The organism is Burkholderia sp. E168m22, assembly GCF_001319805.1.
Classification (GTDB): domain Bacteria; phylum Pseudomonadota; class Gammaproteobacteria; order Burkholderiales; family Burkholderiaceae; genus Burkholderia; species Burkholderia orbicola.
In genome coordinates, this window is record NZ_BBSK01000083.1 from 1 (window position 1) to 47074 (window position 47074).

Genomic DNA, 47074 nt, shown 5'->3' on the forward strand with positions numbered 1-47074 from the left:
GGCGGGGGCCGGCAGGCTGCTCGTCACGTCGTCGGTGACGGGGCCGCGCGTCGTCTATCCGGGGCTTGCGCATTACGCGGCGTCGAAGGCCGGCGTGAACGGCTTCATCCGGGCGGCGGCGCTGGAGCTGGCGCGCCGCAACGTGACGGTCAACGGCGTCGAACCGGGGATGATTCGCACGCCGGCGGCCGGCAATCTCGGCGACGCGTCGGTCGCGGCGCAGATCGCGCACGACATTCCGCTCGCGCGGATGGGCGAGCCGGAGGACATCGCGAACGCGATGCTGTTTCTCGCGTCGGCCGACGCGGCGTACATCACCGGGCAGACGATCGTCGTCGATGGCGGGGCGACTTTGCCGGAGAGCGGGGCGGTGCTCGGAGAACGATAGCGAGGGGCGGTTCGCAGGGCTGCAGCGACGCTGTGGCGGCATAGGCGCGCGTACCGGGCCGCCGCGGGCCGTGCCGCGCGCCGCCGCCCTGACTACAGCCAGCCGTTGCGGATGAATTCGACGATCGAATAGCGGCGATGCTCGAGATCGTGCTGCCGCACGGCCTCGACGATGCGCGATACGCCGTCCGCATAAGGCGTCTCGCCGGATACGCGCGATTCGAACTGCAGGCTGCATGCACCGTCGTCGATGCGTATCCGGTGAACCGCATGGCGGCCGAGCTGATCGTCGGCGATGGCGAATTCGCTGCGCTGCACGGCCGGGTCGCGCACGGAGCGGATGTCTGCCGGCTGCACGCCGAGCGACGCGGCGATGCCGACGGCTGTGCCGGGGACGGACGTCTTGCCGGCCTGATGCGACTCGGTCACGCTGATCTCGCAGTCGCGAAACAGGTGGCCGCTGGTTTCCAGCATGCTCATGAACTTGAGCATCAGGATGTTCGTGTTCGGACACAGCACGACCGGAAAGCCGTACGTCCCGGTTTCGAGGTCGGAGCCGGTCGACAGCTCGACGAGCGGCGACGCGGTGGCCTGGCAGAACGCGATCGCGGCGGCGAGTTCGCGGCCGGAACCGGCATGGACGACGATCGACCGGGCGTCGGTTCGCGTGGTGTCCGACCAAGGCATCACGCGGTAGGTGGCCGGGTCGAGCTTGTGCGAGCCGAGCAACTCGTTGGCGAGCTTGCCGGTTCCGATGACGAGTACTTGCATGGGATTGACGGGTTGAGGTTCGGGTGGCGAGTGGGCGGCGGCGGTGCAGGCTGTCGAGCAAGCCAGCTGTCGTGCCGCTTGCCGCGCCGGGCGGGCATCGCGCATTATGCCCGTCCGTCGGTTGGCGCGCTGGTCGGGCCGGGCATGTGGTGTCGCGGCGCATCGGCTCGCCGACGCCCTCGGCAGCCCACCTCGCCCGCGACGTTGCGATGGCCCGCGGCGCGTGCGTGTGGACCGCGATCCGTTTCGTGGCGCAGCCGCCGGGCTGTCGCCCGGGCAACCGAAGCGAAACGACCGAGGAACCGCGCTGCCGCACCTTCATCCCGTGCGCACGAACGCGTGAACGGCGCTACGCTGTCGGCATTTCATCCCATCACCCTCGATCCAGGAGAACACATCGATGGAACACGACCTGAAAGGCAAGGCAGTCGCGATCACCGGCGGCTTCGGTCATCTGGGCGTCGCGACGGCCGCGTGGCTCGGCGAGCGCGGCGCACGCGTCGCGCTGATCGGCCGCGGCGCGGCGCCGGCGGCGCAGACGCTGCCCGGCGTGCCGGCCGATGCGCTGCGCATCGGCGGCATCGATCTCGTCGATCCGCAGGCCGCCGTGCAGGCGCTCGACACGGTCAACCGCGAATTCGGCCGGGTCGACGCGCTGCTGAACATCGCCGGCGCATTCGTGTGGCAGACGATCGCCGACGGCGATGCCGCCACGTGGGACCGCATGTACGAACTGAACGTGAAGACGGCGCTGAACGCGTCGAAGGCCGCGCTGCCGTACCTGGTGGCGAGCCAGGCCGGCCGCATCGTCAACATCGGCGCGGGCGCGGCGTTCAAGGCCGGCGCGGGGATGGGCGCGTATGCGGCCGCGAAGGCGGGCGTCACGCGGCTCACCGAGGCGCTGGCGGCGGAACTGCTCGATCGCGGCGTGACCGTGAACGCGCTGCTGCCGAGCATCATCGACACGCCGCCGAACCGCAAGGACATGCCCGACGCCGACTTCTCGCGCTGGGTCCGCCCCGAACAACTCGCGGCGACGATCGGATTCCTGCTGTCGGCCGACGCGCAGGCGATCACCGGTGCGTCGATTCCGGTGAGCGGCCGCGTCGCGTAGTACGCCGGAGGAAGGCTCGCCGGGTTCGGCCGTGCGTACAATGTCGCACCGGCTTGCACGGCCGGAACCCGAGACCCGAACCTGAGACCATGACTCAGCCCACCATCCTGATCGTCGAAGACGAACAGGCGATCGCGGACACGATCGTCTATGCCCTCGGCACCGACGGCATGCAGACCGTCCACTGCACGCTCGCGCAGGCGGCGCTCGACCGCCTGCGCGACACGCATGTCGATCTCGTGGTGCTCGATGTCGGCCTGCCGGACCTCAGCGGCTTCGAGGTATGCCGGCGGCTGCGCACGTTCACCGATATTCCGGTGATCTTCCTGACCGCGCGGCACGACGAGATCGACCGGATCGTCGGGCTCGAGATCGGCGCCGACGATTACGTCGTCAAGCCGTTTTCGCCGCGCGAACTGGCCGCGCGGGTCCGCGTGATCCTGCGCCGCTTTCACCGGACGGCCGCACCGGAACCGGCGCCCGCACCCGCTTCGGCCGACGCGCCGGCACCGGTCGCCTCCGGCTTCACGCTCGACACCGACGGCGCGCGCGTGTCGTGGCTCGGCCACGCGCTGGACCTCACGCGCTACGAATTCGGGCTGATGGTGCTGCTGGTCCGGCATCCGGGGCGCATCTACTCGCGCGAACAATTGATGGATCTCGTGTGGCACGAGGCGCTCGATTCGGCCGACCGCACGGTCGACACGCACATCAAGACGCTGCGCGCCAAGCTGCGCGCGATCGATCCCGAGCGCGACCCGATCCGCACGCATCGCGGCATGGGTTATTCGCTGCAACCGTAACGAGCGGCACCGCCCATGCATATCGGCCTGCGCATCTTCTTCGGCTTTTTCCTGATCGTCGGCCTGGCCGCGCTGATCACGCTGCGCGTGTTCGTGCAGGAGGTGAAGCCCGGCGTGCGCGAAGCGATGGAGGACACGCTCGTCGATACCGCGCAGGTACTGGCGACGCTGGCGGCCGACGACATGGCGAACGGGCGCATTGCCGACGGCACATTCGCGCGGCAGCTCGGGAAACTGCACGAGCGCCCGGTCAGCGCGAACGTGTGGGGTATCCAGAAGAACGCGATCGGCTACCGCCTCTACATCACCGACGCGCACGGCATCGTGCGCTACGACTCGTCCGGCAGCGCGCTCGGGCAGGACTATTCGCGCTGGAACGACGTGTACCGGACGCTGCGCGGCGAATACGGCGCGCGCAGCACGCGCAGCGATCCGAACGACGACGGCAGCACCGTGATGCACGTGGCGGCGCCGATCCGGCGCGGCAACGAGATCATCGGTGTGCTGACGATCGCGAAACCGAACCAGACGGTCGCGCCGTTCATCGCGCGCAGCCAGCGCAAGATCATGCTGTACGGCGCGTTGCTGATGGGCGGCGCGATCCTGATCGGCGCCGCGTGCACGTGGTGGCTGGTGCTCGGGTTGCGGCGCCTGCAGCGCTATGCGCGCGCGATTGCGGCCGGCGAGCGCGCACCGATGCCGCTGCAGGGCGCGAACGAACTGGCCGAACTGGGGCGCGCGGTGGAAAGCATGCATCAGCGGCTCGAAGACCGCCAGTACGTCGAAACCTACATCCACACGCTCACGCACGAGATGAAAAGCCCGCTGGCCGCGATCAGTGGTGCGGCCGAACTGTTGCAGGAAGACATGCCGGTCGCGAACCGCCGGCGCTTCACCGAGAACATCCGCCGCCAGGCCGGCCGCCTCGAACAGATGATCCGCAAGCTGCTCGCGCTGGCCGAGGTCGAGCAGAAGCAGCGCCTGTCGGTGCACGAGCCGGTCGCGCTGCGGCCGGTGCTCGAACAGCTCGTCGACGATATCGAGCCGCGCGCGCGGCAGCGCGGCGTGAGCCTGCGGATCGATGCGAACGATGCGGCCGATCCGGCGGTCGTCGACGGCGATCCGTTCCTGCTGCGGCAGGCGCTCGGCAACCTGCTCGACAACGCGCTGGATTTCGCGCCGCAAGGCAGCACGATCCGGATCGCGCTCGAGCGGCAGCCGGCGGGGCGGGCGCACGTCGCGGTCGTGCGCGTCGACGACGACGGCCCCGGCGTGCCCGACTATGCGCTGTCGCGCGTGTTCGAACGCTTCTATTCGCTGCCGCGGCCCGACGGACAGGATCGCAGCACGGGCCTCGGGCTGTGTTTCGTCCGCGAAGTCGCGATGCTGCATCGCGGCCAGATCGCGCTCGCGAACCGCGCGGAAGGCGGCGCGTGCGCGACGCTCACGCTGCCGTCGGCCGGCTGACCGCGCTTCACGCTCGCCACACATTCGCTTCACGCCGGCTTCAATCGCCCTTCACCGGGGCCGCTCATGCTGAACGTACCTTCCACTCCGGTACCTGCCAGCAATGAATCGAGTCCTGTTGTTCAAGTCCATGATCACCGCGTTTCTCGCGCTGGCGATCCTGATCCCGCTGCAGATGGTCCAGAGCATCGTGCGGGAACGCGCCGATTACCGGCAGAGTGCGCTGCAGAGCATCTGGGCGAGCTACGCGGGGCCGCAGACGGTGACGGGGCCGGTGCTCGTCGTCCGTTACACGGAAGTCACGCGCGTGAGCGACGACGCGCGGGCCGGCGGCAAGGCGAAAACCAGCCTGAAAAGCGAGACGAAACGGCTGCTCGTGTTCCCGAAGACGCTGAAGGTCGACGGCACGCTGTCGGTCAGCGTGCGCTATCGCGGTATCCATAAAGCGCTCGTGTACGGGCTCGACAGCCGGATCACGGGCACACTGCCGCTGCCGGACCTGAAGAAGCTGCCGGAGGCCGACGGCCACGTGAGCTTCAAGATCGACGGCGCATACGTCGCGCTCGGCATCGGCGACCTGCGGGGGCTGAAGGCGCAGCCCGACCTGCGCATCGGCGGCAAGCGGATCGACGTGGAGCAGGGCACGCGGCTCGACAGCCTGCGCCAGGGCGTGCATGCGAACGTCGATCTCACGGCGCTGGCGGACGCAAACGCCGGCGCGACGGTCGTGCCGTTCAGCATCGGCCTGCCGCTGGCGGGCGCCGAATCGGTCGCGTTCGCGCCGGTGGGCGACCAGAACGACTTCTCGCTGAAATCGACGTGGCCGCACCCGAGCTTCGGCGGCGAGTTCCTGCCGGCGGAGCGCACGATCGATGCGCGCGGCTTCGTCAGTAACTGGCACGTGACGTCATTCAACACGAAGGCGCGCGAGCAAGTGGCGTCCGGCAACGGCGGGGGCGAGATCGAGATGGCGTCGGTATCGGTGATCGAACCCGTGAACGTCTATCTGCAGGCCGAACGCGCGACGAAATACGGTGCGCTGTTCGTGATGCTCACGTTCGCGAGCTTCTTCATGTACGAGCTCGTGAAGCGGCTGCGCATTCACCCGATCCAGTACACGCTGGTCGGCCTGTCGCTCGCGCTGTTCTTCCTGCTGTTGCTGAGCCTGTCCGAGCATATTGCGTTCGGCTATGCGTATCTCGCGGCAAGCGGCGCATGCATCGGGCTGCTCGGCTTCTACCTGTCGTTCGTGCTGCACAGCGTGAAGCGCGGCGCGACGTTCACCGTGCTGCTTGCGATGTTGTACGCGGCGCTCTACGGGCTGCTGCTGTCGGAAGACAATGCGCTGATGCTCGGTTCGCTGCTGCTGTTTGCGATCCTTGCCGGCATCATGACGCTCACGCGCCGCGTCGACTGGTATTCGCTCGGCGCCGCGTGGCAGCCGCTGGCCGACAAGCCGGGAGCGGTGAAGCCGGGCGCGCCGGCGAAGTAAGCGAGCGGGTGCAGGCAAGCGCGCGCGCCGGTCGGGAAAGCCGTGACCGGCGCGCGTTTTTACGCAGGCCCGATGCTTTTCACACGGCCCTCTCGGGCCGACGAAGCCGCGCTAGCGGAATCTCGGCGATGGCTGCGATCTCGAGGCAGCGGCCGGCGTGCGTTTGCACACGGCCGATGCCTCTCACGCGGCGCTCTCGGGCCGACGAAACCGCGCCAGCGGAATCTCGGCGATGGCCGCGATCTCGATCAGCAGGTCGGGATGGTAGAGACGTTCGACCTGGACGGTCGTCGTCACCGGATAGGGTTCGGCGAAGTAGGTCTTGCGGATGTCGCCGGCCTGCATGAACGCATCGATGTCGGTGGCGTAATGGACGAGCGAGATCACGTCGCGCAACTGCCCGCCCAGCGCGGCCAGCACGTCGCGGATGTTGTCGAGCGTTTGCCGGACCTGGGCGCGCATGTCGCCGGCGCCGACTGGCTGCCCGTCTCGGTCGAGCGCGACCTGTCCCTTCAGATGCACGATCCGCCCGTCGCCCTGGATCACGGCCATCGAAAACGCGCCGAACGGCGCCCAGACTTCCGGGGGATTCACGGCTTCGGCCATCGTGCGGCTCCTGTGGGTCGAAATGGGCGAGCGCAGCGGCGTGCCGCATGCGGCGATCGCGCCATGACGGATGCGTTCATCGGCGACCCGCCCGGCCTGCCGAACGCGGCGGCGGCCCGGATCGCCCTATACTGACCACTCCACATTACCGGACCACGCCGTGCCGAACCAAGCTTCCGGAGATCCTTCCGTCGACGATCCCCGCCCGACCCCGCCTGTCCAACCCGAACTGGAAGACTGCTGCAACAGCGGTTGCTCGCCGTGCGTCTTCGATCTTTACGACGAAGCGCTCGCGCGCTATCGCGTCGAACTGGCCGAATGGGAGGCGCGGCATGCACAGCGCGAGCCTCACCGATGAAACGGAGGAGGCCGGCGAGCCGCCACGCCGCGCATGCGCCATGCCCGTTTCCGGGCCTGGACTGACGGTGTCGGCACCGCCGCACGTCAGCCGTCACGCATCCGCATGCAGCCGCCGATGCAGCGGCCCGAGCGCCATCGACAGCGCGACGCAGCCCAGCAGCACGATTGTCAGCGTGAACATCGACGCCCTGAAGCCCTGCACGTAATCGAGCGCGGCCGGATGCACGCCGAGCCGCGCGAAGAACACGCCGCCGATCGTCGCGGCGCCGACCGCCGCGCCGATCTGCAGCATCGCGCTGACCATCCCGGACGCGACTCCCGCGCGGGCCGCATCGACTTCCGCGAGTACGATCCGCACGACCGACGGCAGCACGAGCCCTTGCCCGATGCCGATCGCCGCGATGCCCGCATAGAAGCCGGGCCCCGGCGCGCCGTCGCGGGCGAGCGCGGCGGCGATCGCGACGCCGGCCGCGAGCATCGCGAAGCCGAGCGTGAGCACGCGATACCCGCCGAAGCGGGCGACGAGGCGCGTCGTCAGCAGCGGGCTCGCGAGGAAACCGAGCCCGAGCGGCAGGATCGCGAACCCGGACGCGAGCGGCGACCAGTTCAGGCAGCCCTGCAGATAGATCCCGTAGCTCAGGAAGAACGCACTCAGCGTGTAGAACAGGAACGCGAGCAGGAGCCCGAGCGCGACGACCGGGTTGCGGAGCAGCCGCACGTCGAGCAGCGGATCGTGGCCGCGCGCGAGCCGGCGCGCTTCGACCGCCAGCAGCGCGCCGAGCATCGGCAGCGCGCCGACGCCGCACGCGATCATCCACAGCGGCCAGCCGGCTTCCCGACCATGCGTGAGCGGGTACACGAGCATCAGCAGGAACAGCGACATCAGCACCGTACCCGGCACGTCGATGCGCTGGCCGCGCGGCGCGCGATTTTCCGGGATGAAGCGCCAGCTGCCGATCAGCGCCAGGATGCCGATCGGCAGATTGACGAGGAAGATCGCGCGCCAGCCGAGCCCGAACGGATGCAGGCTGATCAGCGCGCCGCCGCCAAGCTGGCCGATCACGGCCGCGAGGCCGAACGCGAACCCGTAGAAGCCCATCACGCGCACCTGTTCCTGCGGGCTGAACACGCTGCGGATCGTCGCGAGCACCTGCGGCGCGAGGATCGCGGCGAACAGGCCCTGCAGCACGCGGCCGCCGACGAGTACCGTGCCGTTGTCGGCGAGCCCGCACAGCGTCGACGCGAGCACGAAGCCGGCCATGCCGATCATGAACATGCGCTTGCGTCCGTACAGGTCGCCGAGCCGCCCGCCGGTGATCTGGACGACCGCGTTCGCGCATGCATAGGCCGACACGACGAGCTGCAACTCGGCCTGGTGCGCGCCGATGCCGTCGCGAATGGCCGGGAGCGCGAGATTCACGATGAAGTAGTCGAGCGGCGGCAGAATGGCGCCGACCAGCAGGACCACGAGCGCCCAGCTATGATGGCTGCGCGGCGTCGCCGCGGCGGCCGCGCAGGCTGGTGCGCAGGGGGCGAGGGTGTTGTTCGTCATGGTGAAAGCAGATCCAAAGAATGAGGGCCCGATAGGCGATCGACGCAAGCAGGCCGTTGACCCCTTATTCTGGGCATCGTCCATGGTTCGGAAAAGCGGGAAAGAGTGGTAGCATCCATCGGGTTAATCGATGGATGAGGAACGACGATGCGCGGTTTCGACCTGGATCAGTTGCGTACTTTCGCGGCGGTCGCGGATGCCGGCAGCCTGACGGCCGCTGCACCGCGGCTGCACCTGTCGCAATCGACGGTCAGCGAGCAGGTGCGCAAGCTCGAATCGCGCGCCGGCGTGCCGCTGTTTGTGCGCAGCAAGCGCGGCGTCGAGCCGACGCCGGCCGGCGCGCGGCTGCTGCAGCATGCGCGGCGCATCGTCGCGCTGAACGAGGCCGCGTTCGACGAGCTGCGCGGGCAGGCGATCAAGGGCGAACTGCGCGTCGCGATCACCGATTACTACCGCACGAATGAAGTGGCGGGCATGCTGGCGCGGCTGCGGGAGTGCTACCCGCAGTTGAGCCTGCACGTCAGCGCGATGAAGAGCGCGGAGATCGAAGCGGCGCACGCACGCGGGCAGATCGATCTCGGCGTCGTGATGAACATGTCGAGCGGGCCGTTCCGGCCGGTGTCGGCCGACACGCGCTGGGTGCTGCGGCGCGAACCGCTGTCGTGGGTCGCGTCGCCCGCGCTCGCCGAGCAGTTGCCCGAGCCGCTGCCGCTCGTGCTGCTGCCGGACGACTGCATGATGCATCAGGTCGCGGTGCGCTCGCTCGACGAGCAACACACGCCATACGTGCTCGTGCACAGCGCGTCGGGCGTCGCGGGGTTGCAGTCGATGCTCGCGGCGGGGCTCGGCGTCGGCTGCCTGTGCGCGTCGGCGATCGGCGACGGCCTGATGCGGCTCGGCACGAAATACCGGCTGCCGCCGCTGCCGGACGCGGTGTTTTCGCTGACGCCGCCGTTGCCGGGCGAACGCGAGACCGTCACTCAGGCGCGCGAGGTGCTGTCGCGTCAACTGCTGATGTAAAACCATGCCGCGCGACACCGAGCGGCACGTCGGGAGCCATGGGCATGAACGACGAACTGAAGAACCAGATGGCCGCGAAGCTGCAGTATGCGCTGGAGCGCGTGGTCGACGAGCGTTCGCTGATTCATTTTTTGCGCGTGCTCGGCCATGACTGGCACACGGAGCGGCAGCTCGAGGCCGACGTGCCGCTGTCGCCGTATGCGCACGCGGCGCTCGGCTGGGAAAACCGGTCGATCGGCGAATACCTGGAAGCGATGATCGACTGGGCCGAGGCGTCGGAAGAGGGGCTGCGCTTCTACGACGTGCCCGATAACCCTTGGCGGCGCATCGCGGACATCCTGTTCGCCGGAAAAATCTACGAATAGCGCGGCCTGCGCGATTCACGCCCACTGCTTTCTACTCGGCGACCTCACCGTCCGCATACGCCCGCAGCCCGTTGGCCAGCGCATCGAACACGGCCCGGGAGCGCGGGCTGGTCCGCAGATCTTCGTGCATCACGACCCAGGTGTCCAGCCGCATCCCGAGCGCGTCCGGCAGCACGCGTACGAGCCGTGCGTCGCGTTTCGCGAGCGCCGACTGGCAGAAACCGATCCCGTAGCCGGCACGGATCATCGCGAGCTGCGCGAGATTGCTGTCGGTACGCAGCGCGAACGCGTCGCGCTTCCACAGCGGCATGCCGCGCCCCGCCGAACGAATGAACGGCGTGACGGTATCGAAGCCGATCAGCGTGTGATGCGCGAGCGCATCGATCGTCGCGGGCGCGCCGTGGTGCGCCAGGTAATCGTCGCGCGCATACAGCCCGACCTCGATTTCGCCGACGCGCCGCGCGACGAGCGCGTCCTGCGCGGGCGGCGCCATCCGCACCGCGATGTCGGCCTCGCGCTTCAGCACGTCCTGGATGCGGTCGGTCGGCACCAGTTCGATCACGAGCCCCGGATGATCGCGCCGCAACTGCGCGAGCAGCGGCGGCAGTACCTCGACGGCGATCACGTCGCTGGCCGAGATCCGCACGATGCCGCGCACGCCGGCGCCGTGGCTGGCCGCCGCGCGCTCGAACGCGGCCGCCGCGCTGCGCAGCGCCTCCGCGTGGCCGCGCAGCGCGAGCGCGGCCTCGGTCGGCAGCAGGCCCGACGGCGAGCGCGTGAACAGTGTCTGGCCGAACGCGGCTTCGAGCGCCGCGACATGGCGGCCGGCCGTCGGCTGCGTGATGCCGAGCGCGCGCGCCGCGCCGGACAGCGAGCCTTCCGTCAGGACCGCGAGGAAGGTGCGGTAGCGTTCCCAGTTCAGATCGATGGTCATACATAAATGTATAGCCGATCTGCCAGGTTCGGCAATTCCTTGATAGTCACCGGCGCGCCAGAATGCGTGTCGTGATGGTTCCATTCAAGGAGAGCGGCAATGTTGGCAAACGCAGGCGGGACGCAACGGCAGGCCCTCGTGCTGGGCGCGAGCGGCGGGATCGGCGGGGAAGTCGCGCGGCAGTTGCGCGATGCGGGCTGGCAGGTGCGCGCGCTCAAGCGCGGGCTCGATGCCGAAGTCGTGGAGCGCGACGGCATCGCATGGGTGCGCGGCGACGCGCTGGATCGTGATGCGGTGGTGCGCGCCGCCCGCGGCTGCAGCGTGATCGTGCATGCGGTGAACCCGCCCGGATACCGGAACTGGGCCACGCAGGTGCTGCCGATGATCGACAACACGATCGCGGCGGCCCGGGCCGCGCAGGCGACCGTCGTGCTGCCGGGCACGGTCTACAACTTCGGCGCCGATGCGTTTCCGGTGCTGCGGGAAGACGCGCCGCAGCATCCGGCGACCCGCAAGGGCGCGATCCGCGTCGAACTGGAGCGGCGGCTGCAGGACGCCAGCGCGCACGGCGTGCCGGCGATCGTCGTGCGCGCCGGCGATTTCTTCGGGCCGCAACTCGGCAACAGCTGGTTCTCGCAGGGGCTGGTCAAGGCGGGGCGGCCGGTCGCCGCCATCAGCGTGCCGAGCCGCGGCGTCGGCCATCAATGGTCGTATGTGCCGGACGTGGCCCGCGTGATGGTCGAGCTGATCGAGCGGCGCGAGACGCTGGAGCCGTTCGCGCGTTTTCATCTGGGCGGGCATTGGGATGAAGACGGCATGCAGATGGCGCTGGCCGTGCAACGCGTCGCGCAGCGGCACGGCATGCGACCGGCGCTGCGCGATTTCCCGTGGTGGCTCGTGTACGTGGCTGCGCCGTTCGTCACGACGCTGCGCGAATTGCTCGAGATGCGTTACCTGTGGCGCGAACCGATCCGGATGGACAACGCGCGCGTGACCGCGGTGCTCGGCCGCGAGCCGGTCACGCCGCTCGATACGGCGGTGGAGGCGACGCTGGCGGGGCTCGGGTGTCTCGGGTGAGCAACGGCGGGTAGCACGGGTTTCGTCCGGGCACGGAAACACGTCACGGCGAACCGAAGAAGCCCGGGGTCACAATTCTCCACATACCCGCGTGCGTCCGATGCGCATCATGTCAGTCGACACCGACAAGGTGAAAACGGGGGCGAGATGTTGCATTTCGGCTGGAAAGCGTCGGTTGCGGGGGCAATCATGTTCACATTGAGCGGGTGTACCAACCTCGCAGGTGTGCTGTACTGCGGCAACTCGCAGTTCAACTTCCCGGACTACCACTGCTTTGAGTCGTACAGGTAGGAACAGGCGCGACGACTGACGGCCGTCGTGCCCGCGTCCCGTGCGGTTTTCCGTTCGCGGTCAAGCCACGACCGGCAATACCTCGACCGCATAGCGATGCGTGAGGCTGCGTCCGAGCACCGGATCGTGCAGTTCCATCTCGAACGCATCGCCGTCGCCCATCGCGGCAATCGCGCCATGCACGGCGACGGTCCCGCCATACATCGCGCAGCGCGCGGGCATCGTGCGGCGATCGTCGAACCGGCGCCACAGCGCGTCGGGCGCGAGCAGGCCGCTGACCGCGCCGTGCTGGTATGCGCGCCGCTCGCCGTTGTGCGCGATCAGCCACGAACGCAGCTCGAGCGCATCCCAGTGATCGGCGACATCCGCATGACGCCATGCGTCGCGGCCGAGCGGCTTCGCGCACACCTGCTTCGACACGGCGACGCTGTACGCTTCGACTTCGCGATCCGTGTGATCGGAGCCGATCGTGACCAGCGTGCCGGCCGGGCTGTCCACCAGCACGCATTCGATCTCGCCGCCCGAGCGCGCGCCGAGCACGCCGATCGACGGCGCCTGCGTGAGCAGTGCGGACGACACGCGATAGAAGCACGGCGTGGTCGACGGCGGCGCGACGCCGAGCGCCGCGAGTTCGTCGATGTGCGTCTGGATCGCGGCCGGGTCGCGGCCGGCCCAGCCGGCGATCACGACGCGTTCGATGTCGGCGTCGACAGCGGCCGGCGCACCTTGCAGGGAAATCACGTTGAACGACAGGGTTGGCATGCGGTTATCCGTTTGAAGTGCGAAGGAATGACTGGGCTGGCGGCGGCGCTCAATCCTCGAGCGGCCGGTGCGCGGTCTCGCGCGCGGCGACGAGCGCGATCGACGTGACGACGAGCGCGGCGGTGACGTACAACGACACGGCCGTCGTCGTGCCCGTCTGCCGGAACAGCGCGGCGATCACGAGCGGCGCGAAGCCGCCGCCGACGATGCCGGCGAGCGTGTACGCGAGCGACGAGCCCGCATAGCGCACGCGCGTCGGGAATTGTTCGGTCACGAACGCGCCCTGCGGGCCATACATCACCGCATGGATCACGAGGCCGATCGCGACGGCCGCGACGATCGCCACGGGGCGCGCCGAATCGAGCAGCGTGAAGAACACGAACGCCCACACGATGCCGGCGATTGCGCCGGCGAGATACACGGGCCGGCGGCCGAAGCGGTCCGACAGCGCGCCGAAGAACGGCACCGCGAGTGCGTTGCAGGCCGTGCCGATCATCACGGCCGTCAGCGCGACGGGGCGCGACAGGTGCAGCACGGTCGTCACGTAGGTCAGCGTGAACACGACGATCAGCGCATACAGCACGTCCGAGCCGATCCGCGAGCCGCCCGCGATCAGCAGGCGCTTCCAGTGGTACTTCAGCACGTCGGCGACGGGCACTTCGGCGGTTGCGTGCGATTCGGCGAGCTGCTCGAACTGCGGCGTTTCGTCGACGCCGCGCCGCACCCAGAAGCCGAACGCGACGAGCAGCGCGCTGGCCGCGAACGGCACGCGCCAGCCCCACGACAGGAACGTGTCGGACGTGGTCGACAGCGTGACGAGCGCGATGCAGCCAGTGCCGAGCAGCGTGCCGAACGACGGGCCGATCTGCGTCCACGATGCGGACAGCCCGCGCCGTTTCTGGTCGCCGTGCTCGACCGACAGCAGGACCGCGCCGGCCCATTCGCCGCCGAGCGCGACGCCCTGCACGAAGCGCAGCGCGACGAGCAGGATCGGGCTCAGGATGCCGGCCTGCGCATAGGTCGGCAGTGCGCCCATCAGCGCGGTCGTCACGCCCATCAGCACGAGCGTGAGCATCAGCACCGCGCGGCGGCCGATGCGGTCGCCGAGGTTGCCGAACACGAAGCCGCCGAGCGGGCGCGACACGTAGCCGACCGCATAGGTCGAGAACGCGAGGATCGTGCCGGCCAGCGGATCGACCGACGGGAAGAACAGATGGTTGAAAACGAGCGCGGCGAGCGTGTTGTAGATCGTGAAGTCGTACCACTCGAGCGACGTGCCGATCATGCTCGCGGTCGCGAGTCGGCTGTTGCGGACACGGCGGGGCGTGTGGGCGGCGGGCTGGGCGAGAGTGCTCATGGTATCGGGCAGGTCGTGACGGATGACGGGATGAAGCGCGGGGCCGGCGTGGGCGTTCAGCGTTCAGGCAGGCAGGGCGGGGGCGACGACGGCGGCCGGTTCGGCCGCCGCCTGGGCGTCGCGATGCGCAGCCGGCAGCGGTGCGGCGGCGCGCCACAGCAGATCGAAGGTGCGCACGTCGTCGTGCCCGGCGAGCGCAGCGGCTACGCGGCGCGCGGCCGCTGCGTCGCTGCCTTCGATCAGCACGAGCGCATCGGCGGCCGGGCCGGCGGCCGCCGATGCGCCGATCGGCGCGGACAGGTCCGGTGACGTACGGAAGAGCCGCGCGGCGTGGATGCCCGGTTCGTGCAGCGCGGCGGCGAAGCGCGCGCGCAGGTGCGGCACGTCGATGCGGTCCGGCGGCAGCACGAACAGCGCGAGATGGGCGCCTTCGCCGTCGCCGGCCTCGATCGTCAGCTCGCCGACGCGCCGTTGCGTGCCCGTCATGCGCTCGAAGTTCGCGAGCGACCATGCGGTCTGCTGCGTGAACGCACGCCGGTACGCGTCGCCGCGGAATACGTCGAGCGTGTCCGTCACGTACAGCGCGAGATATCGGCGCGGGCCGCCGTCGGTCGCGCGAAAGCGCCGCGCATGCGTGAAGCCGGGAATCGCGACACGTTCCTGCATGTGCTCGCGGTCGTACCACGCGTTGAAATCGGCTTCGTGCGCGGGGTCGATATCCGTCCAGACGCAAAGCTGGCCGTGCGGAAGGGAAAGGCGGGTCATCGCGGGGGGCCTCGAGACGGGTAGGTCAGAAACCCCAGTGTCCCGAAGACGGTCCGCACCCGTCCAACAAGAAAACAAATTCGCGGTGAACAGGTTTTCTTATGAGCGGCGCGGACGGCGTTTCGCGGCAGGCGCGGCGGTTTTCGGCGGGCGCTTCGCCTTTGCCGATGTGCTGTTCTTTGCCTCCGTCGCCTTGCGCGCGGGCGTTGCTTCGACGCGATCGGCGACGGCCGGGTTCGCGAGGTTCGCGGCGGCCGCCATCGTGCGTGCCACTTCGCTCGCGAGTTCCGCGATACGCGCGGCGACCGGCAGCCCCTGGCTGCGGTACGTCGCGACGAGCGGCAGCGCGGGGAATTCAGGCTCGACGTCGAGCAGTTCGAGCGTGCCTTCTTGCAGCTCGCGCCCGATGATCGCGGGCGGCAGCGCGGCTACGCCGAGACCGTCGGCGACGAGGCGGATCATCGCGGCGACCGACGTGATGCAGTTGATGCTGGCCGGCCGTTCGACCGCCGCGAACAGCCGCTCGATCGTCGCGTGCGGCCCCGAGTGGCGCGAGAAACTGATGATCGGAAACCCGGCCAGGCGCGCGACGTCGAGCGGCTGGCCGCCGAGCCCGAGGCGCGGGCTCGCGGCCCAGCGCACCGGGAATTCGCACAGCGGCAGGTTCGTGAAGTCCGGGCCCGGCACCGGGTCGGTCTGCAGGATCAGGTCGACGCCGTCGGTGCTGAGCAGGCGAATCAGATGCAGCGTCGTGTCGCTCGTGATCTCGACGTCGAGGCGCGGATAGCGCTCGCGCAGTTGCGCCATCAGCGCGGGAAACCAGCTGTGCACGATCGATTCGATCACGCCGATCCGGATCAGGCCCGCGTCGCTCGCCGCGTCGATGTCGCGCCGCATTTCGCCGTCGAGCCGCACGATCCGCTCCGCGTAGGCCAGCATGCGCCGGCCCGCGGGCGTGAGCGTGGCCGAGCGCGTGTTGCGGTCGAACAGGCGCACGTCGAACGCTTCCTCTAGCGAGGCGATGCGGCTCGACACGGCGGCCTGCGTCGTGTGCAGTTTCTCGGCCGTGAGCCGGAAGTTTTCCAGCTTCGCGAGCCAGACGAAGGTTTCCAGAAACCGGATGTTCATCGAATTCCGAACGGTGAGACGGTGCCGGCGGAAGCGGCGGGATCGGTCGATGGTAGCGGATTTCCCGGGCAGGAAACGATCGGGCGGCGCCGCGCGTGTCGTGGGCGGGTACCGGTAGTCGCTCACGACACGCTGCCCGCTCGATGTCTCCTACCCGCGGCGCGCCTGCTGGCGTCAAAGCCGGTCGAACGCGAGCGTCGGCACGTCGACGACCATCGCGCCGCCGTCCGCGACGAGCGTCGCGCCGGTCACGAACGATGCGTCCGGCGACGCCAGGAACGCGCAGACGGCCGCGATCTCGTCGGGATCGGCCGCGCGCCGCAGCGGCACGTCGGCGCTCACGCGGGCGTACGCGCCGTCGAGCGAATCGTCGTGCGCGGCCATCAGCGGGGCCATTTCCGCATCGGCCATCGGCGTGCGGACCCAGCCCGGGCAGACGGCGTTCGCCCGTACGCCGTGCGGACCGTAGTCGCGCGCGAGCGATCGCGCCAGCCCGAGCAGTGCGTGCTTGCCGACCGTGTAGCCGCATACGCCGGGGCCGGCCGCGAGCGCCGCGATCGACGCGACCAGCACGATATTGCCGCGCTGCGCGATCAGGTCGGGCAGGCACGCACGCGCGCTGACGAACGCGGTGTCGAGGTTCGCGTGCATCGCGTCGCGCCATTGCGCGTCGTCGGTTTCGTCCGCGCGGCCGATGCCGTGGCCGCCCGCACACGCGACGAGCGCGTCGACGCGGCCGAAGCGTTCGGCGATGCGCTGCACGAAGCCGGCCCAGTCGGCGGGGCTCGCCGCGTCGCCGGCCAGCGCGAGGCCGCCCGTCTCGGCAGCCAGTGCATCGAGCGGCGCCTGGCGGCGCCCGATCAGCACGACGCGGTCGCCGCGACGGGCGAAGCGGCGTGCGCATGCGGCGCCGATGCCGGTGCCTGCGCCGGTGATCGCGATCGTGCGGGGTGGCGGGTGCGTCATGTGGTTCTCCGGAAAGGGGGCGTTCCGGCCACTTTAGGCGGCGCCGGCGCGCGCCGGTATCCGCCGAAAGGATGAACGCGGGTCGGCCGGACGGCCAGGTGCGGCGGCCGTGGCCCATTTTGCAAAGGCTGACGATGTCTGACGCCGAATCGCTCTATCCTCCACATTTTTGCGATAAGCCACGAAAGCCCGGCAAAATAGTGCGAGCGGGCGTTTGCAACGACGCGCCGCGCGTCGGCCAGCCGATTCCGTCGTAAGAATGGCGCGGCCGGCAAAGGCGCGGCCGGCAAAGGCGCGGCCGGCAAAGGTGCGGCCAGCAAAGGCGCGGCAGGCCGGATCGGCGCGAGCGGGCGTCCGACACATAGGTAGCGCATCCGCCGACGGCTCGTGTCGCCACGGCGTATCGCCCGGTTGCGCGCTGGCGCGGCCGGACCATCGACAAAAGAACAGGGAGGGGCCGGCAATGAGGCTGGACGACGAAAGAGAAAGCGCCAACGTCGAGGATCGACGCGGTGGCGGCGGGTTCGGCGGTGGGCGCGCGACGATCGGCATCGGCACGATCGTGGTCGCGCTGGCCGCCTCGTATTTCTTCGGGATCGACCCGCGCGTCGTGCTTGAAGGCGCGTCGGCATTGCAGGGCCGCCAGCAGCAGGCGCAGCCCGCGCCGACCCAGCACCAGGGCGCGCCGGCGAACGATCCCGGCGCGGTGTTCACGCGCAAGGTGCTCGGCAATATCGAACGCACGTGGACGGGCGTGTTCAACACGCAGCTGCACGCGCAGTACGAACCGCCGAAGCTCGTGATGTTCACGAACTCGACGCCGACCGCATGCGGCACCGGCCAGACCGCGATGGGGCCGTTCTACTGCCCGGGCGACCGCAACGTGTATATCGATCTCGGCTTCTACGACGAGCTGCGCAAGCGTTTCGGCGCGGGCGGCGATTTCGCGCAGGCCTACGTGATCGCGCACGAAGTCGGCCATCACGTGCAGAACCTGCTCGGCATTGCCGACAAGGTCGACGCCGCGCGCCGGCGCTCGAGCCAGGCGCGCGCGAACGCACTGTCGGTGCGGATGGAACTGCAGGCCGACTGCTTTGCCGGCGTGTGGGCGAACAACGCGCAGCGCGCGAACCAGCGGCTGATGGAGCCGGGCGATTTCGAGCAGGGGCTGAAGGCGGCTGCTGCGATCGGCGACGACCGGCTGCAGCAGCAAGGGCAGGGCTACGTCGTGCCCGAAAGCTTCACGCACGGCACCAGCGAGCAGCGCGTGTACTGGCTGCGGCGCGGGATGGAGTCGGGCGAGGTGAGCGCCTGCGACACGTTCGCCGCGAACGCCCGCTGAAACGAGGCGCGCGCACCGCCGCGCGCCGGCATCGTCCCGCCTGAACCGGCCACCCTGGCCGGCCCGGGACGATTTGCCGATTCGTGCTCACCGGCGCTTTTCGGCGCCGGTAGGCTGGCCCGGACTTCGAGATTCGATGCGTCCATCCGCCAGCCGATTTCCCATGCCGACCTTGTCCGTTCCCGCCGACCACGCTCCCGCCGACTGGCAGCGCGCGCTGCACGCGTGCGTGGATGCGTTCGACGCGTTCGCGAGCCCGTCCGCGATCGTGTTCTACCGGCTCGATCAGAGTGGCGAGCCGGCCGATTTCGAGCTGTTCGGGATGCCGGAATCGATGCACCGCACCTACGTCGCCCGCTACCGGATGCTCGATCCGCTGCATCCGTCGCGCTGCGCGGCGGGCGACCGCGCGGTCGTCACGCTCGCGTCGCAACTGCCTGACGAACGACGCGCGGCGTCCGCGTACTGGACCCGTTTTCTGCGGCGACACGACGTGGCCGATGTCGTCGAAATCTGGCTGCGCGACGCGGGTCGCACGGTCGGCGCGTTCTCGCTGCTGCGCTTCGGCATCGGCGACGCGAACGGCAACGGCACCGCGGGACGGTTCGCCCCCGGCGAGATCGACGCGCTCGCGCGGCTGCAGCCGGTCGCCGAAGCGGCGCTGAGCCCGCTGTTGCGCGCGCGGCGCGGCATCCACCGGATCGGTTGCGAGGAACGGCTGACCTACCGCGAGGAGCAGATCGCGCGGCTCGTGCGCGACGGCCGCTCGAACAAGGAGATCGCGCGCGACCTCGCGCTCGGGCCACCGACGATCAAGACGCACCTGATGCGCATGTACCGCAAGCTCGGCGTGTCGAACCGCACGGAGCTGGTCGGCGCGCTGTTCCTGTAAGTTTTTCCCTGTCCGCAATCACATCGCGTCATTCGTCGGACGATAACGCGGCGTTCGTCCGTCGCGACGCCACGCTTGCGCGCGTCCGGCTCACCCGCCTCTGATTCCCCACGCGCTGCCAATTTGCGCTCACCGGGCGCGATTCCTCGTCGATACAGTGGTCCGACGCCCGCGTGCCTCGGCGGCACGCGGTCCAGCCACGACAATCAACGAGACGCCCATGAGCAACACGAACTTCGTCGCCGTCAGCGACACCGTGCGCACCTTCGTTGCGCGCGATTTCGGCCTCTTCATCGACGGCGCCATGCAGACGGCGCACGCGGCAGCGCGCGTCGATGTGTACGACCCCGCCACGGGCGAGCGGCTCGCGACCGTCGCCGATGCCGATGCGCACGACGTCGACCGCGCGGTCGCCAGCGCGAAACACGCGTTCGACACGCGCGTCTGGAGCGGGCTGCGTCCGGCTGACCGCGAACGCATCCTGCTGAAACTCGCCGACCTGATCGAAGCCGACGCCGAAACGCTCGCGCAGCTCGAAACGCTGAACCAGGGCAAGTCGATTCACGTGTCGCGCGCGGTCGAAGTCGGCGCGAGCGTCGAATACGTGCGCTACATGGCCGGCTGGGCGACCAAGATCACCGGCCAGACGCTCGACGTGTCGATCCCGTTCCCGCCGGGCGCGCGTTATACGGCCTATACGCGCAAGGAGCCCGTCGGCGTGGTCGCCGCGATCGTGCCGTGGAATTTCCCGCTGATGATCGCGGTGTGGAAGCTGATTCCCGCGCTCGCGGCCGGCTGCACGATCGTGCTGAAGCCGTCGCCGGAAACGCCGCTCACCGCGTTGCGCCTCGCCGAGCTGGCACGCGAAGCCGGCGTGCCGCCCGGCGTGTTCAACGTCGTCACGGGCGGGCGCGTCTGCGGCGCGGCGCTCGCGAGCCACCCGTCGATCGCGAAGATCTCGTTCACCGGCTCGACCGCGACCGGCAAGCTGGTCGGCGCGGCGGCCGTGCAGAACATGACGCGCTTCTCGCTCGAACTCGGCGGCAAGAACCCGATCGTGATGCTCGACGACGTCGACGTCGCGCAGGCGCTCGACGGCGTCGCCGCCGGCGCGTTCTTCAACCAGGGGCAGGTGTGCGCGGCGGCGTCGCGCATCTATGTGCATCGCAGCAAGTTCGCGCAACTCGCGGACGGCCTCGCGGGCGTCGCGCAGTCGATGAAGCTCGGTGCGGGCCTCGACACCACCGCGCAGATCAACCCGCTCGTGTCCGCGCAGCATCGCGACAAGGTGGTCCAGCACATCGAAGGCGCGCGCCGTGCGGGCCTCACGTTCCTCGCGGGCGGCTCGCCGGCCGACGATCTGCCCGGCTATTACGTGAAGCCGGCCGTGATCGCCGATCCGCATCCGGACAGCGCGATCGTCCACGACGAGGTGTTCGGCCCGGTGATCGTCGTCGTGCCGTTCGACGACGCGGCCGACGCGGTGCGCCTCGCGAACGCGTCGCCGTACGGCCTTGCCGCGAGCATCTGGAGCAACGACCTGACACGCGTGATGAACCTCGTGCCGCAGATCGAGGCCGGCACCGTGTGGGTGAACTGCCATATCCCGCTCGATCCGTCGATGCCGTTCGGCGGCTACAAGCAATCGGGCATCGGCCGCGAATTCGGCCAGTACGCGATCGAAGGCTTCACCGAAACCAAATCCGTCTGCATCGCGCACTGACGCGCGGGCCCATCCAAAAACCGCAAAAACCGATCCGACAGTGGAGATTGCAATGAGCTACAACGAAGCGAAGTTCTGGCACCCGATGCTGCACCCGAACGAAATGAAACAGCGCAAGCCGATCCGCATCGTGCGCGGCGACGGCTGCTACGTGTTCGACGAACAGGGGCGCAAGCTCGTCGACGGCGTCGCGGGCCTGTGGAACGTGAACGTCGGCCACAACCGCCGGGAAGTGAAGGACGCGATCGTGCGTCAGCTCGACGAACTCGAATACTTCCAGCTGTTCGACGGCATTTCGCATCCGCGCGCCGAGGAGCTGTCGAAGAAGGTGATCGACATGCTGGAGCCGGAAGGGATGCGCCGCGTGCTGTACAGCTCGGGCGGGTCGGACTCGATCGAGACCGCGCTGAAGATCGCGCGCCAGTACTGGAAAGTGCGCGGCCAGGCCGACCGCACGAAGTTCATCTCGCTGAAGCAGGGGTATCACGGCACGCACTTCGGCGGCGCGTCGGTGAACGGCAATACGATGTTCCGCCGCAACTACGAGCCGAACCTGCCCGGCTGCTTCCACGTCGAGACGCCGTGGCTGTACCGCAACCCGTTCACGCAGGACCCGGAGGAACTCGGTCGGATCTGCGCGGAAATGCTCGAGCGCGAGATCCAGTTCCAGAGCCCCGATACGGTCGCCGCGTTCATCGCGGAGCCGATCCAGGGCGCGGGCGGCGTGATCGTGCCGCCGGCCAACTACTGGCCGCTGGTGCGGGAAGTGTGCGACCGCTACGGCGTGCTGCTGATCGCCGACGAAGTCGTGACGGGCTTCGGCCGCAGCGGCAGTCTGTTCGGCAGCCGCGGCTGGGGCGTGCGCCCTGACATCATGTGTCTCGCGAAGGGGATTTCGTCGGGCTACGTGCCGCTCGGCGCGACGGTCGTGAACGCGCGGATCGAGGACGCGTTCGCCGCGAATGCCGATTTCGGCGGCGCGATCATGCACGGCTACACGTACGCCGGCCATCCGGTCGCATGCGCGGCCGCGATCGCGAGCCTCGACATCGTCGTGAAGGAGGACCTGCCGGCGAATGCGGCGAAGCAGGGCGCGTATCTGCTCGAAGCGCTGCAGCCGTTCGCGGAACGCTTCGCGGCGGTCGGCGAGGTGCGCGGCAAGGGGCTGATGCTCGCGCTCGACCTCGTCGCGAACAAGGACACGCGCGAGCCGATCGATCCGCTGTCGGGCTATGCGAACGCGGTCGCGGAAGTCGCCCGCGAGAACGGCGTGCTGGTGCGCCCGGTCGGCACGAAGATCATCCTGTCGCCGCCGCTCGTGATCCAGCGCGAGCAGCTCGACCGGATCGTCGACGCGCTCGCGGCCGGCTTCGAGGCCGTCCCGTTCGCATGACGGCAAAGCCGCGACGGCGGGTAAACGCCGTCGCGGATTTGCCGATTTGCGCTATGACCGGATTATTTTGCCTGCGTATTTTTTCGACATCGGATCACGCCGTGATCGACAGGGGACCCGGGCATCGAAGCGCTGAAGCACCGCCCGGGGCCGACCGCATAGCATCTGGCCCCGGCCGCTGACGAAGCGCCGGTTCGGGCCAACCTACGAAGGAGACAACGATGTCGGGATGGTCGGGAATGACCGGCGCCGCGGGCGATACGCCCGCCGGCTCGCCGGCTGAAGCGGGCGGCGGCACCGCCTTGAAGGCGGGCGCGGTCGGTTTTCCGACCGCGCTGGCGAGCGCCGTCGGCCTCATCATGGCGAGCCCGGTGATCCTCACCGCGACGTCGGGCTTCGGGATGGGCGGCTGGGCGTTCGCGGTTGCGATGATCATCGCGTTCGTGATGATGCAGGCGCAGGCCACCACGTTTTCCGAAGCCGCCGCGATGCTGCCGACCGCTGGCTCGGTTTACGATTACCTGTCATGCGGGCTTGGCCGCTTCTGGGCGATCACCGGCACGATTTCCGCCTATTTCCTCGTGCACGTGTTCGCCGGCACCGCGGAGACGATCCTGAGCGGCATCATGGCGCTCGTGAACTTCGAATCGCTGAACGCCGCGTTCGAGAAGCACAACAGTTCGTGGCTGGTCGGCGTCGGCCTCGTGGTCACGTTCGCGATCACCAACATCATCGGCATCAAGGTGTTCAGCAAGCTCGAGATCGTGCTGACGGCCGGCATGTGGCTGTCGCTGATGATCTTCGGCATCCTCGGGCTCGCGGCCGCGCCGGCCGTGCATCTCGACGGCTGGTTCGGCGGGTCGGAAGTCGGCACGTCGGTGCCGGCCGTGCTGTCGCTGGTCGGGATGGCGATGTTCATGTTCGTCGGCTGCGAGTTCGTCACGCCGCTCGCCCCGGAAATGAAGGCGCCGGGCCGCACGATCCCGCGCGCGATGGCGCTCGGCCTCGTCGGCGTCGCGATCTGCATGTTCCTGTACGGCGCGGCGATCCGCCGCCAGGTCGCGAACGTGCCGGTGAGCCCCGACGGCCTCACGCACCTGCTCGACACGCCGGGCGCGATTCCCGCGTTCGCGCTGCAGGTGCTCGGGCCGTTCGGGCGGATCTGGTTCGGCATCGCGTTCCTGTGCGCGGGCGCCGCGACGATCAACACGCTGATGGCCGGGCTGCCGCGCATCCTGTACGGGATGGCGATCGACGGCGCGCTGCCGCGCTGCTTCGCGTACCTGCATCCGCGTTTCAAGACGCCGGTGGTCGGCATCGTCGCGTCGGCGATCGTGCCGATCTTCCATGCGTGGCTGATCAACGGCAATCTCGACAGCATCCTGCACCTCGTGCTCGCCGCGACCTGCGCGTGGGGCACCGCGTACCTGCTCGTCACCGCGTCGGTCGTGATGCTGCGCATCCGCCGCCCGGACCTGCCGCGGCCGTATCGTTCGCCGCTGTTCCCGCTGCCGCAGATCGTGTCGAGCGTCGGCATCGTGCTCGCGATCTGGTACATCACGCCGCCCGGCATGAACCCGCGCGACATCTACGTGCCGTTCGGCGCGATGCTCGGGCTCACCGCGCTGTACGCGCTGTTCTGGACGCTGGTCGTGCAGCGCCGGCATCCGTTCAGGCCGGTGCCGGTCGAGGACGTGCTGCGCAACGAGCACGTCGCATCGTGAAGGCCGCGCTCGCCCGCTGGCGCGCGGCGCCCGCTGCGCCGCCGCCCGGCCATCGGCCCGGCGCGATCGCCGCGCGCGTGCTCGCCGACCTGCGGGCCGTGCGCGATGACGACGGTGCTGGCGGCGTTGGCGGCGCCACGGCGCGGTTACCGAACGGCGTGCGCGTGCGCGTCGACGAGCGCGTCGAGCGTCAGTTCCTGATGCATACGGTCAGCGTGAAGGTGACGGTGGCCGCGAACGGTCCGGCCGCGCAGGGCAGTGCGCGCGTGCGGCAGACCGGCTGGCTGCGCCGTACCGGCATCGCTGCGGCGCTCGCGCCCGGATGCGATTCCGCGTTCATCGACACGCTGGCCGCGCTGCTTGCCGACCCGGCGCTGGCCGACGCGCTGCGGCCGCTGCACCTGACCGACTGCGTGATCGACGCGCACGACGGCGACGCACGCGACGGCCGCTGGACGCTCGCGATCGTGCCGTTCGGCGGCAGCGAGGTCGTCAACCGGATGCCGTCGTTTCGCCGCTATGTCCGGCTGATCGACGAGCAGGCCGCGGCGCTGTCGGCGGCCTGTCTTGCGTTCGAAACCGCACTACGCGGGATTTTGCGAGGGTAAGCTGTGGCGATGCGTGCCGCGCGAACCCGGCGGGCGCATCCAGGAATCAGGGTTTTACCGGAGATGCCGATGCTGTTCCAGTCACGCTCACACGAAGACGTGCACGATCACGGGCTCGCGATCGCGGGCTGGCATCAGGTGTACCGCCAGATGACGCCGGGCCGCTTCAAGGGCACCGTCACGCAGGTGCTGTACGACGATTTCCACTTCTTCCGCGAGACGACCAACCGGCGTGTCGCGCAAACCGGGCTCGCGCCGGCCGGGCGCACGTCGCTCGCGGTACCGTTGTCCGTGCCCCTCGCGGGCACGTTCCAGGGCCAGCCGGTCGACGGCTATGCGCTGCTCGCGCTGCGCGCCGGCGAGGATTTCGAATTCCACACGCCGGAAGGGATGGGGCTCGTCGGGATCAGCGCGTCGTCCGACATGGTCGACGAGCTGTGCGAGGCCGAATTCGGCGCGGCCGGCGCGCGCAGGCTGCGGCACGTGACGCGGCTGTCCGACGCGCAGGGCGTCGCGCTCGGCGTGCGGCTGTCGGCCCTGATCGATGATGCCCAGCGCAACCCGGGCTGCCTCGAATACGCGGCGACCCGCAAGATGTTTCGCGACGCGATGCTCGGCATGTTCCTCGATGCGCTCGAACAGGGGATCGGCGTCGAGCGCCGCGACATCACGCACGCGACCTACAGCGATATCGTGAGCCGCTGCGAGAAGCATCTGCGCGACCGTCCCGAAGAACCCGTCACCGTGCTCGAACTGTGCCGCGCGCTGCGCTGCAGCCGCCGCACGCTGCAAACGAGCTTTCAACGCGTGGCCGACGTCACGCCGGTCGGCTACCTGCGCACGATCCGGCTGAACGCGGTGCGGCGCCTGCTGCGCACGACGTCGGCGCAGCAACTCGGTGTCGGCGAAGCCGCCGCGAGCTGGGGCTTCACGCATCTCGGCTATTTCGCGCGCGAGTATCGCGACCTGTTCGGCGAACTGCCTTCCCAGACGACGCGTCCCGAATGACGCATCCACATTGCGACGGCGCCGCCGGGAACCGTCGCGGGCCGCACCCCTCACCGTTTGCCGATTTGCGATAGAGGTCCGGAATTTTCGCTGGATAAAGTCCTGTCACCCATATCGACAACACATTCGGTTTGCACTGCGAATCGATGATCACAGAGGGGCGGGACATGAAGAACGGACGACGACTGACCGCAGCCGCGGCCATGCTGGGCTGCCTGCACGCACATGCGCAGACTTCGGGGAGCGTGACGCTGTACGGTACCGTGGATACCGGCATCATCTATTCGACGAACCAGCAGTTCACGCGCGCAGACGGCAGCACGGGCGGCGGCCATGCGTGGCAGATGGGCGGCGGCAACCTGGTGCCGTCCCGCTTCGGCTTCCAGGGCGCCGAGCCGCTCGGCGGCGGCCTCGATGCGGTGTTCACGCTCGAGCAGCAGTTCCTGTCCGCGAACGGGCAGGCGCTGCAAGGCGGCACCGCATTCAGCCGGCAAGCGTGGGTCGGGCTGCGCCAGGAGGGGATCGGCACGCTCGGCCTCGGCCGCCAGTACGACTCGTACACCGACATGCTCGGTGCATACGTGTCGAGCAACAACTGGTCGACGCCGTACGGCTCGCATCTCGGCGACGTCGACAACCTGAATGCCGCGTTCAATTTCAACAACGCGGTGAAGTTCACCAGCGCCGATTTCAACGGGCTCACGTTCGGCGGCACGTTCAGCTTCGGCGGGCAGGCCGGCGATTTTTCCGCGAAGCGCGGCTATGCGGTGGCCGCGACGTACACGCGCGCGCCGGTGGCCTTCTCGGTCGGCTACCTCGACCTGCACCAGCCGCTCGACGCGGCGCTCGGCGGCGCGAGCAGCTATATCGGCGATTTCGCGTGCAGCAACCCGGGCGCGATGTACTGCCTGCTGCAGGATGCCGGCTCGATGCGCGCGTTCGGCGCGGGCGGGTCGGTCACGCTCGGCGCGGCGACGGTCGCGCTGACCTACACGCACACGCGGCTCGGCGACAGCCGCTATTTCTCGACCGCCGCGCAGCCGCGCACGCAGGCGTTCACGTTCGACATCGGCGAGCTGAACGTCACGTACATGTTCACACCGGCGCTGCAAGGCGGCGTTGCGTACATCTTCAACGCCGCGCATACGGACGGACGCGGCACGACGCGCTTCCACCAGGTGAACGTCGGCGCGAACTACAGTCTGTCGAAGCGCACCGCGCTGTATGCGGTCGCGATCGGCCAGGTCGCGAGCGGCACGGGGCTCGGCACCGATGCGGACGGCAACGCGGCGAACTATGCGCAGATTCCGGTGCTCGCGAACAGCAATTCGAGCCGGCAACTGGCGGTGATGGCGGGGATTCGTGTGAACTTTTGACTCGGACCGCGGGCAGGGGCGGCACGTCGGTCGCGTGCCGCCGCGCGGCCCTCGCGCCCATGGCTCGGCGCCGGTCGATTGCTGGAAAGCGATGCTTGAAAAAAACCGCCCGTATGCTTGACTGAATGGACCCGGATTGACGGAATCCGTGCGTCGAGTTGCCCGGCTTGCGGCTTGCCACAATACCTTCACGATCTGCGTGAACAATGGCGACGCTTCATGCGACCCGACGTGTCGCCGGCGTTGCACACGTGTGCAACGCACGAATGTTCCGCTCCACCGCCGATCGAGAGAGACCACATGACCTTGCTGAGCCGCCTGCGCGCGCTGTCCGCCGCCGTTGCGCTATCCGTTGCCGCCACGCACGCTTTCGCGGCGGACCTCGTCATCGCCGGCCGCGACGACATCTACGGCAAGGGGCTGGCCGACGCCGTCGCCGGCTTCAACAAGCTGCATCCGGGCACCGAGATCGAGCTGCTCAAGCTGCCGAACGCGAACCTGTACCAGAAGCTGAAGCTGTCGATGCGCGAAGGCACCGGCGCGTACGACCTCGTGATGATGGACGACACGTGGGCGCCGGAATTCATCGGCAACGGCTGGCTGAAACCGCTGCCCGCGTCGCTGGCCGATGCCGATCTCGTGCCGTCGGCGGTGGCGCTCGGCCGTAACGCGGCCGGCGCGCTGTACGCGCTGCCGATCGTCGGCAACGTCGAGATGTTCGCGTACCGCAAGGACCTGCTCGCGAAGTACAAGCTGCAACCGCCGCGCAACTGGGACGATGTGCTGAAGATCGCGCAGACCGTCGGCGGTGCGGACAAGAGCGTGTCGGGCGTCGTGTTCCGCGGCACGAAGGGCAACCCGGTCGTCACGGGCTTCCTGCCGATCCTGTGGGCATACGGCGGCGACGTGTTCGACCGTGCCGGCAACGTGACGATCGATTCGCGCGAAGCGCAGGCCGCGCTGAAGACGTTCCTTGCGCTGAAGGCGTTCGCGCCGAAGGACGTCGACGTATACGGCGCGGCCGAAGTGCGCGACGCGCTGCAACGCGGCACGGCGGCGCAGTCGATCGAGGTGTGGCCCGCCTGGGTGCCGGCGCTCGATGACGCGAAGCAGTCGCGCGTGGTCGGGCAGATCGCGCTGCAGCCGCCGCCGGGACAGACCGCGGGCCCGGCGCCGATGCTCGGCATCTGGCAGATGGGCATTCCGAAGGACGCGCCGCACGCGAAGCTCGCGCAGGACTTCCTCGCTTACCTGACCGCACGCGATACGCAGACGCGCCTCGCCGGCATCGGCATTCCGCCGACCCGCCGCAGCGTGTTCAACGATCCGGCGCTGGTGCGCCAGTATCGCTGGTATCCCGATCAACTGAAGGCGCTCGAGGCCGGCCGTGCGCGGCCGCGCGTGACGGACTGGCAGCAGGTCGAGAGCATTCTCGGCGATCAGCTTCAACTCGCGCTGACGGGGCAGGCCGCGCCCGACGCCGCGCTGCGCCAGGCGCAGCAGAAGATCGCGCAGGCGACGGCCGCGGCCGGCAAGTGATCGCGCACGTCGATCCATCGGCCGGAGGCCGCGCATGAAAGCGTTCGGCCGCAGCCTGCCGTTCGTCGCGCTGCTCGGGCCCGCGCTGCTGGTGCTCGCCGCGCTCGCGCTGTATCCGGTCGCGCAGGTGCTGATCGACTCGTTCTGCCGGGTCGATTACTCGGCCGGCCGCCGCGCGTTCGCGGGGCTCGCGAACTATCGCGCGGTGCTCGGCGACGACGCGTTCGCGGCCGGCTTCGGCAACACGCTGCGCTTCACGATCGTCGCGTCTCTCGCCGAAGTCGCGCTCGGCTTCGGGCTCGCGCTGCTGTTCGTGCGCGCGTTTCCGGGTCGCCGCATCGCGCTGCCGCTCGCGATCCTGCCGATGATGCTGTCCACGCTCGTGTGCTCGGCGATCTGGCGCAACTGGCTGAACTTCGACGGCTTCCTGAACGCGCTGCTCGCGGCGTTCGGCATCGAAGGCGTGCGCTGGCTGTCCGACCCGCATCTCGCGTTGTGGTCGCTCGCGCTCGTCGACGTGTGGCAGTGGACGCCGATGGCGTTCCTGATCGTGCTGGCCGGGCTGCAATCGATCCCGCAGGAATTGTACGAAGCCGCGCGCACCGACGGCGCGAGCGAGTGGCAGTGCCTGCGCGACATCACGCTGCCGCTCGCGGCGCCGCAGATCGGCCTCGCGCTGCTGCTGCGCTCGATCGACACGTTCAAGCTGTTCGACAAGGTCTATGCGCTGACGGGCGGCGGCCCCGGCAACGCGACGCAGACGTTGTCGACCTATATCTACGACACGGGCTTCCGCTTCTTCAATGTCGGGCCGGCGAGTGCCGCGTCGGTGCTGATGCTCGCGGCGTCCGCGCTGCTGGTCTCGGGGTACGTATGGCAGACGGTTCGCAAGCGGCGCGCATGACGGCGCGATCGGCAGGTATCCCGCGCATCCGCACGGGCGTCGCGTTTAGTCACGCGATGCCGTGGGCGCTGCGCATCGTCGCGCTCGCACTGTTGCTGCTGCCGTGCCTGTGGATGGTCGGCGCGGCCTTCATGCCGACGCTAGAACGCCTCGATCATCCGTTGCGGATCTGGCCGGCCGCGCCGACCTTCGAGCATTTCGCGTCGGTGTGGGCGAACGGGATCGGCGCGCCGCTGTTCAATTCGCTGCTGGTCGGCTTCGGCACGACGCTGCTCGCGCTGGCGCTCGCGTTCCCGGCCGCGTACGCGCTCGTGCGGCTGCGGTTTCCGGCGCGGCTCGACCTGCTGTTCCTGGTGCTCGTGCTGGCGCTGAAGCTGATGCCGCCGATCACGATCGCGGTGCCGCTGTTCGCGCTCGCGAAGCGGCTGCACCTGCTCGATTCGACGCTCGGCCTGATGCTCGCGTATCAGATCTACGCATTGCCGATGGCGATCTGGATGCTGCTGGCGTTCGTGCGCGACGTGCCGATCGAATATGAGGAAGCGGCGTGCATCGACGGCGCGGGGCTCGCGCGGCGGCTCGTGCAGATCGTGCTGCCGCTGTGCGCGCCGGGGCTGATCGCGACCGCGATCTTCGTGTTCATCGCCGCATGGAACGAATTCCTGATCGCGCTGCTGTTCGTGTCGACGCCGAGCCGCTTCACGCTGCCGCTCGCGATTGCCGGCTACGTGACGGAGAACGGCATCGACTGGGGCGACTTGATGAGCGCCGGGCTGATGGCGTCGCTGCCGACGCTGGCCGTGGCCGGCTATGTGCAGCGCTACCTGTTGCGCGGCTTCGCGGGCGGGCTGAAGTGACGCGCGGCGTCGCCGCGCCCGATCCTGCGTCGTCACGCGCAACTGTCCCGCACCACCTGCGTGACCTGCACGACGCGCGTACGCGACGGGCCGTCGAACGTCTGCATCCGGTCGGCGAGCAGGTCGATCGCCGCATGCGCGAGGCCGCGCGTGTCCTGTCGCAGCGTCGTGAGCCGATACGCATCGTATTCGGCGGCGGGGATATCGTCGAAGCCGATCACGCGCAGGTCGTCCGGCACGCGCAAGCCGAATTCGCCACGCGCGACGTCGATCACGCCGAGCGCGAGCAGGTCGGACGAGCAGAACACACCGTCGGGCCGCTCGCGCGCCGCGAACAGTTGCCGTGCTGCATCGATTCCGCTGGCATGCGTGTCGGACGGTGTGTCGATCATCTGCGCGAGCGTCGCGTCGAATGCGTCGCGTTGCCCGATCGCCTGCTCGAACGCCGTGGCGCGCGACCGCGCGCTGTAGCTCGCGCCACGCGGGCCGACGAACGCAAGCCGGCGCGCGCCGGCCCGCACCAGCCGCTGCGCGGCGTGGGTGGCGCCCGCCGCGTTGTCGCTGACGACCACATCGGCGCCCGGCAGGTTCGCTTCGCGGTTGATCATCACGACCGGAATCCGGTGTTCGAGATATTGCTGCGCGACCGACAGCGGCGGCGACGCGGACGTCATCACGAGGCCCGCGATCCGGTAGCTGAGCAGTTGTTCGAGCGATTGCCGGACCTGGCGCGGATCTTCCGCATTGGTCACGAGCGGCGTGAGCGCGCGCTGCCCGAGCGCGGCCATCAGGTCCGACAGCAGCCGCGCGCGGAACGGGTTCTCGAATCCGGCCGTCACGACGCCGATCATGCTGCTGCGCTGCGTGATCATGTCGCGCGCGATCAGGTTGACCTGGTACCCCAGCGCCCGCGCGGCGACCATCACGCGCTCGCGCGTTTGCGGCGCGATGCTTGCCGTCGGCGAGAACGCGCGCGACACTGCGGAACGCGAGACGCCGGCCCGCGCCGCGACATCCGACGCCGTCACCCACGGTTTTCTTTCCTTGTCATTCATCGATTCATGATCCCTTCGCGCCACGATACGTGCATGCCGCCTGCCGACTGGATGTCGGCGCTCGACGACGCGCGGCCGCTGCATACGCTGACCCTACCGGGCAGCCATGACACCTGTGCGTATACGGTCGACGATTCGCTGGTGCGCACGCAGCGTGCGCCGCTCGACGCGCAGCTCGCGCATGGCGTGCGGCTGCTCGACATCCGCTGCCGGCACGTGCGCGACGGGTTCGACATCCATCACGGCGGCATCGCGCTCGGCATGACGTTCGACGACGTGCTGGCAACGTGTACGCGGTTTCTCGATGCGCATCCGCGCGAATGCATCGTGATGTCGGTGAAGGACGAGTGGCCGGCGCATGCCTGCACGCGCGGTTTCGATGCGACGTTCGACGCGCATCGCGCGCGGCATCTACGACTGCGCTGGCATGCCGGCGGCACGCTGCCGACGCTCGGCGACGTGCGCGGCACGGTCGTGCTGTTGCGGCGCTTTCGCAGCGGCCGGCCGCTCGGCATCGACCTGACCGCGTGGCCCGACAACGCGACGTTCACGATCGACCATCCGGACGGCGCGTTCGTCATTCAGGATGAATACCGCGTGCCGGTGGCCGCGTCGATCGCATGGAAGTGGCGCGCAATCGACGCGTTGCTGACGCATCTGCCGCTGCCGGACAGCGGCCGCTGGGCGCTCAATTTCTGCAGCGGCACGGGAATGGGTGCGAATCCGTCGGTGGTCGCACACGGCGATGGCCGCGTGCCGGGCATTCAGGCGCGGCTGGCCGAGCGCTTGCGCGAGCAGCCCGGCCCGTACGGCGCGATGCTGCTCGATTTCTGCGATGACGACGACTGGGCGCTGGTGCGCGTGCTGATCGAATGCAACGCTCACACGCCGGAGCAGGGCGTCTGGCGCAAGGCGTTTCGCTGTTAGTCAGCGAAGATTCGCGTTGAAGAACGCGAGTGCTTTCGCGTCGAGCGATGCATGGAACGCGGTGCGATCGAATCCCTTGGCGTCCGTGCAGATGTCGGGTGCGTGGTGGGCCAGCTGCTCGGGACACGGCGCGAGAAACGCGAAATGCGCCGAATTCGGCACGACGTGGAATTCGGGCCGTTGCGGCAGCAGCGCGGCCAGCGCGGGCGCCGTATCCGGCGTCACGCCGTCGCCGCCTTCCGCAGATGCCCAGAGCTGGATCGGCGCGCGGACGTTCTTCAGCGTGTCGGCGGTCGGGAATTCGTCGAGTGGATCGGCCAGCACGTAGGCCTTGATGCGCGGGTCGTGCGTCAGCGGCGCCTTCGGCAGGTCGCCGGCCCGGATTTGCTTGCAGATCGGCCAGGCCGGGTCGGGGCAGGCGACCGGCGCGTGCGCGAAATCCGGATTGCCGCCGGCCAGCACGAGGCCCGTATAGCCGCCGCGCGAAAAGCCGAAGAAGCCGATGCGTGCCGGGTCGATGTGCGCGGCATCCGGCGCGTGACCGAGCATGTAGTCGACCAGGCGCTTGATGTCGGCCGGGCGCTCGACGAATTCCTGCAGATCGGCCGCGCGGCTCATGTCGGAGAACGTGTCGCCCGGATGGTTGATCGCCGCGACGACGTACCCCGCATCGGCGAGCGTTTCGGCCAGATCGTGGTGGCCGAGGAACGAGCCGCCATGGCCGTGCGAGATCACGACGAGCGGCAGCTTGTCGCCGGCGGTTGGACAGTCTCGACGTCCTTTCAGTGTGTAAGGGCCGACCGTGAGCGATTGCGTGGCGTCCGCGCATGGCGTCCAGACCATCGCGCGCAACTCGGGGCCGGCCGCGTCGGCAGGAATCCGAAGAAACTTGACGCCCGCCGCATGCGCGACCGTGGCGGACAGGCAGAGCAGGGCAGCCAGCAGCCGGTTTTTCATGTCGATTCCCGAGGCAAGGGGCGCGGCGGGCCGCCGTAGCGACTCACCCGATCGTTCGAAACGTCTGAGGTTTCGATTATAGTGACCGCCGTTCCCGACTGCCGCCCTGAATTGCCGTCATGCCTGCACCGATCCTGATTCGCCCCGCCACGCGGGAAGACGCGGCCGCGATGGCCGCCGTGGAAGTCGCCGCCGCGCAGCGTTTTCGCGAGATCGGCATGGCCGACATCGCCGACGGCGAGCCGACCGATGCGGCCGCCGTGCTCGTGCGGATCGACGACGGTCGCGCCTATGTGGCGGTCGATCCGCAAGGCACGTGCGTCGGGTTCGCGTTCTACCGGCTGCTCGATGCGCAGCGGCTGTATCTGGAGGAACTGGATGTCGCGCCGTCGCACGCAGGGCAGCGGATCGGCGCGCGTCTCATCGAACAGGTGATCGCGCGCGCGGCGCGGGAGCACGTCGAGCAGGTGGTGCTGTCGACGTTCCGTGACGCGCCGTGGAATGCACCGTACTACGCGCGCCTCGGTTTCCGGATCATCGACGATACGGCACTCGACGACGCGCTGCGCGCAATCCGCGCGCACCACGTCGCGCTCGGTCTCGACGAAACGCGGCGCGTGTTCATGCGACGCGCTGTGGTGGCCTGATGCGCGGTGCGGACCGATTCCGGCGTAGTCAGCGCCGCGTGCCGCTCCCGAACGAACGCGACGCGAACGCGGCTTCGATGTACGCGAGGAAATCCGTCGCGGGGCGCGTCAGTTGCAGGCCGGGCGGCGTGAGCCGGTAGAGCTGCAGCGGTGGCGGCGACAGCGGCAGCGGGAGCGGCGTGAGCGCCTGGCCGAACACGGTTTCCGACAGCGAATGCCGGGTCCACGAGAAGATCGCATCCGTCGTGAGCAGCAGGCTGTAGAACAGCGCATACGACGTGCAGCGCGTGATGCAGCGCGGCGCCGGCAGGCCGGCGTGCGCATGGAGGTCGCGAATGTGCGCCGGAAAATTGTCGCTCGGATCGGTGTGGACCCACTCGGCATCGCGTAGCGCGTCCAGCGATGTCGCACCGGCGAAACGCCCGTTCTCGCGGGTGACGAACGCGGTGTCGAAGGTGCGGATCGGCTTCACGTCGGCGGACTCGGCGACCTCGCCGGTGATGGCCGCGAACGCCAGATCGAGGGTCCGGCTGTGCAATTGCTCGGTCAACTGGTTGAACGACAGTTCGCGCAGTTCGCACTCGACATGCGGCCAGTGGCGCCGAAATTCGGCATAGGCGTGCGCGAACCCCGTAACCGCGACGATCGGCGTGAAGCCGAGCACCAGCCTGCCTTCGCGCAGCCCTTTCAGATGCGCGATGTCGTCGCGCGCCCGCTCGAGCTCCCGAACGACCGCATGCGCGCGGCCGAGCAATACGTCGCCTTCCGGCGTCGGCACGACACCCCACGGCTTGCGTTCGAGAAGCGCCACGCCGAATTCGCCTTCCAGTTCCTGAATCGCCTTGCTGACGGCCGGCTGGCTGACGTGCAGCGTTTTCGCGGCAGCCTTGATGCTGCCCGCCGTGGCCACCGCGACCAGCGTGCGCAATTGGTGGGTTTTCATGATGCGGAGGATATAACCAAATCTTATCCGTATCAAAATTGATGTGTTTTTTGACCCGATGCGTCTCTCCATACTGGCCTGCAACGGTTGCGATGCAGCCGATCCAATGGAGCCAGACATGACGCAGGACCTTGCCCCGACGCTCGCGGCGATCCGTGAAGCCGCCCCCCGTTTCGTCGCGATTCGACGCGACATCCACGCCCACCCGGAACTCGGGTTTGCCGAAACACGCACCGCGCGGATCGTCGCCGCCCAATTGGCGGAGTGGGGCTACGACGTGACGACCGGCATCGGTGGCACCGGCGTGGTCGGCCGGTTGCGGCGCGGTACGTCGTCGCGCACGCTCGGCTTGCGCGCCGACATGGACGCGTTGCCGATCCGGGAAGAAACGGGCCTGCCCCATGCGAGCACGGTTGCCGGGACGATGCACGCCTGCGGTCACGACGGCCATACCGCGATCCTGCTGGCGGCCGCCCACCATCTGGCCGCACAGGGGCGCTTCGACGGCACGCTGAACGTGATCTTTCAGCCCGCGGAGGAAGGACTCGGCGGCGCGAGGCGAATGATCGAGGAGGGCCTGTTCGAGCGCTTTCCGTGCGAGCGCGTCTATGCGTTGCACAACGCGCCGGGCGTACCGGTCGGTCATTTCGCGTTGCGCTACGGCGCGATGATGGCGTCGTCCGATTCGGTAACGATCACCGTGACGGGCAAGGGCGGGCACGGCGCGATGCCGCAGCACGCGAGCGATCCGATCGTGGCGGCGGCGAACATCGTGACCGCGCTGCAATCGATCGTCGCCCGCAACATCGATCCCGCCAAGGCGGCAGTGGTGACCGTCGGTACGTTCCATGCCGGCACGGCCCCGAACGTGATTCCGGAGACCGCGACGCTGCAACTGTCGGTCCGCTCGCTCGACGCGGCCACGCGCGACGAGGTCGAGGCGCGGATTCGCCGGATCGCCGACGCGCAGGCGCGGGCCTACGGGACCGTTGCGCAGGTCGACTATCAAGCCATCTCGCGCGTGGTCGTCAACGATGCCGCCGCCGCGGATCTCGCGGTCGAGACGATCACGGCGCTGGCCGGCGCCGGTGGGCTCACGCTGCTTGCCGACGGTGTGATGGGCAGCGAGGATTTTTCGTGGATGACGGAACGCGTGCCGGGTTGCTACGTGATGCTCGGCAACGGACTCGATTCGCACGGCGGCTGCTCGGTTCACAACCCGGGCTACGACTTCAATGACGACGCGCTCGGCTGGGGCGCCGCCTATTTCGTCGGCATCGTGGAACGCTTCCTGGGCACGGCCTGACGAGCGCGTCCGCCAAGCGCGGCAATTCGGAATTTTCTCTCTGAAAATAAGGAAAACGAATGAAGAAGAGGCTGACATGGGGCGCTGCGTGCCTGGCGCTGGGCGCCGGAAGTGCCTGCGCGGTGCCGTATCAGGACGTACTGCTTGCGGCGGTGCCGGAGTTCAACGGCGGATTGAAGGAGGGTGTGGCGCTGTACGGCTCGGTCGACATGGGGATCAACTACCAGTCGGTGGGTGGACGGTCGACGTGGCAGACCCAGAGCGGCGGCGAGTGGACGTCGAAATTCGGCTTCTTCGGGCGCGAGAATCTCGGCGGCGGGTGGCGCGCCGAATTCAATCTCGAAAGCGGTTTTCTCGCGAACAACGGCGCGCAGCAGGATACGCAGTCGTTCTTCAACCGGCAGTCGTGGATCGGCCTGATGTCCGACCGCTATGGCCGGCTGCGGCTCGGCAAGCAGATCGGCACGGGGCTGCCGCTGTTCATCGACGTGTTCGGCACCGTGGGCACCAATTCGGTGTACACGTGGCTTGGCGCGGCCGCCGTGCAGACGGCGCGCGGCGTCGGCTACAACAGCGACCTCGGACCGGGCGCGACACAACTGCCGGCGCGCGTCGACAACGCGATCACCTATCGGACGCCGATCGTGGCCGGCACCACGACGCTGATGCTGATGTACGCGCCCAGCAACGTCGCGGGGCGCGCGCCGGCCGCGTCCGCGCAGGGCGCGCTGCTGCAGTGGTACAACGGCACGACCTATCTGGCGGCGAGCTACAACCAGGTGTGGGGCGTCAACGGGGCGAGCACGGTACGCAACGACCTGTACGGGCTTGGCGCCGTCTACGACACCGGGCGGCTCGTGCTGTCCGCGTCGTTCAATCAATATGCGCCGAAACTTGCCGGCGACGGGATCGCACGCGTGTACACCCTCGGCACGATCGTGCCGTTCGGCGTGAATGCGGTTCGCGCGTCGATCGTCTATCGCGATACGTCGGGCGTGCGCGATGCCGCCGGCCGGCCGGCGAAGGATTCGGCGCTCGGCGTCATGCTCGGCTACGACTACCTGTTGTCCAAACGTACCGGCCTCTACGCGCGGACGGGGTTCATCCGCAATTACGGGATGTCGACCGTTCTGCTGAACGGCAATCCGTTGCCGACCGAGCCCGGCGGCACGACGCCGCGCACCGGCATGACGCCCGTGACGATGTCGCTCGGCATGTATCACAACTTCTGAACGAGGGCATCGGATGAGCACCTTGAATCGCGCGGCTGCCGCGCAGACCATCGACGCGCGACGCGCGATGCGGCGGACCGTCGCCGCGGCTGCACTCGGCAACGGACTCGAATTCTTCGACTTCACCGTATATAGCTTCTTTGCTGTACTGATCGGTCGGCTGTTCTTTCCGGCGTCCAGCGATGCGGGTGCGTTGATGCTGTCGCTCGCGACCTTCGGCGTCGGTTTCGTCGCACGGCCGCTCGGCGGCGTCGCGATCGGCGCGTATGCGGACCGCGTCGGGCGCAAGCCCGCGCTGGTGCTGACCGTTGCGCTGATGGCGCTCGGCACCGGCATCATCGGATTCGCGCCGACCTACGCGCAGATCGGCATCGCGGCGCCGCTGCTGATCGTGATCGGCCGACTGCTGCAGGGTTTTTCGGCAGGGGGCGAAGTCGGGGCCGCGACGACGTTGCTGATGGAGTCGGGCGGCGCCCGCCGGAGCGGCGAACTGGTGAGTTGGCAGATGGCCAGCCAGGGCGGTGCGGCGCTCGCCGGCGCGCTCGTCGCGTTGACGTTGTCCCGCTGGCTGCCGTCCGATGCGCTGCAAGGCTGGGGTTGGCGTGTACCGTTCGTGCTCGGCCTGCTGATCGGGCCGGTCGGGTTTTATCTGAGACGCCATCTCGACGACACGCTGCCGCATCCGGCAGCCGGCGCGCCGCGTGTCAGCCGTCGCATTCCCTGGCGGCAGGTCGCGGCCGGCACGTTGCTCGTGATCGGCGGCACGTCGACGATGTATACGATCGTGTTTTTCCTGCCGTCGTTCCTGACGCTGACGCTCGGCATGCCGGCTTCCGTCGCGTTGCTGTCCGGTTGCACGGCGGGCGCGGTGATGCTGGTCGGCTCGCCGTTCGCGGGCCGGTTCGCGGACCGCTTGCGTCGCCGCAAGCCGATGCTGCGAACGGTGTGCGCGATCTCGACGGCGCTGGTGCTACCGGCGTTTCATGCGATGCGCACGTGGCCGTCGGTCGTCACCGTGCTGGCGGTCGTGGTCGTGCTGATCGGCCTGATGACGCTGTCGAGCCCCGCGGGTTTCGTGATGATTCTCGAAGCCTTGCGACCGGAAGTCCGTGCGACGTCGCTCGGGATGATCTATGCGCTGGGCGTGACGATTTTCGGCGGTTTCGCGCAGTTGATCGTCAGCGCGCTGTGGCGGGCGACGGGCAGCTTCTATGCGCCGGCCTGGTACGTGCTCGCCGGCGGGTCGGCCAGTCTCGTCGGTCTGGCGTTGTTTCGCGAGGAAACGGCACGCTGAAGCAGCGTGCCCAGGGTGACGAGAACGGCGCGGCGCACTGCCGTGCGCCGCGTGTGTCGTCTACCGTCAGGCCGCGTCGCTCAGCGCCGGGTAGTCGGTGTAGCCCGTTTCGCCTTCCGCGTAGAACGTCTCCGGCACCGGCTTGTTGAGCGGCGCGCCGATTTCGAGGCGGCGCGGCAGGTCCGGGTTCGCGATGAACAGCTTGCCCCACGCGATCGCGTCGGCGCTGCCGTTCGCGAGCGCGGCCTGCGCGGTGTCGAGCGTGAACTGCTCGTTCGCGATCAGCGGGCCGCCGAACGCTTCCTTCAGGCGCGGGCTCAACTGGTCGCCCGAATACGATTCACGCGTGAAGATGAACGCGATCTTGCGGCGGCCGAGTTCGCGCGCGACATAACCGAACGTTGCCGCCGGATCGGAGTCGCCCATCGTATGCGCGTCGCCGCGCGGTGCGAGGTGCACGCCGACCCGGCCCGCGCCCCACACGTCGATCGCCGCGTCGACCACTTCGAGCAGCAGGCGCGCGCGATTCTCGATCGGGCCGCCGTACGCGTCGGTGCGGCGATTGGTGCTGTCCTGCAGGAACTGGTCGAGCAGGTAGCCGTTCGCGCCGTGAATCTCGACGCCGTCGAAGCCGGCAGCCTTCGCGTTTTCTGCACCCTTGCGGTATGCGGCGACGATGCCCGGAATTTCGTCGAGTTCGAGGGCGCGCGGCGTCACGAACGGCCGCGGCGGACGCACGAGGCTCACGTTGCCGCCCGCGGCGATCGCGCTCGGCGCGACCGGCAGGTCGCCGTTCAGGAACATCGGATCGGAGATCCGGCCGACGTGCCAGAGTTGCAGCACGATGCGCCCGCCGGCCGCGTGCACGGCTTGCGTAATCTGCTTCCAGCCTTCGACCTGCTCGTCGGACCAGATGCCCGGCGTGTCGGCATAGCCGACGCCTTGCGGCGTGACCGACGTCGCTTCGGTAATGATCAGGCCGGCCGACGCGCGCTCGGCGTAGTAGCGCGCCATCAGTGCGTTCGGCACGCGCGCCGCGCCCGCACGGGAGCGGGTGAGCGGCGCCATCACGATGCGGTTCGGCAGGGTCAGGTCGCCGAGGGTAACGGGATCGAACAGCGTGGGCATGGCAGATAACCTCTTCACGAAAGGCGGGGAAGCCGTCGCGTCATGTGCGACGGCGCCCCGCATGGCCGGTTCGGCCGTTGGCTAGAGTTCGCGGCGCAGGGCGTCGAGAAATGCGTCGATGACGGCCTCGTTGCGCTGGAAGAACGCCCATTGACCGATCCGTGTCGACGTCACGAGCCCCGCGCGCTGGAGTGTCGCGAGGTGCGCGGAGACGGTCGACTGCGACAGCCCGCAGCGCGCGTCGATCTGGCCCGCGCAGACGCCGTGTTCGTACGGCAGCGTCTGCTGCGGGAAATGCTCGCCGGGCGTTTTCAGCCAGACGAGGATTTCCCGGCGCACGGGGTTCGAGAGCGCTTTCAGGATCGCGTCGATGTCGAGTTCGGTCGGCATGGAAAGGCTGGGTGTTCGGTCAAGGCAAACGGGTATCGTCGATGGGCGAATCTTATATCGGATTTTTACGATATGTTTGAAAGCACTGTCGGCAATGGGGTTGATAGCGTGTGACGATCGCGGGGGCGCATCAACGCCGGGCGCAGTGCCTGCGACCCGGCTGCCCGGTTGCAGGTTGCGTCGCCGACGAGTTCCTATCGCTGCACGCGTAACATACGCGGCATCGTTCGTTGTGTTTACGGAGTCCTTTCATGTCCGTTCGGGCCGTCATATTCGATTTCGACCTGACGCTGGCGGATTCGTCCGCCGCGATCATCGAATGCACCGAGTACGCATTGCATCAGCTGGGCGCCACCGGTCCGACGCCCGCGCAGATCCGCGCAGTAATCGGGCTGCCGCTGCCCGACATGTTCCGTTCGTTGGCGGGCGAAACCGAAGCGGCACGGGCCGAGGCGTTCGCACGGCACTTCGTGGTGCGCGCCGACGAGATCATGGTGCCGGGCACCCGCGTCTATCCCGAAGTGCCGCCGCTGCTCGCGACGTTGCGCGAGCAAGGGCTCGCCGTCGCGGTCGTGTCGTCGAAGTTTCGCTACCGGATCGACGCGATTCTCGAGCGCAACGGCTTGCAATCGCTGGTCGACGTGTTGATCGGCGGGGAAGACGTGCAGCGCCACAAGCCGGACCCGGAAGGGCTCGTGCAGGCGCTGGCGCGGCTCGGTTTGCCTGCCGCGGCGGCGATCTACGTCGGCGACCACGCGGTGGACGCCCAGGCGGCCGAGCGTGCCGGCGTGCCGTTCGTGGGCGCGGTGAGCGGCATGACGTCGTTCGACGCGTGGGCGCAAGCCGGCAAGCAGGCGGTGCCCACGCATATCGGCGAACTGGTCGGCATCGTGCAGCGGATGCAGTGTCGCGCGGGCGAAACGTGCGCCGACGCCGAACGCGGTGCGCAACCGGCCGGTTGACCCGTTTTCCATGATCGGCCGGCGGCGTGCGACGGATTCTGCGACCCTCGCCGTTCAAGTCATATCCACCGCCCGAGCTGCCGCCATGTCCGTCATTTCCGTCGCCTTTTCCCGCATCCGACGTTCGTGCGTGCTGCCGGCCGCCCGGGCGCTGTCATATGCCGTTCCGCTCGTGCTGGCCTGTGCCGTCGTCGGCATGCTGATCGGTGCGCAGCCGGCCGAAGCCATGACACCCAAGCAACGCGAACGGCTCGAAGCGCCGGTCAAGGCCGTCGCCGACCAGCGCGTGACCGTCGACACGCCGCAGGGCAGCGCGGTGCTGCCCGTCTACGCCGACCATCCGCTCGACCGGGCCGCGCCCGACGTTGTACGCGTATTCATCGTGATTCACGGCACGCTGCGTAATGCCGATGCGTACTACGCATCGGGGCGCAAGGTCGTCGAAAAGGCCGGTGCGGCCGGCGCGGGTACGATGGTCGTCGCGCCGCAGTTCCTGACACGCGCCGATGTGCGCGCGTTTTCGTTGGGCGCATCGACGCTCGCGTGGACGCAGGAAGGATGGAAGGGCGGCGAACCGGCGCGCCAGCCGGCGCCGGTCAGCTCGTTCGCGGCGCTCGACGCGTTGCTCGCGCATTTCGCCGACCGCAGCCTGTACCCGTCGTTGTCGACGATCGTCGTGATCGGCCATTCCGCCGGCGCACAGTTGCTGCAGCGTTATGCGGTGGCCGGGCGCGAAGGCGACGCGCTGGCCCGTACCGGCGTTGCCGTGCGCTACGTGGTCGCGAACCCGTCGAGCTACCTGTATTTCGACGACGAACGGCCGAATGCCGACGCGCTGGCAGGCGGCGCCTGTCCGCGCGCAACCGAATGGAAATACGGGTTGAAGTCGGCGCCGCCTTACGTTGCGTCGCAGGACGTGCGCGACCTCGAAACGCGTTACGTCGCGCGCCGTGTCGTGTACTTGCTCGGGCAGGCCGACACGAATCCCTATACGCATTTCATCGACCGTTCATGCGCGGCGATGGCGCAGGGGCCGTACCGGCTGGCGCGCGGGCTCGCCTATTTCGATTACCTGAAGAAGCGGCATCCGGACGATCTCGCGCAGCAGGTCGTCGAAGTGCCGGGTGTCGGACACGACGGCCTCGGCATGTTCACGTCCGCTTGCGGGCTGGCCGTGTTGTTCGGGCAGGCGTTGCCGCAGTCGTGTCCGGTCGTCGCCGGCACCGCGCCGGAACTGCGTGCAGCGGGGCAGTGAACCCCCATGCAAGGCTGGCTCCGCGACGAAATCAATCGACCGGAAAATGCAGGCATCGTGCGCGGCTCCGTCTGCCACGCAGGCGAAGCGGACGACCGCCGTTGTAGGCGGCTGCCGCCCGCCGTTCGCCCGCGCGTCGCGTGGCGGGCCACTTCATTCGACGGTGATCGTCTCCTTCATGTACGGATGAATCCCGCAGAACACCTTGTAGACGCCCGGCTTGTCGAAGCGGAACGCGTACGTCTCGTCCTGGTCGAGCGCTTTCGAATGGAAGATGCCGGCGTCGTTGACCACGGTATGCGGCTCCGCGTCGAGGTTCTTCCACGTGATCGTCGTGCCGGCCTTGATCGTGGTCGACATCGGCGAAAACATGAAATTGCGGATCGTCACGAGCGAGCCGTTCGGGCTCTGCGCGAACGCGGCGGGCGGCGTGCCGGCGGCGACGCACAGGATCAGCGCCGCGATGATTCGGATAGGTCGGAAGCGGGTCATGTCGGTCTCCTTATGTTTATCAGGCGAGCGTCGCATCGTGCAGCGTCGACGCGACCGGATGGCCGGCGAATTCGACGGTCGTCACGCCGAGCATCGACGGCAGCCGGTCATGCGGCACCGTGAGCGGCACGGGCCCCGGGCCGTTGCCGGCCGTCGGCTGCGGGAACGCGGTCGAGCGGGCGGTATGGAACGTCACGTTGCCCTCGACCTTCGACACGATCTGGTGGATGTGCCCGTTCAGCACGGTGACGGAGCCGAAGCGGCGCAGCAGCGCCATCGTCTGCGGCGCGTCGCCGGTGCCCCAGCCCCACGGTTCGTAGATGGTCCACATCGGCATGTGCGAGAACACGACGATCGGCGTGCTCGACGAGCGGCCTTTGAGATCCTGTGCGAGCCACGCGAGCTGCTCGTCGCCGAAGCTGCCGAGCCCGTTCGGCTTGAAATGCATCACGTTGACGAGTGCGATGAAATGCACGCCCGCGTGATCGAAGCTGTAATAGCCGCGGGTGTCCGACGCCTTGCCGAACCGGCCGAAATATTCGGCGCCCGAACCGTCGGTGACGTCATGTTCGCCGGGCACCGTATGCAGTTCCGGCACGCGCAGCGCGGACAGCAACTGCGACGCGTGGTCGAATTCCTCGGGCTTCGACAGATGCGTGATGTCGCCGGTATGGATCGCCAGCGCGGGTAGCGCGGGTATCCCGTTGACGAGGTCGATCGTCTGCTTCAGCGTGGCCGACACGTCGGGATTCGCGTCCTTGTTGAAGCCGATGTGCGTATCGCTGATCTGCACGAACAGCGGCCGGCCCGCGTCGGCCGGGCGCGCCTCGCCGGTCTGCGCGAGCGCGAGGTCGAACGGCGTGAGGATGCCGCCCGACAGCGTGAACAGCGTGCCGAGGCCGCCGAAGGCCATGCATTGCAGGGCCTTGCGGCGCGACGGGCGGGTGGGGGTCGATGAAGACATGTAAGCCTCGCATTCGTGTGACGAAACCGGACGGCCGGATCGTCCTGGAATAAGCCGGCGCCTTCGCATGCGATACCGGCGAAGCGGCGGATTTATTCCCGAGCGTTGCGAGATCGAACACTCGTGTCGGCGGCCGGCGGGGCGATGCGCGACTCCCGCCGGATGACCCGTCAATGTCCTGTAAGTGACACGTCACATTTGCGTCACGGCCGCCCGATAGCCTCCCACTCCGAATCCCCTCTCCGGAGCCCTTCATGCCGAACCTCGCGGCAACGGATACGGGCGGTGCGGTCGGCCACCGCACGCGCACCCTCGGCCTCGCGCTGCTTTTTCCGGTCATTGCCTGCGGCATCGCCCCTGTCGGCGTTCATTTCGGTGCCGACCTCCGCGTCGTCGAGGAAGGCTCGGTGCTGTCGTTCGCGCTGCCGATCACCCCATACCGGGTACTGCACGGGCTGGCCTGATTCGCGCCGCTGCCGCGACGCCCGGCTGCGCGGCACGCGGCCGGACCCATCGATTTTCAATTCAACACAAGACACAAGACGCTACCGATGGATATCAGTTTCTTCGATCCGAATCGCACCGCCAACGCGTCCGCGTGGCGCGTGCTGCCCAACCGCTGGGACGCGATCGCGTTTCCGCTGATCATCGGCATACTCGCGATGGCGATCGTCGGTTTTCACCAGACGATGGCGCCGATTGGCGTACTGCAGACGCAGAAGATCTCGCTCGATCCGTCGAACCTGCCCGAATACGCATTGCGCACCACGTTGCGGATGCTCGCCGCGATGATTGCGTCGCTCGTGTTCACGCTCGTCTACGGCACGCTCGCCGCGAAAAGCCGCCGCGCGGGGATGGTGCTGATCCCGATCCTCGACATCCTGCAGTCGGTGCCCGTGCTCGGCTACATCTCGTTTACGGTCACGTTCTTTCTCGCGCTGTTTCCGGGCCGCGTGCTCGGCGCCGAGCTGGCCGCGATCTTCGCGATCTTCACGAGCCAGGCCTGGAACATGACGTTCAGCTTCTACCAGTCGCTGCGCACCGTGCCGCGCGATCTGAGCGAAGTGTCGCGCGGCTTTCACCTGACGCCGTGGCAGCGCTTTTGGAAGCTCGAAGTGCCGTTCTCGATGCCGGGCCTGATCTGGAACATGATGATGTCGATGTCCGGCGGCTGGTTCTTCGTCGTCGCATCGGAAGCGATTACCGTCGGTAACCAGACGATCACGCTGCCGGGTATCGGCGCGTATCTCGCGCAGGCGATCTCCGACAAGAATCTCGGCGCGGTCGGCTGGGTGATCGTTGCGATGTCGGTCGTGATCCTCGCCTACGACCAGTTCCTGTTCCGTCCGCTCGTCGCGTGGGCCGACAAGTTCCGGATGGAGAACACCGCGTCGGGCGATGCGCCGCAATCGTGGCTGCTCGACATGATGCGTCGCACGCACCTGATCCATCAGCTGCTCGTGCCGGCCGGCTGGCTGCTGTCGCAGGCCGCGCGGATTCCGTTGCGCGTGCCGTCGGTGACAGGTACACGCGTGCGTGAGGCATCGGCGCGCCGTTCGTCGCGCATCGGCGACATCGTGTGGGGCGCGTTCGTGATCCTGCTGACGGTGTACGTTGCGTGGCGTGTCGTCAGCTTCGTCGCGACCGGCGTGACGGTGGCCGAGGTCGGCCACGTGCTCGTGCTCGGCCTGATCACGCTGCTGCGCGTGCTGGTGCTGATCGCGATCGCGTCGGTGATCTGGGTGCCGCTCGGCGTGCTGATCGGGCTGCGCCCGAAGCTGGCCGAGAAGATCCAGCCTCTTGCGCAGTTCCTCGCCGCATTCCCGGCGAACCTGCTGTTTCCGGTATTCGTGATCGTGATCGTCCACTTCCACCTGAACGCGGACATCTGGCTGTCGCCGCTGATCGTGCTCGGCACGCAGTGGTACATCCTGTTCAACGTGATCGCGGGCGCGATGTCCTATCCGAACGACTACAAGGAAGCGACGAAGAATTTCCGCATCCGCGGCTGGCAGTGGTGGCGCCAGGCGATCCTGCCCGGCATCTTCCCGTACTACGTGACGGGCGCGATCACCGCATCGGGCGGCGCGTGGAACGCGAGCATCGTGTCCGAGTTCGTGCAGTGGGGCGACACGAAGGTCGTCGCGCACGGTCTTGGCGCGTATATCGCGCAAACGACCGCCGCCGGCGACTTCCCGAAGATCATCCTGGGCATCGCCGTGATGTCCCTGTTCGTCACCTTGTTCAACCGCCTGCTGTGGCGTCCGATGTACGCCTATGCGGAATCCCGGCTCCGTCTCGATTGAGAGTAAGCGCGATGCAAAATTCGACCGTTATCAACGCCCCCGTCAAGACGTCCCAGCCGCTGCAGCCGCCGCGGCTCGGCGAAGAAATCCTGCGCGTCGAGCATGTGAACCGCGGCTTCAACAAGACGCAGGGCGAGCTGCTCGTGCTCGACGACGCGAACCTGTCGCTGCGCGAAGGCGAGATCGTCGGGCTGCTTGGCCGCTCGGGCTCGGGCAAATCGACGCTGTTGCGCATCATCGCTGGCCTGATCGAGCCGACCGGCGGCGAAGTGACCTACCTCGGCAAGCCGTTGCGCGGCCCGGCCGAAGGCGTCGCGATGGTATTCCAGACCTTCGCGCTGTTCCCGTGGCTCACCGTGCTGCAGAACGTGGAAGCCGGGCTGGAAGCGCTCGGCGTCGGCGCGCGCGAGCGGCGCGAGCGTGCGCTCGCCGCGATCGACCTGATCGGTCTCGACGGCTTCGAGAACGCGTACCCGCGCGAGTTGTCGGGCGGGATGCGCCAGCGCGTCGGCTTTGCGCGCGCGCTCGTCGTCGACCCGACGATCCTGCTGATGGACGAGCCGTTCTCCGCGCTCGACGTGCTGACGGCCGAGACGCTGCGTACCGACCTGCTCGATCTGTGGACGCAGGGAC

46 protein-coding genes are annotated in these 47074 nt (G+C 68.5%); 30 read left to right on the plus strand and 16 right to left on the minus strand.

The features are described from left to right. Window positions 1–388: SDR family oxidoreductase (locus tag AP428_RS18245; protein WP_156349335.1), on the plus strand; the 388-nt coding region annotated here is incomplete at its 5' end. 92 nt (window positions 389–480) lie between these two features. On the opposite strand, the gene AP428_RS18250 is transcribed toward AP428_RS18245, so the two are convergent. Beyond that, window positions 481–1158: a dihydrodipicolinate reductase C-terminal domain-containing protein gene (locus AP428_RS18250; protein WP_011547343.1), complete on the minus strand. Its 678-nt coding sequence runs from the start codon at window positions 1156–1158 to the stop codon at window positions 481–483. Between the two features lie 400 nt (window positions 1159–1558). Between AP428_RS18250 and AP428_RS18255 the strand changes: the two genes are divergently transcribed. From AP428_RS18255 to creD, 4 genes are all read left to right on the plus strand, one after another. Continuing rightward, window positions 1559–2272: an SDR family NAD(P)-dependent oxidoreductase gene (locus tag AP428_RS18255; RefSeq protein ID WP_011547344.1), complete on the plus strand. Its 714-nt coding sequence runs from the start codon at window positions 1559–1561 to the stop codon at window positions 2270–2272. Window positions 2273–2361: 89 nt separating this feature from the next. Further along, the gene (gene creB, locus AP428_RS18260; protein ID WP_011547345.1) at window positions 2362–3075 is read left to right on the plus strand and encodes a two-component system response regulator CreB; all 714 of its coding nucleotides are present in this window, start codon (window positions 2362–2364) and stop codon (window positions 3073–3075) included. Window positions 3076–3090: 15 nt separating this feature from the next. Further along, window positions 3091–4542, plus strand: a complete 1452-nt coding sequence (gene creC / locus AP428_RS18265; RefSeq protein ID WP_011547346.1) for a two-component system sensor histidine kinase CreC — start codon at window positions 3091–3093, stop codon at window positions 4540–4542. Window positions 4543–4645: 103 nt separating this feature from the next. After that, the gene (gene creD, locus AP428_RS18270) at window positions 4646–6034 is read left to right on the plus strand and encodes a cell envelope integrity protein CreD (protein ID WP_011547347.1); all 1389 of its coding nucleotides are present in this window, start codon (window positions 4646–4648) and stop codon (window positions 6032–6034) included. 183 nt (window positions 6035–6217) lie between these two features. Here the strand turns inward: creD and AP428_RS18275 are convergent, their stop codons facing one another. Continuing rightward, window positions 6218–6640 carry a RidA family protein gene (locus tag AP428_RS18275; protein WP_011547348.1) on the minus strand — a complete coding sequence of 141 codons (423 nt, stop codon included), beginning with the start codon at window positions 6638–6640 and terminating at the stop codon, window positions 6218–6220. A 160-nt stretch (window positions 6641–6800) separates the two neighbouring features. On the opposite strand from AP428_RS18275, the gene AP428_RS35425 reads away from it, so the two are divergent. Beyond that, window positions 6801–6998, plus strand: coding sequence for an oxidoreductase-like domain-containing protein (locus tag AP428_RS35425; protein ID WP_006480905.1), 198 nt, complete (start codon window positions 6801–6803; stop codon window positions 6996–6998). Window positions 6999–7091: 93 nt separating this feature from the next. Here AP428_RS35425 and AP428_RS18285 read toward each other — a convergent pair whose 3' ends face one another. Then, window positions 7092–8552, minus strand: coding sequence for an MFS transporter (locus tag AP428_RS18285; protein WP_012339715.1), 1461 nt, complete (start codon window positions 8550–8552; stop codon window positions 7092–7094). A gap of 147 nt (window positions 8553–8699) precedes the next feature. Between AP428_RS18285 and AP428_RS18290 the strand changes: the two genes are divergently transcribed. Beyond that, the gene (locus AP428_RS18290) at window positions 8700–9572 is read left to right on the plus strand and encodes a LysR family transcriptional regulator (protein ID WP_011547351.1); all 873 of its coding nucleotides are present in this window, start codon (window positions 8700–8702) and stop codon (window positions 9570–9572) included. Between the two features lie 44 nt (window positions 9573–9616). Next, a complete protein-coding gene (locus AP428_RS18295) occupies window positions 9617–9937 on the plus strand; it encodes a hypothetical protein (RefSeq protein WP_011547352.1) in 321 nt (106 codons plus the stop codon). A 31-nt stretch (window positions 9938–9968) separates the two neighbouring features. Here AP428_RS18295 and AP428_RS18300 read toward each other — a convergent pair whose 3' ends face one another. Beyond that, the gene (locus AP428_RS18300) at window positions 9969–10871 is read right to left on the minus strand and encodes a LysR family transcriptional regulator (RefSeq protein ID WP_012339717.1); all 903 of its coding nucleotides are present in this window, start codon (window positions 10869–10871) and stop codon (window positions 9969–9971) included. A 99-nt stretch (window positions 10872–10970) separates the two neighbouring features. On the opposite strand from AP428_RS18300, the gene AP428_RS18305 reads away from it, so the two are divergent. Next, on the plus strand, window positions 10971–11948 hold the full coding sequence (locus AP428_RS18305; RefSeq protein WP_011547353.1) for an NAD-dependent epimerase/dehydratase family protein: 978 nt from the start codon (window positions 10971–10973) through the stop codon (window positions 11946–11948). Between the two features lie 351 nt (window positions 11949–12299). On the opposite strand, the gene AP428_RS18310 is transcribed toward AP428_RS18305, so the two are convergent. The 5 genes from AP428_RS18310 to AP428_RS18330 form a co-directional block, all read right to left on the minus strand. Then, window positions 12300–13001: a DUF2848 domain-containing protein gene (locus tag AP428_RS18310; RefSeq protein ID WP_011547354.1), complete on the minus strand. Its 702-nt coding sequence runs from the start codon at window positions 12999–13001 to the stop codon at window positions 12300–12302. Between the two features lie 49 nt (window positions 13002–13050). Then, window positions 13051–14370 carry an MFS transporter gene (locus tag AP428_RS18315; RefSeq protein WP_027813124.1) on the minus strand — a complete coding sequence of 440 codons (1320 nt, stop codon included), beginning with the start codon at window positions 14368–14370 and terminating at the stop codon, window positions 13051–13053. Between the two features lie 51 nt (window positions 14371–14421). Continuing rightward, window positions 14422–15123, minus strand: coding sequence for a DUF4286 family protein (locus AP428_RS18320; RefSeq protein WP_011547355.1), 702 nt, complete (start codon window positions 15121–15123; stop codon window positions 14422–14424). A gap of 99 nt (window positions 15124–15222) precedes the next feature. After that, window positions 15223–16251 carry a LysR family transcriptional regulator gene (locus tag AP428_RS18325; RefSeq protein ID WP_011547356.1) on the minus strand — a complete coding sequence of 343 codons (1029 nt, stop codon included), beginning with the start codon at window positions 16249–16251 and terminating at the stop codon, window positions 15223–15225. A 174-nt stretch (window positions 16252–16425) separates the two neighbouring features. Further along, window positions 16426–17217 carry an SDR family NAD(P)-dependent oxidoreductase gene (locus tag AP428_RS18330; protein ID WP_011547357.1) on the minus strand — a complete coding sequence of 264 codons (792 nt, stop codon included), beginning with the start codon at window positions 17215–17217 and terminating at the stop codon, window positions 16426–16428. 463 nt (window positions 17218–17680) lie between these two features. On the opposite strand from AP428_RS18330, the gene AP428_RS18335 reads away from it, so the two are divergent. From AP428_RS18335 to AP428_RS18385, 11 genes are all read left to right on the plus strand, one after another. Then, window positions 17681–18559 carry a neutral zinc metallopeptidase gene (locus AP428_RS18335; protein ID WP_011547358.1) on the plus strand — a complete coding sequence of 293 codons (879 nt, stop codon included), beginning with the start codon at window positions 17681–17683 and terminating at the stop codon, window positions 18557–18559. 163 nt (window positions 18560–18722) lie between these two features. Continuing rightward, entirely contained in the window at window positions 18723–19451 is a 729-nt protein-coding gene (locus tag AP428_RS18340; protein WP_012339720.1) for a LuxR C-terminal-related transcriptional regulator, read from the plus strand. Window positions 19452–19671: 220 nt separating this feature from the next. Continuing rightward, window positions 19672–21174: an aldehyde dehydrogenase family protein gene (locus AP428_RS18345; protein ID WP_011547360.1), complete on the plus strand. Its 1503-nt coding sequence runs from the start codon at window positions 19672–19674 to the stop codon at window positions 21172–21174. A 52-nt stretch (window positions 21175–21226) separates the two neighbouring features. Further along, on the plus strand, window positions 21227–22567 hold the full coding sequence (locus AP428_RS18350; RefSeq protein ID WP_011547361.1) for an aspartate aminotransferase family protein: 1341 nt from the start codon (window positions 21227–21229) through the stop codon (window positions 22565–22567). 221 nt (window positions 22568–22788) lie between these two features. Continuing rightward, the gene (locus tag AP428_RS18355) at window positions 22789–24291 is read left to right on the plus strand and encodes an APC family permease (RefSeq protein WP_012339721.1); all 1503 of its coding nucleotides are present in this window, start codon (window positions 22789–22791) and stop codon (window positions 24289–24291) included. Then, entirely contained in the window at window positions 24288–24899 is a 612-nt protein-coding gene (locus AP428_RS18360; RefSeq protein ID WP_011547363.1) for a DUF3156 family protein, read from the plus strand. Before AP428_RS18355 ends, AP428_RS18360 begins: the two co-directional genes overlap by 4 nt. 69 nt (window positions 24900–24968) lie before the next feature. Further along, entirely contained in the window at window positions 24969–25907 is a 939-nt protein-coding gene (locus AP428_RS18365) for a helix-turn-helix domain-containing protein (RefSeq protein ID WP_012339722.1), read from the plus strand. Between the two features lie 167 nt (window positions 25908–26074). Beyond that, on the plus strand, window positions 26075–27283 hold the full coding sequence (locus tag AP428_RS18370) for a porin (protein ID WP_011547365.1): 1209 nt from the start codon (window positions 26075–26077) through the stop codon (window positions 27281–27283). Between the two features lie 300 nt (window positions 27284–27583). Then, on the plus strand, window positions 27584–28822 hold the full coding sequence (locus tag AP428_RS18375) for an ABC transporter substrate-binding protein (protein WP_012339724.1): 1239 nt from the start codon (window positions 27584–27586) through the stop codon (window positions 28820–28822). Window positions 28823–28856: 34 nt separating this feature from the next. Then, window positions 28857–29726, plus strand: coding sequence for a carbohydrate ABC transporter permease (locus AP428_RS18380; protein ID WP_006480925.1), 870 nt, complete (start codon window positions 28857–28859; stop codon window positions 29724–29726). Then, the gene (locus AP428_RS18385; protein ID WP_011547367.1) at window positions 29723–30583 is read left to right on the plus strand and encodes a carbohydrate ABC transporter permease; all 861 of its coding nucleotides are present in this window, start codon (window positions 29723–29725) and stop codon (window positions 30581–30583) included. Before AP428_RS18380 ends, AP428_RS18385 begins: the two co-directional genes overlap by 4 nt. Window positions 30584–30615: 32 nt before the next feature. On the opposite strand, the gene AP428_RS18390 is transcribed toward AP428_RS18385, so the two are convergent. Continuing rightward, window positions 30616–31638, minus strand: coding sequence for a LacI family DNA-binding transcriptional regulator (locus AP428_RS18390; RefSeq protein ID WP_011547368.1), 1023 nt, complete (start codon window positions 31636–31638; stop codon window positions 30616–30618). A 6-nt stretch (window positions 31639–31644) separates the two neighbouring features. Here AP428_RS18390 and AP428_RS18395 point away from each other — a divergent pair, with 6 nt between their 5' ends. After that, window positions 31645–32565: a phosphatidylinositol-specific phospholipase C gene (locus tag AP428_RS18395; protein WP_011547369.1), complete on the plus strand. Its 921-nt coding sequence runs from the start codon at window positions 31645–31647 to the stop codon at window positions 32563–32565. On the opposite strand, the gene AP428_RS18400 is transcribed toward AP428_RS18395, so the two are convergent. Continuing rightward, complete coding sequence (locus tag AP428_RS18400; RefSeq protein ID WP_011547370.1) at window positions 32566–33522, minus strand: alpha/beta fold hydrolase; 957 nt, start codon at window positions 33520–33522, stop codon at window positions 32566–32568. A 119-nt stretch (window positions 33523–33641) separates the two neighbouring features. On the opposite strand from AP428_RS18400, the gene AP428_RS18405 reads away from it, so the two are divergent. Further along, window positions 33642–34169, plus strand: coding sequence for a GNAT family N-acetyltransferase (locus tag AP428_RS18405; RefSeq protein ID WP_011547371.1), 528 nt, complete (start codon window positions 33642–33644; stop codon window positions 34167–34169). A 28-nt stretch (window positions 34170–34197) separates the two neighbouring features. On the opposite strand, the gene AP428_RS18410 is transcribed toward AP428_RS18405, so the two are convergent. After that, complete coding sequence (locus AP428_RS18410) at window positions 34198–35112, minus strand: LysR family transcriptional regulator (protein ID WP_011547372.1); 915 nt, start codon at window positions 35110–35112, stop codon at window positions 34198–34200. A gap of 118 nt (window positions 35113–35230) precedes the next feature. Between AP428_RS18410 and AP428_RS18415 the strand changes: the two genes are divergently transcribed. Genes AP428_RS18415 through AP428_RS18425 form a run of 3 tightly spaced genes read left to right on the plus strand, consistent with a single transcriptional unit; the run spans window position 35231 to window position 38944 of the window. Continuing rightward, entirely contained in the window at window positions 35231–36418 is a 1188-nt protein-coding gene (locus AP428_RS18415; RefSeq protein ID WP_011547373.1) for a M20 aminoacylase family protein, read from the plus strand. A 59-nt stretch (window positions 36419–36477) separates the two neighbouring features. Then, window positions 36478–37650 (plus strand): porin, encoded by a 1173-nt coding sequence (locus tag AP428_RS18420; RefSeq protein ID WP_011547374.1) that lies wholly within the window; start codon window positions 36478–36480, stop codon window positions 37648–37650. A 13-nt stretch (window positions 37651–37663) separates the two neighbouring features. Then, window positions 37664–38944, plus strand: a complete 1281-nt coding sequence (locus AP428_RS18425; RefSeq protein WP_011547375.1) for an MFS transporter — start codon at window positions 37664–37666, stop codon at window positions 38942–38944. 66 nt (window positions 38945–39010) lie between these two features. Here the strand turns inward: AP428_RS18425 and AP428_RS18430 are convergent, their stop codons facing one another. Both AP428_RS18430 and AP428_RS18435 read right to left on the minus strand, forming a co-directional pair. Then, window positions 39011–40072 (minus strand): alkene reductase, encoded by a 1062-nt coding sequence (locus tag AP428_RS18430; protein ID WP_011547376.1) that lies wholly within the window; start codon window positions 40070–40072, stop codon window positions 39011–39013. Window positions 40073–40153: 81 nt separating this feature from the next. After that, on the minus strand, window positions 40154–40462 hold the full coding sequence (locus AP428_RS18435; RefSeq protein WP_011547377.1) for a helix-turn-helix transcriptional regulator: 309 nt from the start codon (window positions 40460–40462) through the stop codon (window positions 40154–40156). A 251-nt stretch (window positions 40463–40713) separates the two neighbouring features. Between AP428_RS18435 and AP428_RS18440 the strand changes: the two genes are divergently transcribed. Together AP428_RS18440 and AP428_RS18445 are read left to right on the plus strand one after the other, a co-directional pair. Next, the gene (locus AP428_RS18440; protein WP_011547378.1) at window positions 40714–41424 is read left to right on the plus strand and encodes an HAD family hydrolase; all 711 of its coding nucleotides are present in this window, start codon (window positions 40714–40716) and stop codon (window positions 41422–41424) included. An 85-nt stretch (window positions 41425–41509) separates the two neighbouring features. Next, a complete protein-coding gene (locus AP428_RS18445) occupies window positions 41510–42679 on the plus strand; it encodes an alpha/beta fold hydrolase (protein WP_011694780.1) in 1170 nt (389 codons plus the stop codon). 153 nt (window positions 42680–42832) lie between these two features. Here the strand turns inward: AP428_RS18445 and AP428_RS18450 are convergent, their stop codons facing one another. Then, a complete protein-coding gene (locus tag AP428_RS18450; protein ID WP_011547380.1) occupies window positions 42833–43171 on the minus strand; it encodes a cupredoxin family copper-binding protein in 339 nt (112 codons plus the stop codon). A gap of 19 nt (window positions 43172–43190) precedes the next feature. Further along, the gene (locus AP428_RS18455) at window positions 43191–44135 is read right to left on the minus strand and encodes a metallophosphoesterase (protein ID WP_011547381.1); all 945 of its coding nucleotides are present in this window, start codon (window positions 44133–44135) and stop codon (window positions 43191–43193) included. A gap of 254 nt (window positions 44136–44389) precedes the next feature. Between AP428_RS18455 and AP428_RS18460 the strand changes: the two genes are divergently transcribed. From AP428_RS18460 to AP428_RS18470, 3 genes are all read left to right on the plus strand, one after another. After that, a complete protein-coding gene (locus tag AP428_RS18460; protein WP_011547382.1) occupies window positions 44390–44599 on the plus strand; it encodes a hypothetical protein in 210 nt (69 codons plus the stop codon). A gap of 87 nt (window positions 44600–44686) precedes the next feature. Then, window positions 44687–46441, plus strand: coding sequence for an ABC transporter permease subunit (locus AP428_RS18465; RefSeq protein WP_011547383.1), 1755 nt, complete (start codon window positions 44687–44689; stop codon window positions 46439–46441). 11 nt (window positions 46442–46452) lie between these two features. Further along, window positions 46453–47074, plus strand: a 622-nt coding sequence (locus AP428_RS18470) for an ABC transporter ATP-binding protein (protein ID WP_156349336.1), incomplete at its 3' end; no start/stop codon positions are given.

Excerpts from the sequence above, each read along its gene's own strand:
- AP428_RS18450 (WP_011547380.1), bottom strand. The coding sequence starts at position 43,171 with ATGACCCGCTTCCGACCTATCCGAATCATCGCGGCGCTGATCCTGTGC.
- AP428_RS18350 (WP_011547361.1), top strand. The coding sequence starts at position 21,227 with ATGAGCTACAACGAAGCGAAGTTCTGGCACCCGATGCTGCACCCGAAC.
- AP428_RS18385 (WP_011547367.1), top strand. The coding sequence starts at position 29,723 with ATGACGGCGCGATCGGCAGGTATCCCGCGCATCCGCACGGGCGTCGCG.
- AP428_RS18255 (WP_011547344.1), top strand. The coding sequence starts at position 1,559 with ATGGAACACGACCTGAAAGGCAAGGCAGTCGCGATCACCGGCGGCTTC.
- AP428_RS18435 (WP_011547377.1), bottom strand. The coding sequence starts at position 40,462 with ATGCCGACCGAACTCGACATCGACGCGATCCTGAAAGCGCTCTCGAAC.
- AP428_RS18390 (WP_011547368.1), bottom strand. The coding sequence starts at position 31,638 with ATGAATGACAAGGAAAGAAAACCGTGGGTGACGGCGTCGGATGTCGCG.
- AP428_RS18330 (WP_011547357.1), bottom strand. The coding sequence starts at position 17,217 with ATGACGCACCCGCCACCCCGCACGATCGCGATCACCGGCGCAGGCACC.
- AP428_RS18465 (WP_011547383.1), top strand. The coding sequence starts at position 44,687 with ATGGATATCAGTTTCTTCGATCCGAATCGCACCGCCAACGCGTCCGCG.
- AP428_RS18355 (WP_012339721.1), top strand. The coding sequence starts at position 22,789 with ATGTCGGGATGGTCGGGAATGACCGGCGCCGCGGGCGATACGCCCGCC.
- AP428_RS18420 (WP_011547374.1), top strand. The coding sequence starts at position 36,478 with ATGAAGAAGAGGCTGACATGGGGCGCTGCGTGCCTGGCGCTGGGCGCC.
- AP428_RS18405 (WP_011547371.1), top strand. The coding sequence starts at position 33,642 with ATGCCTGCACCGATCCTGATTCGCCCCGCCACGCGGGAAGACGCGGCC.
- AP428_RS18335 (WP_011547358.1), top strand. The coding sequence starts at position 17,681 with ATGAGGCTGGACGACGAAAGAGAAAGCGCCAACGTCGAGGATCGACGC.
- AP428_RS18415 (WP_011547373.1), top strand. The coding sequence starts at position 35,231 with ATGACGCAGGACCTTGCCCCGACGCTCGCGGCGATCCGTGAAGCCGCC.
- AP428_RS18250 (WP_011547343.1), bottom strand. The coding sequence starts at position 1,158 with ATGCAAGTACTCGTCATCGGAACCGGCAAGCTCGCCAACGAGTTGCTC.
- AP428_RS18290 (WP_011547351.1), top strand. The coding sequence starts at position 8,700 with ATGCGCGGTTTCGACCTGGATCAGTTGCGTACTTTCGCGGCGGTCGCG.
- AP428_RS18395 (WP_011547369.1), top strand. The coding sequence starts at position 31,645 with ATGATCCCTTCGCGCCACGATACGTGCATGCCGCCTGCCGACTGGATG.
- AP428_RS18310 (WP_011547354.1), bottom strand. The coding sequence starts at position 13,001 with ATGCCAACCCTGTCGTTCAACGTGATTTCCCTGCAAGGTGCGCCGGCC.
- AP428_RS18380 (WP_006480925.1), top strand. The coding sequence starts at position 28,857 with ATGAAAGCGTTCGGCCGCAGCCTGCCGTTCGTCGCGCTGCTCGGGCCC.
- AP428_RS18410 (WP_011547372.1), bottom strand. The coding sequence starts at position 35,112 with ATGAAAACCCACCAATTGCGCACGCTGGTCGCGGTGGCCACGGCGGGC.
- AP428_RS18455 (WP_011547381.1), bottom strand. The coding sequence starts at position 44,135 with ATGTCTTCATCGACCCCCACCCGCCCGTCGCGCCGCAAGGCCCTGCAA.
- AP428_RS18375 (WP_012339724.1), top strand. The coding sequence starts at position 27,584 with ATGACCTTGCTGAGCCGCCTGCGCGCGCTGTCCGCCGCCGTTGCGCTA.
- AP428_RS18445 (WP_011694780.1), top strand. The coding sequence starts at position 41,510 with ATGTCCGTCATTTCCGTCGCCTTTTCCCGCATCCGACGTTCGTGCGTG.
- creB (WP_011547345.1), top strand. The coding sequence starts at position 2,362 with ATGACTCAGCCCACCATCCTGATCGTCGAAGACGAACAGGCGATCGCG.
- AP428_RS18370 (WP_011547365.1), top strand. The coding sequence starts at position 26,075 with ATGAAGAACGGACGACGACTGACCGCAGCCGCGGCCATGCTGGGCTGC.
- AP428_RS18340 (WP_012339720.1), top strand. The coding sequence starts at position 18,723 with ATGCCGACCTTGTCCGTTCCCGCCGACCACGCTCCCGCCGACTGGCAG.
- AP428_RS18460 (WP_011547382.1), top strand. The coding sequence starts at position 44,390 with ATGCCGAACCTCGCGGCAACGGATACGGGCGGTGCGGTCGGCCACCGC.
- AP428_RS18320 (WP_011547355.1), bottom strand. The coding sequence starts at position 15,123 with ATGACCCGCCTTTCCCTTCCGCACGGCCAGCTTTGCGTCTGGACGGAT.
- AP428_RS18285 (WP_012339715.1), bottom strand. The coding sequence starts at position 8,552 with ATGACGAACAACACCCTCGCCCCCTGCGCACCAGCCTGCGCGGCCGCC.
- AP428_RS18325 (WP_011547356.1), bottom strand. The coding sequence starts at position 16,251 with ATGAACATCCGGTTTCTGGAAACCTTCGTCTGGCTCGCGAAGCTGGAA.
- AP428_RS18295 (WP_011547352.1), top strand. The coding sequence starts at position 9,617 with ATGAACGACGAACTGAAGAACCAGATGGCCGCGAAGCTGCAGTATGCG.
- AP428_RS18345 (WP_011547360.1), top strand. The coding sequence starts at position 19,672 with ATGAGCAACACGAACTTCGTCGCCGTCAGCGACACCGTGCGCACCTTC.
- AP428_RS18275 (WP_011547348.1), bottom strand. The coding sequence starts at position 6,640 with ATGGCCGAAGCCGTGAATCCCCCGGAAGTCTGGGCGCCGTTCGGCGCG.
- AP428_RS18440 (WP_011547378.1), top strand. The coding sequence starts at position 40,714 with ATGTCCGTTCGGGCCGTCATATTCGATTTCGACCTGACGCTGGCGGAT.
- AP428_RS18400 (WP_011547370.1), bottom strand. The coding sequence starts at position 33,522 with ATGAAAAACCGGCTGCTGGCTGCCCTGCTCTGCCTGTCCGCCACGGTC.
- AP428_RS18305 (WP_011547353.1), top strand. The coding sequence starts at position 10,971 with ATGTTGGCAAACGCAGGCGGGACGCAACGGCAGGCCCTCGTGCTGGGC.
- AP428_RS18365 (WP_012339722.1), top strand. The coding sequence starts at position 24,969 with ATGCTGTTCCAGTCACGCTCACACGAAGACGTGCACGATCACGGGCTC.
- creC (WP_011547346.1), top strand. The coding sequence starts at position 3,091 with ATGCATATCGGCCTGCGCATCTTCTTCGGCTTTTTCCTGATCGTCGGC.
- AP428_RS18430 (WP_011547376.1), bottom strand. The coding sequence starts at position 40,072 with ATGCCCACGCTGTTCGATCCCGTTACCCTCGGCGACCTGACCCTGCCG.
- AP428_RS18425 (WP_011547375.1), top strand. The coding sequence starts at position 37,664 with ATGAGCACCTTGAATCGCGCGGCTGCCGCGCAGACCATCGACGCGCGA.
- creD (WP_011547347.1), top strand. The coding sequence starts at position 4,646 with ATGAATCGAGTCCTGTTGTTCAAGTCCATGATCACCGCGTTTCTCGCG.
- AP428_RS18300 (WP_012339717.1), bottom strand. The coding sequence starts at position 10,871 with ATGACCATCGATCTGAACTGGGAACGCTACCGCACCTTCCTCGCGGTC.